The sequence below is a fragment of the Inquilinus ginsengisoli genome, assembly GCF_050434925.1.
In the GTDB taxonomy this organism is placed as follows: Bacteria; Pseudomonadota; Alphaproteobacteria; order DSM-16000; family Inquilinaceae; genus Inquilinus; species Inquilinus ginsengisoli_B.
In genome coordinates this window covers 3862105-3917593 of the sequence record NZ_JBNDJK010000001.1, presented here as the reverse complement: position 1 = coordinate 3917593, position 55489 = coordinate 3862105, and the positions used below count along the sequence as shown (strand labels likewise).

50 protein-coding genes, 2 tRNA genes and 2 pseudogenes (2 of these 54 running past the window's edge) are annotated in these 55489 nt (G+C 69.4%); 19 read left to right on the top strand and 35 right to left on the bottom strand.

Translation table 11 applies throughout. The annotated features are described in order from the left end of the window. The 4 genes from lptC to QFZ27_RS18580 form a co-directional block, all read right to left on the bottom strand. Window positions 1–313: the start of an LPS export ABC transporter periplasmic protein LptC gene (gene lptC / locus QFZ27_RS18595; protein WP_429227862.1), read on the bottom strand. The gene continues 386 nt to the left of window position 1, outside the view; the window shows 313 of its 699 coding nt (coding positions 1–313); it begins with the start codon at window positions 311–313; its stop codon lies beyond the left edge, outside the window. 5 nt (window positions 314–318) lie between these two features. After that, window positions 319–1278 (bottom strand): KpsF/GutQ family sugar-phosphate isomerase, encoded by a 960-nt coding sequence (locus QFZ27_RS18590; RefSeq protein ID WP_429227861.1) that lies wholly within the window; start codon window positions 1276–1278, stop codon window positions 319–321. 148 nt (window positions 1279–1426) lie between these two features. Further along, a complete protein-coding gene (locus QFZ27_RS18585) occupies window positions 1427–2041 on the bottom strand; it encodes a ribonuclease D (RefSeq protein WP_429227860.1) in 615 nt (204 codons plus the stop codon). Window positions 2042–2168: 127 nt separating this feature from the next. Then, a tRNA-Leu gene (locus QFZ27_RS18580) sits at window positions 2169–2255 on the bottom strand. Between the two features lie 198 nt (window positions 2256–2453). On the opposite strand from QFZ27_RS18580, the gene QFZ27_RS18575 reads away from it, so the two are divergent. Further along, window positions 2454–2753 carry a YggT family protein gene (locus QFZ27_RS18575; protein ID WP_429227859.1) on the top strand — a complete coding sequence of 100 codons (300 nt, stop codon included), beginning with the start codon at window positions 2454–2456 and terminating at the stop codon, window positions 2751–2753. Window positions 2754–2763: 10 nt separating this feature from the next. Beyond that, complete coding sequence (locus tag QFZ27_RS18570) at window positions 2764–3093, top strand: DUF167 domain-containing protein (protein ID WP_429227858.1); 330 nt, start codon at window positions 2764–2766, stop codon at window positions 3091–3093. 7 nt (window positions 3094–3100) lie between these two features. On the opposite strand, the gene QFZ27_RS18565 is transcribed toward QFZ27_RS18570, so the two are convergent. Next, entirely contained in the window at window positions 3101–3556 is a 456-nt protein-coding gene (locus tag QFZ27_RS18565; RefSeq protein ID WP_429227857.1) for a hypothetical protein, read from the bottom strand. Between the two features lie 271 nt (window positions 3557–3827). Here QFZ27_RS18565 and QFZ27_RS18560 point away from each other — a divergent pair, with 271 nt between their 5' ends. Further along, window positions 3828–4886: a sugar phosphate isomerase/epimerase family protein gene (locus tag QFZ27_RS18560; RefSeq protein ID WP_429227856.1), complete on the top strand. Its 1059-nt coding sequence runs from the start codon at window positions 3828–3830 to the stop codon at window positions 4884–4886. A 25-nt stretch (window positions 4887–4911) separates the two neighbouring features. Then, entirely contained in the window at window positions 4912–6096 is a 1185-nt protein-coding gene (locus QFZ27_RS18555; protein WP_429227855.1) for a Gfo/Idh/MocA family protein, read from the top strand. Window positions 6097–6623: 527 nt separating this feature from the next. On the opposite strand, the pseudogene QFZ27_RS18550 reads toward QFZ27_RS18555, so the two are convergent. Further along, window positions 6624–7445, bottom strand: a pseudogene (locus tag QFZ27_RS18550) (hypothetical protein); the annotation flags it as partial. Between the two features lie 233 nt (window positions 7446–7678). Further along, complete coding sequence (locus tag QFZ27_RS18545) at window positions 7679–9085, bottom strand: DUF7986 domain-containing protein (protein WP_429227854.1); 1407 nt, start codon at window positions 9083–9085, stop codon at window positions 7679–7681. 153 nt (window positions 9086–9238) lie between these two features. Here QFZ27_RS18545 and QFZ27_RS18540 point away from each other — a divergent pair, with 153 nt between their 5' ends. From QFZ27_RS18540 to QFZ27_RS18530, 3 genes are all read left to right on the top strand, one after another. Further along, entirely contained in the window at window positions 9239–10432 is a 1194-nt protein-coding gene (locus QFZ27_RS18540; RefSeq protein WP_429227853.1) for a phosphoglycerate kinase, read from the top strand. A gap of 124 nt (window positions 10433–10556) precedes the next feature. Then, a complete protein-coding gene (locus tag QFZ27_RS18535; protein WP_429227852.1) occupies window positions 10557–11264 on the top strand; it encodes a 2-phosphosulfolactate phosphatase in 708 nt (235 codons plus the stop codon). Window positions 11265–11574: 310 nt separating this feature from the next. Beyond that, window positions 11575–13242, top strand: coding sequence for a calcium-binding protein (locus QFZ27_RS18530; protein ID WP_429227851.1), 1668 nt, complete (start codon window positions 11575–11577; stop codon window positions 13240–13242). Window positions 13243–13912: 670 nt separating this feature from the next. Here the strand turns inward: QFZ27_RS18530 and QFZ27_RS18525 are convergent. The 3 genes from QFZ27_RS18525 to QFZ27_RS18515 form a co-directional block, all read right to left on the bottom strand. Beyond that, entirely contained in the window at window positions 13913–15904 is a 1992-nt protein-coding gene (locus QFZ27_RS18525; protein ID WP_429227850.1) for an alpha/beta hydrolase family protein, read from the bottom strand. A gap of 66 nt (window positions 15905–15970) precedes the next feature. Continuing rightward, window positions 15971–17128, bottom strand: coding sequence for a M14 family metallopeptidase (locus tag QFZ27_RS18520; RefSeq protein WP_429227849.1), 1158 nt, complete (start codon window positions 17126–17128; stop codon window positions 15971–15973). 51 nt (window positions 17129–17179) lie between these two features. Next, window positions 17180–18112 carry a cyclase family protein gene (locus QFZ27_RS18515; protein WP_429227848.1) on the bottom strand — a complete coding sequence of 311 codons (933 nt, stop codon included), beginning with the start codon at window positions 18110–18112 and terminating at the stop codon, window positions 17180–17182. A gap of 266 nt (window positions 18113–18378) precedes the next feature. On the opposite strand from QFZ27_RS18515, the gene rsgA reads away from it, so the two are divergent. Continuing rightward, window positions 18379–19449 (top strand): ribosome small subunit-dependent GTPase A, encoded by a 1071-nt coding sequence (rsgA, locus tag QFZ27_RS18510; protein ID WP_429227847.1) that lies wholly within the window; start codon window positions 18379–18381, stop codon window positions 19447–19449. Window positions 19450–19453: 4 nt separating this feature from the next. On the opposite strand, the gene QFZ27_RS18505 is transcribed toward rsgA, so the two are convergent. The 3 genes from QFZ27_RS18505 to QFZ27_RS18495 are packed head-to-tail and all read right to left on the bottom strand — an operon-like array spanning window position 19454 to window position 20980. Then, window positions 19454–19837, bottom strand: a complete 384-nt coding sequence (locus tag QFZ27_RS18505) for a VOC family protein (protein ID WP_429227846.1) — start codon at window positions 19835–19837, stop codon at window positions 19454–19456. A 42-nt stretch (window positions 19838–19879) separates the two neighbouring features. Beyond that, entirely contained in the window at window positions 19880–20236 is a 357-nt protein-coding gene (locus QFZ27_RS18500) for an Atu4866 domain-containing protein (RefSeq protein WP_429227845.1), read from the bottom strand. Between the two features lie 12 nt (window positions 20237–20248). Further along, window positions 20249–20980: an SDR family oxidoreductase gene (locus QFZ27_RS18495; RefSeq protein WP_429227844.1), complete on the bottom strand. Its 732-nt coding sequence runs from the start codon at window positions 20978–20980 to the stop codon at window positions 20249–20251. Window positions 20981–21091: 111 nt separating this feature from the next. On the opposite strand from QFZ27_RS18495, the gene QFZ27_RS18490 reads away from it, so the two are divergent. Further along, on the top strand, window positions 21092–21997 hold the full coding sequence (locus tag QFZ27_RS18490) for a LysR family transcriptional regulator (RefSeq protein WP_429227843.1): 906 nt from the start codon (window positions 21092–21094) through the stop codon (window positions 21995–21997). 32 nt (window positions 21998–22029) lie between these two features. On the opposite strand, the gene clpB is transcribed toward QFZ27_RS18490, so the two are convergent. Then, complete coding sequence (gene clpB / locus QFZ27_RS18485; RefSeq protein ID WP_429227842.1) at window positions 22030–24639, bottom strand: ATP-dependent chaperone ClpB; 2610 nt, start codon at window positions 24637–24639, stop codon at window positions 22030–22032. 268 nt (window positions 24640–24907) lie between these two features. On the opposite strand from clpB, the gene QFZ27_RS18480 reads away from it, so the two are divergent. Next, the gene (locus tag QFZ27_RS18480) at window positions 24908–25666 is read left to right on the top strand and encodes an MOSC domain-containing protein (RefSeq protein ID WP_429227841.1); all 759 of its coding nucleotides are present in this window, start codon (window positions 24908–24910) and stop codon (window positions 25664–25666) included. A 38-nt stretch (window positions 25667–25704) separates the two neighbouring features. On the opposite strand, the gene QFZ27_RS18475 is transcribed toward QFZ27_RS18480, so the two are convergent. Beyond that, window positions 25705–26724, bottom strand: a complete 1020-nt coding sequence (locus QFZ27_RS18475; RefSeq protein ID WP_429227840.1) for an aldo/keto reductase — start codon at window positions 26722–26724, stop codon at window positions 25705–25707. A 118-nt stretch (window positions 26725–26842) separates the two neighbouring features. Between QFZ27_RS18475 and QFZ27_RS18470 the strand changes: the two genes are divergently transcribed. Further along, entirely contained in the window at window positions 26843–27769 is a 927-nt protein-coding gene (locus QFZ27_RS18470; protein ID WP_429227839.1) for a LysR family transcriptional regulator, read from the top strand. Window positions 27770–27775: 6 nt separating this feature from the next. Here the strand turns inward: QFZ27_RS18470 and QFZ27_RS18465 are convergent, their stop codons facing one another. The 3 genes from QFZ27_RS18465 to QFZ27_RS18455 form a co-directional block, all read right to left on the bottom strand. Then, window positions 27776–28360, bottom strand: coding sequence for a nitroreductase family protein (locus tag QFZ27_RS18465; RefSeq protein WP_429227838.1), 585 nt, complete (start codon window positions 28358–28360; stop codon window positions 27776–27778). A 79-nt stretch (window positions 28361–28439) separates the two neighbouring features. Next, complete coding sequence (locus QFZ27_RS18460; protein ID WP_342236446.1) at window positions 28440–29108, bottom strand: glutathione S-transferase family protein; 669 nt, start codon at window positions 29106–29108, stop codon at window positions 28440–28442. Between the two features lie 134 nt (window positions 29109–29242). Next, on the bottom strand, window positions 29243–30094 hold the full coding sequence (locus QFZ27_RS18455; protein WP_429227837.1) for a LysR family transcriptional regulator: 852 nt from the start codon (window positions 30092–30094) through the stop codon (window positions 29243–29245). Window positions 30095–30211: 117 nt separating this feature from the next. On the opposite strand from QFZ27_RS18455, the gene QFZ27_RS18450 reads away from it, so the two are divergent. The 3 genes and pseudogenes from QFZ27_RS18450 to QFZ27_RS18440 all read left to right on the top strand — a co-directional run bounded on the left by QFZ27_RS18450 (window position 30212) and on the right by QFZ27_RS18440 (window position 32156). Next, complete coding sequence (locus QFZ27_RS18450) at window positions 30212–30592, top strand: tautomerase family protein (RefSeq protein WP_429227836.1); 381 nt, start codon at window positions 30212–30214, stop codon at window positions 30590–30592. A 66-nt stretch (window positions 30593–30658) separates the two neighbouring features. Further along, window positions 30659–31255: pseudogene (locus tag QFZ27_RS18445) on the top strand (FAD-binding oxidoreductase); the annotation flags it as partial. Window positions 31256–31586: 331 nt separating this feature from the next. Beyond that, window positions 31587–32156: a hypothetical protein gene (locus QFZ27_RS18440; RefSeq protein ID WP_429232543.1), complete on the top strand. Its 570-nt coding sequence runs from the start codon at window positions 31587–31589 to the stop codon at window positions 32154–32156. Window positions 32157–32306: 150 nt separating this feature from the next. On the opposite strand, the gene gltB is transcribed toward QFZ27_RS18440, so the two are convergent. Together gltB and QFZ27_RS18430 are read right to left on the bottom strand one after the other, a co-directional pair. Beyond that, window positions 32307–36872, bottom strand: a complete 4566-nt coding sequence (gene gltB / locus QFZ27_RS18435; protein ID WP_429227835.1) for a glutamate synthase large subunit — start codon at window positions 36870–36872, stop codon at window positions 32307–32309. A gap of 21 nt (window positions 36873–36893) precedes the next feature. Further along, window positions 36894–38342, bottom strand: coding sequence for an NAD(P)-dependent oxidoreductase (locus QFZ27_RS18430; RefSeq protein WP_429227834.1), 1449 nt, complete (start codon window positions 38340–38342; stop codon window positions 36894–36896). A gap of 674 nt (window positions 38343–39016) precedes the next feature. Between QFZ27_RS18430 and QFZ27_RS18425 the strand changes: the two genes are divergently transcribed. The 3 genes from QFZ27_RS18425 to QFZ27_RS18415 all read left to right on the top strand — a co-directional run bounded on the left by QFZ27_RS18425 (window position 39017) and on the right by QFZ27_RS18415 (window position 42036). Then, on the top strand, window positions 39017–39325 hold the full coding sequence (locus tag QFZ27_RS18425) for an antibiotic biosynthesis monooxygenase family protein (protein ID WP_429227833.1): 309 nt from the start codon (window positions 39017–39019) through the stop codon (window positions 39323–39325). A 91-nt stretch (window positions 39326–39416) separates the two neighbouring features. Beyond that, a complete protein-coding gene (locus QFZ27_RS18420; protein WP_429227832.1) occupies window positions 39417–40955 on the top strand; it encodes a glycosyltransferase family 39 protein in 1539 nt (512 codons plus the stop codon). 67 nt (window positions 40956–41022) lie between these two features. After that, window positions 41023–42036 (top strand): alpha/beta hydrolase, encoded by a 1014-nt coding sequence (locus tag QFZ27_RS18415; RefSeq protein WP_429227831.1) that lies wholly within the window; start codon window positions 41023–41025, stop codon window positions 42034–42036. Window positions 42037–42123: 87 nt separating this feature from the next. Here the strand turns inward: QFZ27_RS18415 and QFZ27_RS18410 are convergent, their stop codons facing one another. Continuing rightward, entirely contained in the window at window positions 42124–43086 is a 963-nt protein-coding gene (locus tag QFZ27_RS18410) for a complex I NDUFA9 subunit family protein (protein WP_429227830.1), read from the bottom strand. A 188-nt stretch (window positions 43087–43274) separates the two neighbouring features. On the opposite strand from QFZ27_RS18410, the gene QFZ27_RS18405 reads away from it, so the two are divergent. Next, window positions 43275–43350: transfer RNA gene (locus tag QFZ27_RS18405), tRNA-Ala, on the top strand. A gap of 262 nt (window positions 43351–43612) precedes the next feature. Here the strand turns inward: QFZ27_RS18405 and QFZ27_RS18400 are convergent. Beyond that, on the bottom strand, window positions 43613–44782 hold the full coding sequence (locus QFZ27_RS18400) for an ISAs1 family transposase (protein ID WP_429227829.1): 1170 nt from the start codon (window positions 44780–44782) through the stop codon (window positions 43613–43615). Window positions 44783–44908: 126 nt separating this feature from the next. Between QFZ27_RS18400 and QFZ27_RS18395 the strand changes: the two genes are divergently transcribed. After that, window positions 44909–45208 carry an addiction module antidote protein gene (locus tag QFZ27_RS18395; protein WP_429227828.1) on the top strand — a complete coding sequence of 100 codons (300 nt, stop codon included), beginning with the start codon at window positions 44909–44911 and terminating at the stop codon, window positions 45206–45208. Between the two features lie 51 nt (window positions 45209–45259). Here the strand turns inward: QFZ27_RS18395 and QFZ27_RS18390 are convergent, their stop codons facing one another. The 13 genes from QFZ27_RS18390 to ccmE form a co-directional block, all read right to left on the bottom strand. After that, entirely contained in the window at window positions 45260–45430 is a 171-nt protein-coding gene (locus QFZ27_RS18390) for a DUF1328 domain-containing protein (RefSeq protein ID WP_429232472.1), read from the bottom strand. Window positions 45431–45566: 136 nt separating this feature from the next. Next, on the bottom strand, window positions 45567–46001 hold the full coding sequence (locus QFZ27_RS18385) for a CBS domain-containing protein (RefSeq protein ID WP_429227827.1): 435 nt from the start codon (window positions 45999–46001) through the stop codon (window positions 45567–45569). A gap of 83 nt (window positions 46002–46084) precedes the next feature. Beyond that, window positions 46085–46561: a GNAT family N-acetyltransferase gene (locus tag QFZ27_RS18380; protein WP_429227826.1), complete on the bottom strand. Its 477-nt coding sequence runs from the start codon at window positions 46559–46561 to the stop codon at window positions 46085–46087. A gap of 40 nt (window positions 46562–46601) precedes the next feature. Beyond that, window positions 46602–47297 carry an ABC transporter permease gene (locus QFZ27_RS18375; RefSeq protein WP_429227825.1) on the bottom strand — a complete coding sequence of 232 codons (696 nt, stop codon included), beginning with the start codon at window positions 47295–47297 and terminating at the stop codon, window positions 46602–46604. A 2-nt stretch (window positions 47298–47299) separates the two neighbouring features. Then, the gene (locus QFZ27_RS18370) at window positions 47300–48037 is read right to left on the bottom strand and encodes an ABC transporter permease (protein ID WP_429227824.1); all 738 of its coding nucleotides are present in this window, start codon (window positions 48035–48037) and stop codon (window positions 47300–47302) included. A 56-nt stretch (window positions 48038–48093) separates the two neighbouring features. Beyond that, window positions 48094–48891, bottom strand: a complete 798-nt coding sequence (locus tag QFZ27_RS18365; RefSeq protein WP_429227823.1) for a transporter substrate-binding domain-containing protein — start codon at window positions 48889–48891, stop codon at window positions 48094–48096. Between the two features lie 93 nt (window positions 48892–48984). Beyond that, a complete protein-coding gene (locus QFZ27_RS18360) occupies window positions 48985–49773 on the bottom strand; it encodes a transporter substrate-binding domain-containing protein (protein WP_429227822.1) in 789 nt (262 codons plus the stop codon). 106 nt (window positions 49774–49879) lie between these two features. Beyond that, entirely contained in the window at window positions 49880–50617 is a 738-nt protein-coding gene (locus QFZ27_RS18355) for an ABC transporter ATP-binding protein (protein ID WP_429232471.1), read from the bottom strand. 214 nt (window positions 50618–50831) lie between these two features. After that, window positions 50832–52217, bottom strand: a complete 1386-nt coding sequence (gene ccmI, locus QFZ27_RS18350) for a c-type cytochrome biogenesis protein CcmI (protein WP_429227821.1) — start codon at window positions 52215–52217, stop codon at window positions 50832–50834. Beyond that, window positions 52214–52681 (bottom strand): cytochrome c-type biogenesis protein, encoded by a 468-nt coding sequence (locus QFZ27_RS18345; RefSeq protein WP_429227820.1) that lies wholly within the window; start codon window positions 52679–52681, stop codon window positions 52214–52216. Before QFZ27_RS18345 ends, ccmI begins: the two co-directional genes overlap by 4 nt. Next, window positions 52678–53214: a DsbE family thiol:disulfide interchange protein gene (locus QFZ27_RS18340; RefSeq protein ID WP_429227819.1), complete on the bottom strand. Its 537-nt coding sequence runs from the start codon at window positions 53212–53214 to the stop codon at window positions 52678–52680. The genes QFZ27_RS18345 and QFZ27_RS18340 overlap by 4 nt, the downstream gene beginning before the upstream one ends. Before the next feature lie 13 nt (window positions 53215–53227). Further along, entirely contained in the window at window positions 53228–55195 is a 1968-nt protein-coding gene (locus QFZ27_RS18335) for a heme lyase CcmF/NrfE family subunit (protein WP_429227818.1), read from the bottom strand. After that, a protein-coding gene (gene ccmE, locus QFZ27_RS18330; protein WP_429227817.1) for a cytochrome c maturation protein CcmE crosses the window boundary here: on the bottom strand, window positions 55192–55489 show its 3' portion. Its footprint extends 188 nt past the window's final position; 298 of the gene's 486 nt are visible here — the last part of the coding sequence; its start codon lies off the right edge, out of view; the stop codon is at window positions 55192–55194. The genes QFZ27_RS18335 and ccmE overlap by 4 nt, the downstream gene beginning before the upstream one ends.

The window sequence follows — 55489 nt, the reverse complement described above, 5'->3', positions numbered from 1 at the left end:
AGACGGTGTAGGGCCGCGCCGCCTCGTCGACGCCGCTGTAGCGCGGATTCTGGATCTCGCCCGCGACGGCCGCCGGGCGCTCGGCCGGGTTGGAGATGTCGACCTGGGCCGGGTGCAGTTCCGGCCATGCGACGACCAGGCCGACGATCACCAGCCCGGCGGCCGGCAGCGCGTATTTCAGCACCCCGACCATGCGGCTGTAGGTCCGGCTGAAGCTGCCGCCGCGGCCGGCTGCGGCCAGGCGCGCGCGCCGGCTCGAGGCACTCGCGCTGCGCTGCGCCCCGCCCGAGCCCGGCGTCCTCGGCGCGGCCACCGGGCTCAACTCAGCCCTGCCCGCAGGCAGTCATGCACCCTGAGGATGCCCACCGGCCGCTCCTCCGCCGTGACGAACAGGCTGGTCACCTTATAGCGATTCATCAGCCCCAACGCCTCCGCCGCCAGCGCAGTGGGGCGGATGGTACGCGGGCGGGGGGTCATCACCTGGCCGGCCGTCTGTCCGAGGAGGTCGGCGCTCATATGCCGGCGCAGGTCGCCGTCGGTGATGACGCCGACCAGCCGGTGCTCGACATCGACCACGCCGACGCAGCCGAAGCCGACCCGGCTCATCTCGATGATCGCCTCGTCCATCCGCGTCTGCGGGCCGACCAGCGGCAGCTCGGCCGCGGCGTGCATCAGGTCCTGCACCCGGATCAGCCTGGTGCCGAGCGAACCGCCGGGGTGGAACACCCGGAAATCGTCGGAGGAGAAGCCGCGGCGATGCATCAGCGCCACCGCCAGGGCGTCGCCCAAGGCCATCATCATGGTGGTCGAGGTGGTCGGCGCCAGGCCCGTCGGGCAGGCTTCCTCCGCCGGCGGCAGCAGCAGCACGGTGTCGCACTGGTCGGCCAGATTCGACGGCGAGCGGCTGGTCATGCCGATCAGCGGGATGGCGAAGCGGCGGCTATAGGCGATCACATCCGCCAGCTCGGCGGTGTTGCCGGAGTTGGACAGCGCCAGCACCACGTCCTGGCGGTGGATCATGCCGAGGTCGCCATGGCTGGCCTCGGCCGGATGGACGAACAGCGCGGCGGTGCCGGTCGAGGCCAGGGTCGCCGCGATCTTGCGCGCGACCAGGCCGCTCTTGCCGATGCCGCTGACCACGACCCGGCCTTCGGCCCCGACGATCGTATCGATGGCGCGATCGAAGCTGGCGTCGAGCGATTCGGCGAGGCGGTCGAGCGCGTCGCGCTCCACCAGCAACGCCTTGCGGCCGGCCTCGATCCCTGCGGTTGCCACCATGCCTTCTCCCAAATGGTCCACGCGGCGGCTGCTATAGCCGGTCCGAAGGGCGCGAACCATGATCGATACCGGATCGGCGGCCAGAGGCCCCTGCCCTGGCCGATCCGCGTACCGCCACAAGACGGCACGAATGTGACCCCATATCGGGCTAGTGGGCGAAGATATCCAGGTCCGCCCAGCCGCCGAGGTCGAGCGCGGCCCGCGCCGGCAAGAAGTCGTAGCAGGCCTGCGCCAGCGCCTCGCGCCCTTCGCGCCGCAACATCTCGTCCAGCTTCGCCCGCAACGCGTGCAGGTACAGCACGTCGCTGGCGGCGTAGCGCAGCTGCTCGGGCGTCAATTGGTCGCTGCCCCAGTCCGAGCTCTGCTGCTGCTTCGACAGCTCGACGCCGAGCAGGTCGCGGCACAGATCCTTCAGCCCGTGGCGGTCCGTGAAGGTGCGCACCAGTCGCGAGGCGATCTTGGTGCAATAGACCGGCGCGGTGACGACGCCGAGATAGGCCTGCAGCGCGGCGATGTCGAAGCGGGCGAAATGGAACAGCTTCAGCCGTGCCGGGTCGGTCAGCAGCGCCGACAGGTTGGGCGCGTCGTAGACGCCGCGGCGGAGTTGGACGAGATGGACGGTGCCGTCCCCGGCGCTGAGCTGGACCAGGCACAGCCGGTCGCGCACCGGGTTCAGGCCCATGGTCTCGGTGTCGATCGCGATCACGTCGCCGAGATCGAGGCCGTCGGGCAGATCCCCGTCATGCAGAATCGGTTCGGACACCGGTCGCCACCTTCCGTCGTCGGCCGCGGCCCTTTCCCGAAAGCTGAGCGTCGGCCCCAAAAGGAAAGACCCGCTTGGACAAGCGGGTCATTACCACTGCATCGCATCGTCGGGCCCATCGGAGAGATGGTGCCCAGGAGAAGACTCGAACTTCCACGACCTTTCGGCCACAGGTACCTGAAACCTGCGCGTCTACCAATTCCGCCACCTGGGCGATGCGGCGGGCCGTGATGTAGGATGCCGTCCCACTCCCTGTCAACAGAGGAATTCGCACATTGTGAAACTTTGACGATTTCCGCGGCCGGGCCGTCCGGCGGGCCGCGTCGCATCGCTTGTTCCCTTGCGGCCGCATCGGTACGGTACGGGCGGATTCGGCGACCGGGCCGGCACGGACCACCTCTGGAACAGGCGCATGATCGTCATCGAGCCAATCTTCCGTATCATCGACATCGCGCTGCAGATGTATGTCTACGTTGTGATCGCCGCCGCCATCCTGAGCTGGCTGGTGACCTTCAACGTCGTCAACACGCGCAACCAGGTGGTCTACCAGATCGGCAACGCCCTCTACCGGCTGACCGAGCCGGCGCTGCGGCCGATTCGGCGGATCCTGCCGAATCTCGGCGGCATCGACCTCTCGCCGGTGGTGCTGCTGCTGCTGATCTATTTCCTGCAGATGGTGCTGCGGAACATCTACATCGCCCTCGTGACCTGATCAGGCCTGCATGGCCGGCCCGCTCTTCGTCGCCGGGCCGCGCGGCATCCGCGTCACGATCCGGCTGACGCCGCGGGCGAGACGCAATGCGGTGACCGGCCGCGCCTCCGACGCCGGCGGCGCCCCGCTGCTCAAGGCCACGGTCACGGCGGTGCCGGAGCGTGGCGCCGCCAACGAGGCGCTGGTCGCGCTCCTGGCCAAGAGCTGGCGCCTGCCGAAATCGGCGCTGGCCATCATCGGCGGCGCCACCGACCGCACCAAGCTGATCGGGATCGACGGCGACGCCGCCCTCGCCGCCCGCCTCGAAGCCTGGGCCGAGGCGCTGGCGGCGAAGGACTGACGAACGGCTATCTCCGTGCGGTGGCCCGGCAGCGATGCACCGTGCCGTCGTCGAGGTTGCCGCGGTCGCCGACCCAGCGGACCGTGCAGTTCATCACATCCGGCGCCTCGACCAGCGGCGAGGAGAAGATGGTGATGCAGCTGTCGCCAACCTCGCTGCGGCTCAGCCGGCCGGTGCAGACCGTACCGTCCTCGAACCGCCAATTGCCCTCCCGCACCAGGATCGGTCGGCCGTTCCCGTCCAGGCCGCTCAGCGTGTATTTGCCGTTACGGCGGTATTCGAACAGGCGGTCCGGCCCGCCCATCACGCCTTCGACCAGGAACGGCCGGCCCAGCACGTAACGGTCGAACTCGCCCCGGGTCATGCGGACATATTGCGGGTTGGTGTCGAGCGCCCTGGGCGGCGTGCAGGCGGTGAGCCCGAGAACGATCGCCACACCGGCGATCAGCGCGATCAAACGCATCTTGGCCTCCATTCGAGTCCCGCCTCTCCGAGCGGTACGGCAATTATCTTACGCTACGCTCCGGTTGGGCAGCAATATTTCAATGAATAGCCCACCATTCATCGGACAATAGTTTGACAAGCCCGCCGCGGAACGGGACGATAGGTGGCAAAGACGCTCACTCTGTAATCGATTGCATTGCGCGTCGCCCGGACCGGGCGTTAGGCTCGCGCATCGAACAAATCATCGCCCAGGGAAGGGTGTCTGCTGAGCACCCATGGAGGAGGAAACCATGAAAGAGATCCAGGGACCGGCCATCTTCCTCGCCCAGTTCGCCGGCGACGCCCCGCCCTTCAACAGCCTCGACTCGATTGCCGGCTGGGCCGCCGGGCTCGGCTACAAGGGCGTGCAGATCCCGTCCTGGGATGCCCGGCTGTTCGACCTGAAGCGCGCGGCGGAGAGCCAGGATTACTGCGACGAGGTGCTGGGCACCTTGCAGAAGCACGGCCTGGCGCTGACCGAACTGTCGACCCATCTGCAGGGCCAGCTGGTCGCCGTGCACCCGGCCTATGACGAGGCCTTCGACGGCTTCGCGGCGCCGGGTGTGCGGGGCAACCCGAAGGCGCGGCAGGAATGGGCGGTGCAGCAGCTGCGCTATGCCGCCCAGGCGTCGCGGCGCCTCGGCATCAAGGCCCACGCCACCTTCTCCGGCGCGCTGGCCTGGCCCTATGTCTATCCCTGGCCGCAGCGGCCGGCCGGGCTGATCGAGACCGCCTTCGACGAGCTGGCGCGGCGCTGGACGCCGATCCTGAACGCCTTCGACGAGGCCGGAGTCGATCTCTGCTATGAGATCCATCCCGGCGAGGACCTGTTCGACGGCCACACCTTCGAGATGTTCCTCGATCGGGTCGGCAACCACCCGCGCTGCAACATCCTGTACGATCCGAGCCACTTCGTGCTGCAGCAGCTCGACTATCTCGGCTTCATCGACCGCTACCATGAGCGGATCCGCGCCTTCCACGTGAAGGACGCCGAGTTCAACCCGACCGCCAGCCAGGGCGTCTATTCCGGTTTCGCCTCCTGGGCCGACCGGGCCGGCCGCTTCCGCTCGCTCGGCGACGGCCATGTCGATTTCGGCGGCATCTTCTCGAAGCTGACGCAGTACGGCTTCGACGGCTGGGCGGTGCTGGAGTGGGAGTGCTGCATCAAGCATCCCGAGCAGGGCGCGGCCGAAGGCGCCCCCTTCATCGCCTCGCATCTGATCCGCATCACCGAGCGCGCCTTCGACGATTTCGCCTCCGGCGGCACCGACGAGGCGGCGAATCGCCGCCTGCTCGGCATCGACCGGTAAGCCGCCAGGAACAGGGAGGACAAGCATGGTTTCCGGAACCGCGGAACGGGCGCCCAGCCGGCGCCTGCGCCTGGGCATGATCGGCGGCGGCCGCGACGCCTTCATCGGCGCGGTGCACCGCCTGGCGGCGCGGATGGACGATCGCTGGGACTTCGTCGCCGGCGCGTTGTCGAGCGACCCGCAGAAGGCCCTGGCCTCGGCCGCCGACCTGCGGCTCGACCCCGCCCGCGCCTATCCCAGCTGGCAGGCGATGCTGGAGGGCGAACGCAAGCTGCGCGACGGCGGCGGCCCGGCAATCGACGCCGTCGCCATCGTCACCCCGAACCACGTCCATCACGGGCCGGCCAAGGCCTTCCTCGAGGCCGGCTTCCACGTCATCTGCGACAAGCCGATGACCACGACCGTGGCCGATGCCGAGGACCTCGTCGCGGCGGTGCAGCAGAGCGGCCAGGTCTTCGCCCTGACCCACAACTACACCGGCTATCCAATGATCCGGCAGGCCCGGGCGATGGTGGCCGAGGGCGCGCTCGGCAAGATCCGGCTGGTCGAGGCGGAATACGCCCAGGACTGGCTGGCGACCAAGGCCGAGGACACCGGCAGCAAGCAGGCCGAGTGGCGGGTCGACCCCGCCCGCAGCGGCCCGGCCGGCTGCGTCGGCGACATCGGCACCCACGCCTACAATCTGGCGAGCTTCGTCACCGGCGAGGCGGCCCAATCACTGGCCGCCGACCTGCAGAGCTTCGTCCCCGGCCGGCGGCTGGACGACAACGCCCATATCCTGCTGCGCTATGCCAGCGGCGCCCGCGGCATGATCTGGGCCAGCCAGGTGGCCAGCGGCAACGAGAACGGTCTTCGCCTGCGCATCTATGGCGAGAAGGCCGGGCTGGAATGGGCGCAGGAGAACCCGAACTACCTGACCTTCATGCCGCTGGGCGAGCCGCATCGCCGCCTGACCCGCGGCGGCCCCGGCAGCGGCCCGGCCGCGGCCCACGCCACCCGGGTGCCGCCGGGCCATCCCGAGGGCTATCTGGAGTGCTTCGCCCAGATCTACAGCGACGCGGCGGAGCAGATCCTGGCCCGGCTGGAAAAGCGCGACCCGCAGCTGGACAGCCTGCTGGTGCCGACCGTGGCCGACGGCCTGGCCGGCGTGCGCTTCATCGCCGCCTGCGTGGCCTCGTCCCAGAACGACGCGGCCTGGACGAAGATCTGACGGCTCATCCCCTCGCTCCCCGTCATTCTCGCGGAAGCGTTAGGGGATGTACATATCGCGGAGAGCCCAGCCAGCGGCCATGGTTTTGAGGATGTCGAGGCCGTGCTTGAAGGTGATGGGTCCGGGCGGTTTGGCGGTTTTGGTCCGAGAACCATCCCAGCCGCCGAGTCGGGCGATGACCCAAGCGGCCCATGGCAGGCTGCGGCTTCGATATGGGTTGGGCCGGGTCGGACTTGATCTTGCGTAGGATCGATTGACGGCTTCGAGAGTGTCGAGTTCGGCGGGTGAGAAGACGAGGGTGCTGTCCAAGCCGTCCTGACCGTCGCGGGCCCGGGTGAGTTGCAGGGTGACGAGGGCGGCCCGGGTAGCGACGGCGGCCAGCTTGAGGAGCCGGTCGGCGGTTTCGAGTTGGCTGTCCTCGAGGCGGAGGCCCTGCTGCTTGAGGATCCGGAAGAACTGCTCGATGGTCCAGCGGGCGCGGCACCAGTCAACGTCTGCCAGGCGGCATCGGGGGCGGCATGGCTGGTCAGCAGGCGCCAGAGCAGAGGCTCGGCGCCTGCTGGCGCCGCCGGCTCACTCACTTCGAGCAAGGTCAGGGTGATCTGCTTGGGAAGGGTGGAGGTGCCGGAGGCCTGCGGGCGGGGAATCGTGACCGTGCCGGCCCGGAGTTCGAGTTCGGCCACCCGGGCGGGCCGGTCGGATCGCTCGCGAATGGCGATGCTGCGCCGTCCCAGGACCGGCCAGGAGGCCGGGGCGGTATAGAGCGAGCCCCCGCCCGGCAGTTTGCGGTCATGGAAGATCCGGCCGAGCACATGGATGTTGGCTTCGGGGATCGACGCCCAGAGGGGGTAGAGGTCGGCTTCGCGATCGGCGATCATGGTCACGGTCGCGGCCGAAGACAGCACCGTCTTGGCCGCTTGCGCGGTCTCGACCCAATGCCGCGACTCCTTCTCCGCCAAGGGCCGGCGGGCATTGTTCTTCTTCGGAACCGACACACCCGGCTGTGGCGGCTCGCGGCTCCACAGGCTGCCGCCGACCAGGCCGAGACACGCGCCGGTCCCGGCATCGAGCGCGATCATCGGGTGCAGCAGCAGGCCCCGGCCCACTCCTTTGCCGATCGCGCCCAGTCCCCGATCGCGGCCTTTGCTGGTCCGGAAGTTCAGCGCGCTCGTGTCCTGGATCGCCAGGACATGCCGGCCCGCAACCGCCGCTGCCGTGCCCTCGCTCCAACCGGCAACAAGGCGCTCCACCGTTACCCTCGGATGACGCAACAGCCGGCCGAAGCGGATCTCGACTGTCTTGCTGCCCTGGGATAGGCGACGCAGGCAGCTCGTGCCCAACTGCACCATCCGGTCGAGGAGCAGCGCCCCCCTTTATCGAGGCGTCGACCCCCAAACCGGCCAAGAACCCGTTCCATTTCGCACTCCCGTCACCGAGCGTGCGACTATAGGAATCGAGCGCCACTCCAGGCACCAGCCCCGCCGTGCGCCTGAGTCAACGCGACGCACCACAAACTCTCCGGGCACTTATGTACATCCCCTAGCGCTTCCGCGGGGATGACAACTTTATTGTGGTGCCACGCTCACCGCCGCCGGTCGAGAACGTCGAGCTCGCTCCACATCCAGGTGAAGTCGTAGCTCGCCAACCTCTCGTCGGGGTTACCGCGGCTCTGGTTCTCGAGATATTTAAGCCAGTCGGCCAACTTCTCCTTGCCCTCTGCGGTCCGTGCCGCCGCGCGCGGAGCGACGCCGCCCAACATCTTGAGCGGGCGGTCGAGCGCCTCCCGATAATGCGCATCCAGTGTCTCGCGAAGGATTTCGGCCTCGTCCTCAGGCGACAGACCGCTCGGCGCGATCGGCCGGTCGGCCGCTTCCGCCATCGCCTGATCCGCCGTCTGGATTTCGGTGAGCGGCGGCCGGACCAGATCGCCGAGACCGGCCGTGAGCATGGCCGTCCCGCGCTCCATCCGCGGCGCGGAATTCGTCGTCAGCACGACCGCCTCGTCGACGATCTCGACACCCCCGAACACCTGTTCCCCGGTGTCGAGGGTGCTGAAGAACGTCTCCGCGGCCTGCTCGCCCGCCTCTTCCGCCGGCGGGGCGACCTCACCGGCCGGCGCCTCGCCGACCCAGTTCCAGAAGGTTTCGCTCGCCTCGACCAGCTCCGGAACCCGTCTCAACCGGTCCCGGATCGCCTCGGCATTCGTCCCGGCTGCCCATGGATAGTGCGTCTTGTGGAAGACGATCTCGTCCCCCTCGCGGTTGAGGAGTCTCGGCCGCTTCGGGTCATTCAGGCGCGACAAGGTCTGGTTGAGCCAGACGACGGTGAACAGCGACGCCGAATTCACCAGGACGACCAGCGCTGCCGCCTCCCGCTCGCCCTCATCGGACAGGGCTTCGCCCGCATTCGCCGCGATCTTCCGGATCTCGGTCCGCATCCGCTTCACCGTCTTCCCGAGGGCTTCCAAAAGCCGGCCGGCGGCCTCGGGCTGGAATACCAGGACGCCGCCACCGATCACGGTCTTCCCGCTGTGCTCGACCACCCGCGCCCCGAGCTTGTCCCAGGGCTTCAGCATGCGGCTCGCACTGCGCTCGCCGACGCGGATCGGCTCGCCGCTTCGGATCAGGTCGCGAACCAGAAAGGACTCACCGGGGACGATGTCACTGACCTCGTAGAGGCTCATCACGGAATTCCCGAGCGCCTCCATGTAGCGCTTCTTCGGCACCGCCTCTTTCCAACCCCGCCGCTTGAGGTAGTCGGCGACGATCGTCTGCCCGTCCGAAGCGCGTCGGCGGGTCAGGAAGTCCTCGAAGGTACATCCCCATACATTCATGTACTGGCGTTCGCCGAGGACGCCTGGAAGGTCGTCTGGGTCGAGATCGAACGGGTCGCAGCCCGCCCCGATGTGGTCCCAGAAGACGCCCTGCCACGTCTCCGCCCATTCGTCGCGCTGCGCCCATTTGATCAGGCCCGAAAGGTCGGTCGCCATGGGGAACTCCCTCATCAGCCGCTGAAGGCCCCGGTAGCATGCGAAGCCGTCGGCTTCCACCCCCGGATCTCGATCCACCGGCCCGGTTGCGTCGCGGCGGCGGCTGTGGTTCGGTGCCGGCGATCCTGATCACCAGACCAGAGAGCCGAGCCGATGAGCGCCTTCAAGACCCTCGACGACGTGGATGTGCGCGGCAAGACCGTGCTGGTGCGCGGCGACCTGAACGTGCCGGTCGAGGACGGCCATGTCAGCGACACCACCCGCCTGGACCGGCTGGCCCCGACCATCGACGAGATCGCCGACAAGGGTGGCCGGGTCGTGCTGCTGTCGCATTTCGGCCGGCCCAAGGGCGTGACTCCGGAATTCAGCCTGAAGACCATCGTGCTGCCGGCGCTGGAGGAGGTGCTGGAGCGCCCGGTCGCCTTCGCCGGGGACTGCGTCGGGCCCACCGCCGAGGCGGCGGTCAAGGCGCTGAAGGACGGCCAGATCCTGCTGCTGGAGAATGTCCGCTTCCATCCAGAGGAGGAGAAGAACGACCCGGCCTTCGCCAAGGCCCTGGCCGCGCTGGGCGACATCTACGTCAACGACGCCTTCTCCACCGCCCACCGCGCCCATGCCTCGACCGAGGGCATCGCCCACCACCTGCCCGCCTATGCCGGCCGGCTGATGCAGGCCGAGCTGGAGGCGCTGTCGGCCGCGCTGGAGGCACCGAAGCGGCCGGTGCTGGCGATCGTCGGCGGCGCCAAGATCTCGACCAAGCTGGACCTGCTGGGCAACCTCGTCGCCAGGGTCGACCGGCTGGTGCTGGGCGGCGGCATGGCCAACACCTTCCTGGCCGCCCAGGGCGTGGATGTCGGCAAGAGCCTGTGCGAGCACGACATGGCCGGTGCCGTGCACACCATCCTCGGCAAGGCCAAGGCGGCCGGCTGCGAGATCGTGCTGCCGGCCGACGGCGTCGTCGCCCGCGAATTCAAGGCCGACGCGCCGCATGAGGCCGTCGACAACTCGGCCATCCCGGCCGATGCCATGCTGCTGGATATCGGGCCGAAATCCGTGGCCAATCTGAAGGCAATGCTGGCCGAGACCAAGACCGTGGTCTGGAACGGCCCGCTCGGCGTCTTCGAGAAGCGCCCCTTCGATGCCGGCACCGTCGCCGTGGCCCGCGCCGCCGCGGACCTGACCCAGGCCGGCAAGCTGCTGACCGTGGCCGGCGGCGGCGACACCGTCGCCGCCCTGGCCCATGCCGGGGTCGAGGACCGCTTCTCCTACATCTCCACCGCCGGCGGCGCCTTCCTGGAGTGGCTCGAGGGCAAGGACCTGCCGGGCGTCGCCGCGCTGAAGCGCTGAGAACGCGGAAAGGCCCCTACCACTCCATTCTCCTTGCCGTCATTCCGGCGAAAGCGGGAAGCCTTCTCCATTGACGGCCAGATCCCCGCTTCCGCGGGGATGACGGAATGAAGGGAGAAAGGCCATGGCACAGGCCTTGTCCGAATGGGGCATGGCGGGCGTCGAGGCCCTGAGGGGTCGAGTCGTGGTGCTGGTCATCGTCGACGTGCTGTCGTTCTCGACCGCCGTCGACGTGGCGGTGTCGCGGGGCGCGGCGGTCCTCCCCCTTCCCCATGGCGACGACTCTGTCGCGCGGCTGGCGGCGGAGCGCGCCGGAGCAATGCTGGCGCGGCCGCGGCGGGCCGCAGGCGGCCAGTTCAGCCTGTCGCCGGCGAGCCTGTTGGAGATCCCGGCCGGGACCAGGCTGATGCTGCCTTCTCCCAACGGTTCGCGACTCTCGCTGGCCGGCGGCGGCACGCCGGTGCTGGCGGGCTGCCTGAGGAATGCCGCCGCCGTGGCCCGGGCGGCGCTCGGCCTCGCCCGGGGCGGCGCGGTCGGCGTCGTTCCCGCCGGCGAGCGCTGGCCGGATGGCGGCCTCCGTCCCGCGATCGAGGACCTGCTGGGCGCCGGCGCCGTCATCGATGCGCTGGCGCTGCCCTGCTCGTCCGAGGCCCAGGTGGCGCGGGACGCCTGGCGGTCTGCCGGCGCGGACCTGCCCCGCCTGATCCGGGCTTCGGTGTCCGGCCGCGAGTTGGTGGATGGCGGCTTCCCCCGCGATGTCGACCTCGCCCTGGAACGAGGCGTCAGCTCGTCCGCGCCACAGTTGATTGATGGCGCGTACCGGGCCGTCTGAATGTCGCTCTTGGGCAGAGAACCGGACCTTGGAGCGGCGGATGCTTCCGCACAGGACCGGCCTTGGCGGACGTGCGCTGGGCGATCTTGCCCAAATCTCCTTATTTCTGATGACCGCATAAAATTTCATGAAATTTGAAAATAAAAACCTTGCCAGTGCTCTAGAATTTGTTACTCAATCGCTTCGGTAGGCGATTCATCCTACTTATGATTACATTTTTGTTTACGCCTCGTTCCGGATGGCCGCTATGGCATGCCGCCCCGGAACGTTGGGAACGACAACCCAAACAAAATCCTGGAGAGACCCGACAATGGCGATTTTGAACGGCACGGAAGGTGCGGACGACTTCAGCGGTACCGCTGACGACGACGCCATCAACGGCCTGGGCGGCAACGACCGGCTGATCGGCATGCAAGGAAACGACGTCGTCAACGGCGATGCGGGCGATGACGAGCTGCACGGCAGCTGGGGCAACGACACGCTCAATGGTGGCGACGGCTTCGACATCATCGCCTATCTCAACTCGGATGTCGCGGTCACGATCAATCTCGGCACCGGCGGGGCCGCAGGGGGCTTTGCCGACGGGGACCAGTTTTCCGGCGTCGAGGGCGTCAGCGGCAGCCAGTTGAACGACGCATTGTGGGGCGATGCGGCTGCCAACACGCTCCTCGGCATCGAAGGCGATGACCGGCTCATCGGCATGGCGGGAGACGACGTCATTGATGGCGGCGCGGGCAATGACGAGCTGCACGGCAGCTGGGGCGCCGACACGCTCAATGGCGGCGACGGCATCGACCTGATTGCCTATCTCAACTCGGATGCCGGCGTCACGGTCAATCTCACCACCGGCGAGGCAGCCGGAGGCTTTGCCGCCGGGGACCAGTGGACCGGCATCGAAGGCGTCAGCGGCAGCCAGTTGAACGACCTTCTGATCGGCGATGCGCTTGCAAACACGCTCATCGGTCTTGAAGGCGGCGATACGATCAAGGGCGCCGCGGGCAATGACACGATCAGGGCAGACGCCGGCAATGACGCCATGAATGGTGGCGCGGGAGCCGATGCGATCGATGGCGGCACCGGCATCGACACGGCCGACTACAGCGGCAGCGGATCTGCGGTCACCGTCAACCTGGCGACCAACGCCAACACTGGCGGCTACGCCGAGGGCGACACCCTGAGCGCAGTCGAGAACCTGCAGGGCAGCGTCTTTGGTGACACCCTGACCGGCGACGGCGCGGCGAACATCCTGCGGGGCTTCAACGGCAACGACGTGCTCGACGGTGGCGCCGGTTGGGACACCCTCGAGGGCGGCAATGCCGACGACCAGCTGGCTGGCGGTGCCGGCGGCGACATCCTGCGCGGCGGCGCCGGTGCCGACCATCTGGCCGGCGGTGCCGACTACGACATTGCCAGCTACTGGGACAGCGCCGTCGGCGTGACGATCAACCTCCAGACCCAGGTCAACACCGGCGGCACGGCCGAGGGCGATACGATCGCCGATGACGTCGAGACGATCAACGGCAGCAATCACGACGACGTGATGACCGGCAACGCCCTGAGCAACGCGCTCATTGGGTTCGACGGTGACGACATCCTCAACGGCGGCGGCGGTGACGACATCCTGCGGGGAGGAACTGGCGCCGACACGCTGAACGGCGGCAGCGGCAGGGACTTCTTCAGCTACACAGCGGTTTCCGACAGCACCGTCTCGGCCGCCGACACGATCCAGGACTTCCAAACCTGGGACGTGATCTCGGTTCGGATGATCGATGCCGACGGCGATGCCGGGAACGGCGACACGGCCTTCAACTTCATCGGTGCCGCCGCCTACACTGGAGTCGCCGGCCAGTTGCGCTATGCGTTCACCAGCCCCGGCGTCACCACCATCGCCGGCGACGTCAACGGCGACGGCACCTCGGACTTCCACATCCGTCTCGACGGCGCAATCACGCTGCAGGCCTCGGACTTCATGCTGTAACCCGTACCGGCTCGGGCGTCCGCGCGCCCGAGCCGTTCTCCTCTTGGCGGACCAGTGTGAACGCAATGTTCATTGCGTTCATCCCCGGCTCTCCCGCTCGATGCGGCTGTCGATCGCCATGACCGAGCGGATCCGCGCCGACTACCTGAAGCGCAAGGCCGGGCGGAAGGAATCGGGCGAGCAGGAGCGGCGCCGCCGGCGGCGGGAGCAGGCCGCCGAGTCCGTCCGTCGCCGAGGCGGTGGCCCAGCCGAACGAGGCCGGGGACGTCGAACGCGTGCGGTCGATGGTGTGGGAGACGCTGGTCGAAGACAAGATCCTGGACGTGCAGTTGGACACGCTGTCGCTGCCGAAGCGGAGCCCGATGACGGCCTCGCCGATCGCGAGGCCGAGGCAGACCGGCCCCGCTCGCCGGATGAGTCCGCCGTCGGCCGGCCCCTCCCGAGCCGTCGAAACCGGACAGCAGCTGAGGGCCGGTGCGGCACGACCGCGTAGGTTGGATTCGCCTTCGAACCCAACATCTCGCCCCGCGCCATGACCTGTTCGGTTCGCGTTCTGCGAACCCCCGGTCTCGCTCGATCTCTCCTCCCCGGGCTTGACCCGGGGACCCGCGGGAGAGGCAACGCGAAGGCCGATCGACAGTTTCTCCCGGATGCTCTTGAACCCCGCCCCTCACTCCACCCGGCCGAATTGCCGACCGAGCCAGTCGAAGGCCTCCGACTGCTCCTCGGCCCGGAAGATATGGGCGTTCGGCCAGACCTTGGCGGCGAACCGGTCCGGCGCGCCGGCATCGGCCCAGACCCGCTCCATGCTGGCGAAGGCTTGACGCACCGAGGCCACCGGGAACAGCGGGTCGGTCTCGCCGGCATAGAACAGCATCGGCTTCGGCGCCGCGATCGCCGCCGCGTCGGGGTAGTCGAACCAGCGGAACATACCGGGATGCAACATGTTGAAGGCCGACTGGCCCTTGAGCTGGTTGTTGCCGGGCACCATCAGCCCGTCCAGCGTCGCCATCCAGTTGACCGCGACCCCGGCGGTGACCGCGTCGGTCAGCGCCGCCACCTGCCAGGCGCGGAAGGCGCCCATCGAGAAGCCGATCGCCGCGACCCGGCCCTTGTCGACCTCCGGCAGCGATGCCAGGTAGCGCGCCGCCCGCACATCCTCCACCGCGATAGTGCCGGCCAGCGAGGAGCCGAGATTGAACAGGTTGGAGGCCAGCGCCTGCTGCGACTCCGGGCCGTTGTTCTGCCGGTCGCCCCAGCCCAGCGCGTCGGTCGCCAGCACGACATAGCCGCGCCGGGCCAGATCGTCGCCGATGAAGTTGCCCGAATAGTATCTGTCGACCCAGGCCTGGGCCGAGGCCAGCCGCGCATCGTCGCCCCAGGGCCGGACCATCTTCTCCTTGCCGATATCGAACTTGCCGCCGTGGTCGTGCAGCACCAGCGCCGCCGGGAACGGCCCCCGCCCCTTCGGCACCAGCAGCAGCGCGGCGACGCGGCTGTTGCCGGTGATCGACAGCACGATCCTCCGCGCCACGTAATCGCCGCGGTCCTGCTCCTCGACCACCCTTGCGTCGAACGGCGTCGAATCGTCTGGCTGGATCAAGAGGTCCCACAGCTTCGCCCGGGCGGTCGCCCGCCACTGTGGGAAGTCGCCGCGGGCTGGGTCCCAGGCCAAGGCGAAATGCAGCTGATCCTTCAGCTTCTGGTAGAAGACCGGGAGGTTGTTCTCGGTCACCCCCTTCGTCTCATAATCCGCCGCGAGGACCGCAGGCGGCGTCGCCGCGGTGATGAAGCTGCCGGTCTTGGCGATCAGCTCGTCGACCATGTCGACGCCATCGAAGGCGTTGAAGACGTGGTCCATCGGCCGCACCCACAACTCCTCCGGCCCGTCATGGTTGTCGAGCAGCACCTGGCCCGCGATCGGCTGCGGGAAGACCACGTCGTCCTTGGTGCCGACCGCGACCAGCAGCGGCCCCTTGTAGCGGGCGATCTCCGCCACCGGGTCGGTCACATACAGGCTCCGGAAGAAGCCGCTCTTCAGCGAGACCTCGGCGCCCCAGGGCAGCTTCGCCGTGACCGGCTTGTCGCCGCTGGCCAGCCCCTGCTTGACGAGGTCCGCTCCGAACAGCAAGGCGATCGACGCCGGCATGTTGGTGCCCGGCGCCCACGCCGAGACCGAGGTCAGCTTCTGCTTCGTGCGGCCGGCAGTGATGGCGCCGACCGCACCGCCCATGCTCCAGCCGACCAGGGCGATGCGGTCCTTGTCGACCGCGCCCTCCGCGGCGAGGAAGTCCAGCGCGGCCAGCGCGTCCTTCACCTGCCCGTCCAGCGTCATGTCGGCAAAGGCGCCACCACTGTCGCCATTGCCGCGGAAGTCGATGCGCAGGCTGGCGATGCCCTGGGCCGCCCAGATCCGCGCGGCGCGGCGGAAGATGCCCTCCTTCACCGCCGGGATCTCCAGCTCGTCCCGGCTGCCGGTGAAGCCGTGCAGCAGCAGCACGGCCGGCGGCGAGGCGACGCCGGCCGGCAGCGCCAGGGTGCCGACGACGGTCTGGCCGTCGACCGTGAACTCGACCGTCTTCTCGGCCGCCATCGCCGCGCCGCCTGCGATCAGGAGCGAAGCGGCCAGTGCCGCCCGTGCCAGCATCCGGAACCCAATCACGCGCCCTCCCCAGGATCGTTATCCTGCCCGTTCCGGCAAGCTCTATCACATTCCCACGGATGGGTCCTACCGCAGCCCGGGCAGCGCCGCGGCGATCGGCTCCAGCATCGCCCGGCCCAGTCGGGCGCTGCGCTGCGGCGACCAGCCGGTGCGGGCGTCCGGCGCATCGACCTGGTCCTTGAACGGCATCTCCAGCAGCACGGTCAGGCAGCCGAAGCGTTCGGCGATCCAGTTCCAGGCCATGCGCAGATCGGCCTCGACCGGCGGCCCGCCCGGATAGGGGTGGCGGCGGCTGTAGTCCGGGCTCGCCACCTCCAGCCCGCGCATGAAATCGACGAAGCGCCGGCGCAGCACCGGGCTGCGCGACGGGATCTCCAGCGGCCCGCCGAGGAAGTTGTAGGGCAGTTCCTCGTCGCCGTGGATGTCGAGGCAGAAATCGACGCCCTCGACCTCCATCGCGCCGCGGATCGCCGCCACCTCCGGCGCATCGGTGGCCGCCGGATCGTTCCAGGCGCGGTTCAGGTTCATGCCCAACGCGTTGGTGCGGGTGTGGCCGCGGGCGCAGCCGTCGGGGTTGGCGGTCGGCACGATGTGGATCACCGCCGCCTCGCGCAACCCGGCAGCGAGCGGATCGGCGGGGTCGAGCAGCCGGCCCACCAGCCCCTCCAGGAACCAGCCGCCCATGGTCTCGGACGGGTGCTGCCGCGCCATGATCCACAGCCGCTTCTTGCCCGGTCCGGGATGGCCGATCGTCAGCCGGTCGATCGGATGCCCGTCCGGCGTCCGGCCCAGCACGTCATGCGCCACCTGCGGCGCCTGCCGGGCGCGGTCGACCAGCGCCCGGTGCCGAGCCAGCGGATAGGGCGCGAAATAGGCGTAGTCGACTGCGTCGTGCCGCGGCCGGTCGACGATCGAGAAGACACCGTCTCGAACCTCCGCTCCAACCCGCAGCCACTCCGTGCCGTCATGCGAGGCGACGGCGCGGTAGCCGGTCCAGCAATCGGGGATCTCGTCCCGCCCGGCCAGCCGTGCCAGCCGGTCCGAGTTCTCGAAGGTCATGCGGCAGTCACGGCCGCGGGCACCGTGCAACCGGAAGTGGAACCATTGCATGTCCGGCGCCCGGCCGTCGGGCCGGAGCGCCAGCCGGATCGCGCCGGGGTCGTCGCAGGCGAGCACCGCGACGCTGCCGCCCTCGAAATCGGTGGTGATCCGCAGCTCCGGCATCCGGCCCCGCTCCTCCTGCGAAGGGGAGGGCTCCTGCCCTCCCCTGCCCGGTCATTGCGGCGTCGGCCGCATCACCCCGTCGGGGCCGCGGCGCAGCGGCGCGGTCTGCTTCGGCAGCGGCGCGCCCGGCGCCTCGGCGATGGTCACGCCATGCGGCCAGTCGGCCGGGGCGATGGCGACGTAGCGGGCATAGCCGCCGGTGCCGCCCAGCGGCTTGGCGAAGCCGATGGTGATCAGCGCCCCGGCCTCCGGCACCTGGTCGAGATTGGCCACGCCTTCGGCCTGGGTGAAGTGGTTGTGCATCAGCCAGGCCTCGCCCTCCAGCGTCGGCGTGGCGTCGGTGTCCAGCGGCTCATGGCCGTGGAACAGGATGCGGCGCTCCAGATGCAGGAACTTCAGCGCGTCCAGCGACACGCCGGGGAACGGCTTGTCGTTAAAATGCTCGACATCGCTCCACTTCTTCGACCAGTCGGTGCGGACCATGACCACGCTGCCCTCGGGCACGGTGCCGTGCTTGGCCTCCCAGGCGGTGACGTCGTCCACAGTCATGGCGTAGCTCGGGTCCTTCGCCACCTTCTCGTGGATATCGATCAGCACCAGCGGCCGCACCGCGAAGGTCGGCGGCAGGTCGCTGATCGTGGCGCCGAACTCGTCCCAATGCGCCGGCGGGTCCAGCTGGGTGCCGTACTGGTCGGTCGGCAGGGCATAGGCGCTGGCGACGAAGCCGTGCTTGGCATAGGTGAATTCGTCGCCCTTCTTGGCGTAGTCCGGCAGCTCGTTGCCCGCGATCGCCGGCTTGAACTCGGCATTGCCGAAGCCCGGCCAAACCGGCTGGGTCGGCGCGAAAGCATGGGTCAGGTCGATGTACTTCGCGCTCTTCAGCGCCGAATCATAGACGCTCCACAGCCCTTCCGCCGCCTGCGCCGCCGGCGCGGCGGCCAGCGCGAGGGACAGGACGGCCGTCGCGGCCGGAATGCGCAGCATGGAAGCCCCCTTCGATGGTTTGCACCGGCGAGCATCGCCCGACCCCGGGCCCGCCTCCAAGCGGTAAGATCATGCGCTGGCTTGACGCCTGGCCCCGGCCAGCTTATCCCTGGGCTGCCCCTGACGGCTCGGAAAGGAGGGTATGACGATGGCTGCCATTGTCCGCGCGTTTCGCGCCACCCTTTGCTGTGCCGCCGTTCGGACCTCCTGACATCAGGATTCCATCGGCCGGCGCCTGACAGGCTTTCCGACCGAGGATTTCCGAATTGATCGAACGCTATGGCTGGAGCCAGGGGCTCCAGGATGATTTCAGCCCTCATGCAGCCCAAGGCCTGAGCCCGGCGCGCGTCACCGTGCAGCGGCGCGGCGCCTACACCCTCATCACGCCGCAGGGCGAGATGACCAGCCACCTGTCCGGGCGCTTCGCCCATGAGGCACAGGAGGGCGAGTATCCGGTGACCGGCGACTGGGTCGCTGTGTCCGTGCCCCCGGACAAAGCCAGCGCCACCATCCATGCCGTGCTGCCGCGGCGCAACGCCTTCACCCGCAAGGCGGCCGGCCCCGGCCGGCCGGTTGCCCAGGTGGTGGCCGCCAATATCGAGGTCGCCTTCCTCGTCACCTCGCTGAACGCCGAGCGCAACGCCCGGCGGATCGAGCGCTACCTCGCCACGGCATTGGAGAGCGGGGCCGCGCCGGTGGTGGTGCTGACCAAGGCCGATCTGTGCGACGACCGCGCCCCAGCGCTTGCCGAAATCGAACCGCTGACCCGGGGCGTGCCGGTCCATGTCGTTTCCGCCGTCAGCGGCGAGGGCATCGAGGGCTTGCGCGACTGCTTCGCCCCCGGCCAGACGGCGGTGCTGCTGGGCAGTTCCGGCGTCGGCAAATCCAGCTTGGTCAACGCCCTGGCCGGGATGGAGAGGATGGCGACCGGCGGAATCCGCGAGGACGACGCCCGCGGCCGCCACACCACCACCCATCGCGAGCTGGTGCTGCTGCCGGATGGGCGTCTGGTGCTGGACACGCCGGGCATGCGCGAGCTGGGGCTGTGGGATGCCGAGGCCGGTGTCGCCACGGCCTTCGACGACATCGAGGCGCTGGCGGCGACATGCCGCTTCGGCGACTGCCGGCATGAGGCGGAACCCGGCTGCGCCGTGCGCGCGGCGCTGGAGGATGGCCGCCTGGATGGGGACCGCTGGCGCAACTGGGGCAAGCTGCAGCGCGAGCTGGCGCATCTCGGCCGCCGGGAAGACCCGGTTGCCCGGGCCGCGGCGCGCAAGGTCTGGATCCAGCGGCAGAAGCAGGGCCGCGCCGCCAAGAAGCGGGGCGACTTGGAGTGAAGCCTCAGGCCGGGTTCGAGATCTCGATCAGGTTGGCGTCGGGATCGCGGAGATAGACCGAGCGGATCGGCCCGGTGGCCCCGGTGCGGGGCACCGGGCCCTCCTCGATCGCGATGCCGAGGCTGTCGAGATGGGCCACCACCTCCTCCAGCGGCGTCGCGGCGATGAAGCAGAGATCGGCCGAGCCGGGCGTCGGCCGCAGCGCCTTCGGCTCGAACTCCCGCCCGGCCTGGTGCAGGTTGATCTTCTGGTCGCCGAAGCGCAGCGCGGTGCGGCCCTGGCCGAAAACCTCGACCGTCATGCCGAGTGCCCGGGCGTAGAAGTCGCGGGTCGCCTCGATGCTGGCCACGGTCAGCACCAGATGGTCGAGATGGTCGATGCGGATCATGCCGTCCTCCTCGGTTCCCGGGATGATAGGACGGCATGCCGGTCAGTCCCAACGCCCGTCCCGGCGGAAGCGGTCGCCACCCACCTCCAGGGTTCCGTCGGCGACGGTGCCCATGGCGGTGAAGCCGGAATCGTCGGCGAAGAAGAGCTGGCCCGGGCCGCGGATCTCCCAGCGGCCGGTATAGGCGCTGCGCCGGGCGCCGCGCGCCTCGTCGTAGCGGCCGCCGGCCAGTAGCTCGAGCCGGATGTGGCCGTTCTCGGTCACCCACATGCCGGCGAGATCGGCTGCGGAGAGGTCGGTGCGTGTCATGTCGATAGCCTGTGTCAGGGTCGTCTGGGCGTCGGCGGCCGAGGCGGCGAGAACCGCCCAGGCCGCCAGGACGATGCGGGAGGGCGCCATCACGGCCTCCGCTCAATAGGCCTGGGCGGTCGGGCGCACGACCAGCTCGTTGACGTCGACCTCCGGCGGCTGGGCGACCGCGTAGGCGATCGCACGGGCGATGGCCTCGGCCGGGAGCAGGTCGCGGCGGTAATCCTCGATCGCGGCCCGCCGCAGCTCCGGGTCGGAGATGCCGTTGGCCAGCTCCGATTCCGTCGCGCCCGGCGCCACCACCGTGACCCGGATGCCGCCGCCGATCTCCTGCCGCAGCCCCTCGGAGAAGGCGCGCACGGCGTACTTCGTCGCCGAATAGACCGCAGCGGTCGGCACGATGCGCCGGTCTGCCACCGAGGTGACGTTGACGATGTGGCCGGAGCCCTGGGCGCGGAACACCGGCAGCGCCGCGGCGACGCCGTACAGCACGCCCTTGAGGTTGACGTCGACCATCCGGTCCCATTCCTCGACCTTGAGGTCGGTGACCGGGGACAGCGGCATCACCCCGGCATTGTTGACGATCACGTCCAGCCGGCCGAACTGCGCCACCGCGGCCTGGACGAAGGCGTCCACATCCTCGCGGCGGGTGACGTCCAGGCGCTGCAGCGCCACCCGGCCGCCGTCGCGGCGGATCTCGTCGGCCACGACTTCCAGCCGGTGCAGGCGGCGGGCGCCCAGCATTACCGCGGCGCCGGCCTTGGCGAAATGGCGCGCCGCGGCCTCGCCGATGCCGCTCGACGCGCCGGTGATCGCGATGATTTTGCCTTCCATGGGGATCTCCATCGGTTGCGGCACCGATCGCCGCTGACGGAACCCTATGACTTGACCCATCACGACACGAGCGCATAGTCGACATCATTTCAATGACTGCAAGTCGTGCTCATGGTCTTCGATGGCCGCCTGCTGAGCGGCATCAGCGCCTTGGCCGCGGTGGTCGAGGCCGGCAGCTTCGTGCGGGCGGCGGACAGCCTGGGCCTGACTCAGTCCGGTGTCAGCCGCGCCATCGCCCGGCTGGAGGCGCGGCTGGGCGTGCGCCTGTTCGACCGCACGCCGCGGGCGATCACGCTGACCGAGGAAGGCCGCCGCTTCTACGACGGGGTGATGCCGCATCTGACCGGGATCGAGGAGCGGGCGGCCGAGGCGTCGGGCGGCGCCACCGCGGTGCGCGGCCGGCTGCGGGTCAATGCCGATGCCGCCTTCGGCCACTCCGTCCTGGCCCCGCGCCTGTCCGGCTTCATGGCGCGGCATCCGGAGATCGAGCTGGAGCTGGTGGTGCGCGACCGCATCGGCGACCTGGTGGCCGAGGGCTTCGACATCGCGCTGCGCTTCGGCGAGCCGGAGCCGTCAGGCCTGAACAGCAAGCTGCTGCTGGAGACCCGGGTGCTGACCTGCGCCGCCCCCGACTACGTGGCCCGGCGCGGCCGCCCGCAGCATCCGGAGGATCTGGTGCGGGACTGCCATGAATGCGTGCTGGTCAAGGAGGCCGCCACCGGCCGGCCCTATGAATGGGAGTTCCGGCGCAAGACCGAGCTGCTGTCAGTGCCGGTCAAGGGCCGGCTGACGGTGAACGATTCCGGCAGCCTGATCGGCGCCCTGCTGGGCGGCCAGGGCATCGGCCAGCCGCTGGAGTTCAGCGTGCGCGACCTGCTGGCATCGGGCCGGCTGGTCCGGCTGCTGCCTGACTGGTCGGACGAGGGCTTCCCGGTCTACGCCTATCACCGCTCGCGCGGCCTGCCCCCAGCCCGGGTGCGCGCTTTCCTCGACTTTGTCTTCGAGATCACGGTGTAGGGGCGCCGAAGCGCCCCTTCCCGTCCGGTCGATCAGGCCGCCGCGGCGAGCGGCTGGGGCTCGAGCACCAGCCCATCCTCGCCGGCGGTGACCTTGACCGCACTGTCGTCGGCCACCCGGCCCTCGAGGATCGCCGTTGCCAGCGGGTTCTGCAGCTCGCGCTGGATCACCCGCTTCAGCGGCCGCGCCCCATAGATCGGGTCATAGCCCTGGTCGGCCAGCCAGCCCTTGGCCTTGTCGTCCAGCTCCAGCGTCACCTTGCGGTCGGCCAGCAGGTGGCGCAGGCGACCCAGCTGGATCTCGACGATGCCGGTCATGTTCGCCCGGGTCAGGCGGCGGAACACGATCATCTCGTCGAGCCGGTTCAGGAACTCCGGCCGGAAGTGCTGGCGCACCGCCATCAGCACCTTCTCGCGGCTGACGAAATCGATCTCGCCCTCGCGGTCGCCCTGTTCGATCGAGGCGACGGCGAGATGCTCCGAGCCCAGATTCGAGGTCATGACGATCAGCGTGTTGCGGAAATCGACCGTCCTCCCCTGCCCGTCGGTCAGGCGGCCGTCGTCCAGCACCTGCAGCAGCACGTTGAAGACGTCCGGATGGGCCTTCTCGACCTCGTCGAACAGGATCACCTGGTAGGGCCGGCGCCGCACCGCCTCGGTCAGCGCCCCGCCCTCGTCATAGCCGACATAGCCCGGCGGGGCGCCGATCAGCCGGCTGACCGAGTGCTTCTCCATGTATTCCGACATGTCGAGGCGGACCATCGCCGTGTCGTCGTCGAACAGGTACTCGGCCAGCGCCTTGGTCAGCTCGGTCTTGCCGACGCCGGTCGGGCCCAGGAACAGGAAGCTGCCGATCGGCCGGTTCGGGTCCTGCAGCCCGGCGCGGGCGCGCCGCACCGCACTGGCCACCGCCGTCAGCGCCTCGTCCTGGCCGACCACGCGGGTCTTCAGCTTCTCCTCCATATGGAGCAGCTTCTCGCGCTCGCCCTCCAGCATCCGGTCGACCGGAACGCCGGTCCAGCGGCTGACCACCGCGGCGATGTCGTCGGCCTGCACCTCCTCGCGCACCATGTGCGAGGCCTGGGCCGCCTCGGCCTCCTTGAGCTTCTTCTCGAGATCCGGGATCACGCCGTAGGTCAGCTCGCCGGCACGGGCCCAATTGCCGCCGCGCTGCGCCTGCTCCAGCTCGCCCCGGGCCTGGTCCAGCTGCTCCTTGACCTTGGTCGCCGCGGACAGCTTCTCCTTCTCCGCGGTCCAGGCCGCGGTCAGGGTCGAGGACTGCTCCTCCAGCTCGGCCAGCTCCTGCTCCAGCTTGGCGAGACGGTCCTTCGAGGCCGCGTCGGTCTCCTTCTTCAGGGCCTCGCGCTCGATCTTCAGCTGCATGGTGCGCCGGTCCAGCGCCTCGATCTCCTCGGGCTTGCTGTCGACCTGCATGCGCAACCGGGCCCCGGCTTCGTCCACGAGGTCGATGGCCTTGTCCGGCAGGAACCGGTCGGTGATGTAGCGGTTCGACAGGGTCGCGGCAGCCACGATCGCGCCGTCGGTGATGCGCACGCCGTGGTGCAGCTCGTACTTCTCCTTCAGCCCGCGCAGGATCGAGATGGTGTCCTCGACCGTAGGCTCGGAGACGAAGACCGGCTGGAAGCGCCGGGCCAGCGCCGCGTCCTTCTCGACGTGCTTGCGGTACTCGTCGAGCGTGGTGGCGCCGACGCAGTGCAACTCGCCCCGCGCCAGGGCCGGCTTCAGCATGTTCGAGGCGTCCATGGCGCCGTCCGCCTTGCCGGCGCCGACCAGTTGGTGCATCTCGTCGATGAACAGCACGATCTCGCCGGCGGCGGAGGTCACCTCCTGCAGCACGGCCTTCAGCCGCTCCTCGAACTCGCCGCGGAACTTGGCACCGGCAACCAGCGCGCCGAGGTCGAGCGCCAGAAGGCGCTTGTTCTTCAGGCTCTCCGGCACGTCACCATTGACGATGCGCAGCGCCAGGCCCTCGACAATCGCGGTCTTGCCGACGCCGGGCTCGCCGATCAGCACCGGATTGTTCTTGGTGCGACGCGACAGCACCTGGATGGTGCGGCGGATCTCCTCGTCGCGGCCGATCACCGGGTCGAGCTTGCCCGACCGCGCGGCCTCGGTCAGGTCGCGCGCGTATTTCTTCAGGGCATCGTACTGGCCCTCTGCGCCGGGGCTGTCGGCGGTTCGGCCCTTGCGCATGGCATCGACCGCGTGGTTCAGCGTCTGCGGCGTGATCCCGGCCTGGACCAGGGCCCGGCCGGCCTCGGTCTCCTTGGCGATGGCCAGCGCCAGCAGCAGCCGCTCGGCCGCGACATACTGGTCGCCGGCCTTCTTCGCCTGCTCCTGCGCCTGGTCCAGCGCGCGCGCCAGCTCGCGGCTCATATAGACCTGGCCGCCGCCGCCCTCGACCTTGGGCTGCTTGGCCAGCGCCTGCTCCACCGCCTGGGCCGCGGCCTCGGGCCGCCCGCCGGCGCTGCGGATCAGGTTGGCCGCGAGCCCTTCCTCGTCGTCGAGCAGCACCTTCAGCAGGTGCTCGGGCAAAAGCTGCTGGTGGCCGCGGGTCAAGGCCGCGGTCTGAGCGGCCTGGAGGAATCCCTGGCTGCGCTCGGTGAACTTCTGAAGATCCATACGTCTAGTCTCCGCTATCCGGCGCGGTCGTCTTGCTCGAAGCCCGACCCCGCCTTGATCCACATTCGTGCGATCCGGGAGGATGCAGGACTGATGTAGGGGTGTGGCCCTGCAGCAACAAGGGCTGTCGGGACCATCTCTGAAGACCCGCCACAGGCCGGCCGATGCCGGGCCGGTCCCAATCGCGCATAGCGGCGATCCTCGGCGCGCTGATTGTTTCCACCAGCCAGAACGCGCTAGGGTTTTTGCCCGGAACCCGAGACCCGCCATGACTGCCGTCCGCATCGCCGAACTGTACCGCTACCCCGTCAAGGGTATGACCGGGCAGAAACTCGCCGCCACCGATCTCGCCGCCGGCGAGACGCTGCCGCATGACCGGCGCTTCGCCATCGTGCACGGCGCCAGCCAATGCGACCCCACGGCGCCGAGCTGGCAGCCGAAGCGGCAGTTCCTGCAGCGGATGACCGACGAGCGGCTGGCCCTGCTGGGCATCGATTACGACGACGTGACCGAGGCGCTGACGCTGAAGCGCGACGGCAAGCAGGTGGCGCGCGGCCTGCTGTCCCTGCCGATCGGGCAGGAGCTGATCAACCAGTTCCTGAACGCCTTCATGAAGGACGCGCGCGGCGCGGTGAAGATCGTCTCCGCCCCCGGCCTCGCCTTCACCGACAAGCCGGAGAAGCTGGTCTCGCTGATCAACCTGGCCTCTGTGAAGGACATCGAGCGGGTGACGCGCGCCCCGGTCGACCCGCGGCGCTTCCGCGGCAACCTGATCCTCGAGGGCCTGCCGGCCTGGGCGGAGTTCGACTGGATCGGCCGCGAGCTTGCGATCGGGCCGGTGCGGCTCAAGGTCGTCTCACGGATCACCCGCTGCGCCGCCACCAACGTCAACCCGGCGACCGGCGAGCGCGACCTGAACATCCCGAAGGCGTTGATCACCGGCTTCGGCCATGCCGATTGCGGCATCTATGCCGAGGTGCTGGCCGGCGGCCGGATCGCTGAAGGGGACACCCTGACGGTCGTGTGACCGGGCCGGCCCGGAGGCGAACCCGGTCCACGTTGTCGTTACGGCCGCACCGGCCCGGTGCCCGCGCCGGTGCTCTCGATCGCGGCGGCGATCTCGCCGACATCCTCCGCCGTCAGCTCCAGCGTCGCGGCGTCGAGCCAGCCGTCGACCTGCTCGGGGCTGCGGGCGCCGACGATCGCGGCGGTGACCGCCGGCCAGGCCAGCGTCCAGGCCACCGCCACGGCGGCGACCGAGGTGCCGTGGCGCGCCGCCACCGGCTTCAACGCCTCGGCCAGCGCCAGGTTGCGGGCCAGCCCTTCGCCGGTGAAATGCGGCGAGCGCGAGCGCCAGTCGTCCTTCGGCAGCGCCGCCGCCCGTTCCGCCGTGAAGGCGCCGGTCAGGAGGCCGGACTGCATCGGGCTGTAGACGATGACGCCGGTCTGGTGCGCGGCGCACCACGGCAGCTCCGACGCCCCGATGTCGCGGCGAATCGCCGAGAATGGCGGCTGCAGCGTGTCGACATGGCCGACCGCTTCGGCCCGCGCCAGCAGCTCGACATTGTGGTTGGACAGGCCGACGGCCCGCACCTTCCCTTCCGCCTTCAGGTCGAGGAAGGTCTGCCACAGGGTCTCGATCGAGGTGCCGTCCTCGGCCGGCCAGTGCAGCTGGTACAGGTCGATCCGCTCGACGCCGAGCCGCTTCAGCGAGGCTTCGACCTCACGCCGCAGGCTGTCTGGCGCGCCGACCCGCTTCGGCACCGCGGTGCGGTTGGCCTCGTCCCAGATCAGCCCGCCCTTGGTGAAGACATAGGGCCGCTTGTCGGCCGGGATCTCGCGCAGGGCGCGGCCGACGATCTCCTCGGAATGGCCGAGGCCGTAGACCGCGGCGGTGTCGATCCAGTTGATGCCGACCTCGGCGGCGTGGCGGATCGCCGCCACCGAGGCGTCGTCGTCCTGCTCGCCCCAGGCCGCGGCCCAGCCGGCGCCGCCGATCGCCCAGGCGCCGAAGCCGACCCGGGTGATCGCCATGTCGGTGGTGCCGAAGCGCCGTGTCGGCAGATGCGTGTGGCCTTCGCTCATGGTCTTCTCCCGGTCATGTCCGGCCTGGAGAATGACGGCATCGCATTCATCGTTCCAATTGAATGTTCAGATCGCATTCAGCATGATCGCAGCACAATCGGCGAAATCGGGCGGGACCATGGATCTGAGGCAGCTGGAGCATTTCCTGGCGGTGGCGGAGGAGCAGCACTTCACCCGCGCCGCCCGGCGGGTGAACATCGTCCAGTCCGGCCTGTCGGCTTCGATCCGGGCGCTGGAGGAGGAGCTGGGCGCGCCGCTGTTCATCCGCAGCACCCGGCGGGTCGACCTGACTGCCGCCGGCCGGGTGCTGGCCGAGGAGGCGCGGCGGGTGCTGGCGGCGGCGCAGGGTGCCCGCGACGCCGTCGCCGCGGTCCAGGGCCTGGCCCGCGGCCGGCTGGCGATCGGCACCACCCACAGCCTGGCGCCCTTCGTTGAACTGCCGGGGCTGCTGGCCCGGTTCCACGCCGCCCATCCCGGGGTCGAGATTCGGCTGTGCCAGGGCGGATCGGACCGGCTGTTCGAGAAGCTGCGCGACAGCCGGGTGGACCTGGCCTTCGTGCCGATGCAGCCCGCGCCGCCGCCGGATGTCCGGGCCACCATGCTGGCCTGCGAGGAGCTGGTGGCCGCCTGCCGCCACGACCATCCGCTGGCGGGCCGGAAGAACGTGGCCCTGAGCCGGCTGGGCCGCGAGACCTTCGTCGATTTCCAGACCGACTGGGGCACCCGGCAGATGGTCGACCAGGCCTTCGCCCGGGTGCGGGTGGAGCGCCGCACCGGCTTCGAGGTCAACGACCTGCCGACCGCGCTCGACCTGGTCGCCCTCGGCCTCGGCATCGCTTTGGTACCGGAGGCGCTGATCGCCGCCCATCCAGCCGACCCGCACCGCCCGCCGCCGGCGGTGGCGACACTGGCCCCGCCGGAGATCTGCTGGGAGCTGGGCGTCGCCCATGCCGAGCGCGGCGCCAGAGACGGCCCGGTCAATCCCGCGGCGCGGGCGTTCCTGGCGCTGCTGATGGAGTCGCGCCGCGTCGCCGCGGCGGCGTAGGCGTCGTCAGGCCACCTGCACCGGCGCGCCGGACCATTCGGTGACGACGTCGGACAGCGCCGGGCGCGGCCGGTCCTCCGTCGGCTCGGTCGGGGTGCCGAGATAGATGAAGCCGATGATCTTGTCGGTCGCCGGGTTGTGGCCCAGCAGCTCGACGATCTGCGGGTGGTAGGCCGGCCAGCCGGTGATCCAGCTTGCGCAGTAGCCCTGGCCGTGCGCCGCCATCAGGATGTTCTGGCACAGCGCGCCGCCGGACAGGATCTGCTCCAGCTCCGGGATCTTGCCGGGCTGGGGCTTGTGGGTGATCACCAGCAGCAGCGGCGCCAGGGCCGGCTTCTGCCGCATCGCCTCGACCAGCGCCTCGGTCGCGTCCGGGGTCTCGCGGGCGAAGATCCCGGCCATCGCCTCGCCCAGCCGGCGCTGCCCGTCCTTGCGCAGCACCTGGATGCGCCAGGGCGCCAGCTTGCCGTGGTCCGGCACCCGCGTGCCGGCCCGCAGGATCCGCTCCAGCGCCGCGGCATCCGGGCCCGGCTCGACCATGTTGCGGGCGGGCACCGAGCGCCGCTTCAGCAGAAGATCCAAGGCATCCATGCTTCGTCTCCGATGATCCGCCACGCAGGACGGCGCTATCTAAGAATCGCTCTCAACAACACAGATAGGACGGACCGGGTCAGAAATCCAGGTCGCGGTAATGCGCCGGCGCCGGAATGCCGGGAACGTGGTCCTCCAGCAGCGGCCGGAAGCTGGGGCGGGACTTTATGCGCGAATACCATTGCCGCGCCTCGGGATGGGCATCCCACGGCACGTCGCCAAGATAGTCGACCACCGAGAGATGGGCGGCAGCGGCGATGTCGGCCAGGCTGAACTCGTCGCCGGCCAGCCAGCGCCGGGTCTCGGCGAGGTAGGAGATGTAGTCGAGATGGTAGTGCACATTCTGCCGGCCGGCGCGGATCGCGTCGGAGCTGGGCTGGCCGCTGCGCGTCACCCGCTTCATGAACTTCTCGCCCACCAGGTTCTCGGTCACCTCGCGGCCGAACTTCTGGTCGAACCAGACCAGCAGGCGCCGGGTCTCGGCCCGCGCCAAGGTGGTGTCGCCCAGCAGCGGCACCTCGGGATGCATCTCCTCCATGTATTCGACGATGACCCAGACATCGGTCAGCGTCGTGCCGTCCGGCTCGATCAGCAGCGGCACCTCGCCCGTCGGGTTGAGGGCGAGGAACTCCTCGCGGCGCTCCCAGACCCGCTCGACCTTGGTGTCGCAATGCAGGTCCTTCTCGGCCAGCAGCAGCCGGACGATGCGGGATTGGGCGGAGAGCCAGATGTGATAGAGGGTTCGCATGGCGCGCGAACTCTAGCCGATGCCGCCGTGCTTCGGTAAGGGTCGCGTTGCGCTGCGCCGGCACATGCCACCCCCGCGCCGCGGCCGGGAACCAACCGGCAGGCCTGCGCCTTTGGTCTGGCTGCGACGCCAGGTCACGCCGCGACCGGCATGCGGAAGGCGGCGGCGAGGCCGCGCAGGGCCCCGGCGAGCCGGGGGTCGGTCAGGCGCGAATGCAGCATCACCTCGATCGGGGCCAGGGCCGGCAGGCCGAGCCGCGGCCCGACATCGACGGTCGAGGGCGGCGCCGTCCGTCGGGCCAGGGGCGACACGCCGAGTCCCGCCATGGTCGCCGCCGCCACAGCGGCGCTGCCGCCGCCGACGAAGACCTCGGCCCAGGCGATACCGGCGGCGTCGAGCGCGCGCAGCGCCACCGTCCGCACGCCGCAGCGCGCCGACCGGGTGACCAGTGGGAGTGGGTCGCCCGGACGGGGGTGCCAGCCCGTGGCGGCGAACCAGCCGAACTCGTCGCGGAACAGCGCTTCGCCGTCGCGGCGGCCGGCGTCGCGACGGACGATCACGGCATCGAGGAGTCCGGCGTCATACTCGGCAAGCAGGTCCTGCGACAGGTCGAGCCGGACCTCCAGCGCCAGGCCGGGTCCCTGCCCCGCCACCCGGGCCAGCAGCCCCGGCAGCTCCGGCCCCGCGACATGGTCGCTGATGCCGAGCACCAGCCGCTGCGGCCGGGCCGAGACCGCGGCGACCGCATCGTCCTGCGCCTCCAGGAGCCGCCGCGCCCGCGGCAGGAAAGCCTCGCCCTGCGGCGTCAGCCGCACCAGCCGCGGCGTGCGCTCGAACAGCCGGGCGCAGAGCCGATCCTCCAGCCGCTTCAGCCGCAGGCTGACGCCGGACTGGGTGGCGCCGAGGGCGTCGGCGGCCCGGGTGAAGCTGCCGTGATCGGCCACCAGGACGAACGCCTGGACGGCGTCGAGGTCTAGGGAACGCATGGTATCATCATTTCAGATCATCATCATTGATAGCAGAATTGAGCTCATTCCGAAATGATCAAAGGGAAGTTATATCTGAGACACCGCGGCGTCCGCCGCCCGACCTTGGAGAGTCCCATGCCCCTCGTCCGGATCTCGCTGCGCAAGGGCAGGCCGGCCGGCCACATCCAGGCCATTCGCGACGCCGTCTATTTGTCCCTGCGCGAGACTTTCAACGTGCCGGAGAACGACCGCTTCCTGCTGGTGCACGAGCATGACGACACCGGCTTCGACTACGACCCGACCTATCCCGGCATCGCCCGCACCGGCGACGTGGTGTTCATCCAGGCCACGGTCAGCAACACCCGCACCGTCGAGCAGAAGCAGGCCCTGTACCGCCGCCTCGCCGACCGGCTGGCCGAGAACCCTGGGCTGCGCCGCGAGGATGTGTTCATCAACCTGATCGAGGTGGCGAAGGAGAACTGGTCCTTCGGCAACGGCATCGCGCAATACGTCTGAGCCTTGCCATAATCCCACTCCCCTCCCGGTCATATTATCGCCGGCAGGGGATGATGCGGGGGGATCATGGCGAGGAGGGGATCGACGCGCCGGCGCGTGCTGGCAACCGGTGCCGTGGCGCTGGGCGCGGCGACGCTGGGGGGCGTGGGCGGGGCTTGGCTACAGCGCCTGTCCGACGCGGCCAAGCTGCCGCCCCCGGCCCCGCCCCGGACCCTGCTGGACGATGCCAGCGGGCTGAACCCGACGCCGGTGCGCGGGGTGACGTTCGCCGAAGCAACACCGGACAAGGCGGCCAAGCAGTTGGCACCGCTGCTGCAGCGGATCGCGGCCGGCGAGGAACCCAGCCTGGCCGTGTCCGGCGCGCGCCACTCGATGGGCGGGCAGAGCCTGCTGCGCGACGGCTGGGTGCTGGACGCCCTGCCGCTGAACGGGCTGGCGATCGACGCAGAGGCCCGCACAATGCGGGTGGGCGGCGGGGCGCTGTGGCGCGACATCGTGCCGGCGCTGAACGCCGCCGGCTTCTCCCCAGCCGTGATGCAGTCGAACAACGACTTCAGCATCGGCGGTACGCTGAGCGTCAACGCCCATGGCTGGCACGCCAACAGCCCGCCGGCGGCAAGCACGGTGCGGCGGCTGCGGCTGCTGACCGCCGACGGCGCGGTGGTGGACTGCGGCCCCGACGACGAGGTGTTCGGCCTGGCGCTCGGCGGCTACGGCCTGTTCGGAGTGATCCTGGAGGCCGAGATCGCCATCCTGCCCAACGCGATGTATGTGCCGGACTTCGCCGCCATGCCGACCAAGGACTATGCCGCCGCCTTCGCCGAGCGGGTGGCGGCGGCGGGGTCGCCGGTCGAGATGGCCTATGGCCGGCTGTCGGTCGATCCGGGCAGCCTGTTCGAGGAGGCGATGCTGGGCTGGTACGTGCCGGTGCCGGAGACCCGCGGCGCCGTGCTGCCCCTGCCCCCCCCTGGACCATGGCGGGCTGCAGCGGCTGGTGTTCCGCAATGCCGCCGGCAGCGACACCGGCAAGGCGCTGCGCTGGTGGCTGGAGCGCGAGGCAGGGCCGTGGCTGGCGGAGCGGGCCAGCCGCAACAGCCTGCTGAACGAGCCGGCTTCGGTCTTCGCCAACCGCGAGGCCGGTTCCACCGACATCCTGCACGAGTACTTCGTGCCGCGGGCTCGGCTGTGGGACTTCGCCCAGGCGGCCCGCGCGGTGATCCGGCGCGACGAGGGCAACCTGCTGAACGTCACGGTGCGCGACGTCCGCCGCGACGACCGCAGCGCCCTGGCCTATGCCCGCGAGGACGTGTTCGGCCTGGTCATGCTGTTCGTCCAGGAGAGATCCGTGGCCGGCGAGGAGCGGATGCAGCGCATGACCCGCGGCCTGATCGACGCCGCGATCGACGTGGGCGGGACCTACTACCTGCCCTACCGGCTGCATGCGACCGCGGAGCAGCTGCGCCGCGCCTACCCCGCCTGGGACGAGGTGGTCGCGGCGCAGCGCCGGCACGACCCGCACGGCGTGTTCCGCAACGGGCTGTATCAGCGCTACGCCGCGGCCTGACCGCTTAGAGACCGTTTGTAAACGCTACTGGCGCGGCCGGCTGACGGCGGTTTCTGCGCTTCCGGTGCTCACGGACTTGAACGTCCGCTGCGCGCCGGGTCTCGAAACCACCGCCAGCCGACTCACGCCAGCGCATTTCCAAACGGTCTCTTACTCCGCCGGGATCCGCAGCGCCTCGTCCTCGCCGTGGATCGGGTGCTGCAGCCGCGACACCATCTCCTTGGGCACCACCTGCCAGAACTTCGACCGCTCGATCGGCCAGTCGTGCAGGATCGAGGCGGCCCAGGCGCTCTGGGTCTCGCGCACATGCTCGGCGATCAGGCCGCGCAGCTGGTCGTCATAGTGCCGGGTCTCGACCCGCTGCCACAGCACGCTCTCGGGATTGGCCCGGCGGGCGAAGCTGCCGTCGGCGTCGTAGACGAAGGCCATGCCCCCGGTCATGCCGGCGGCGAAGTTGTCGCCGACCGGGCCCAGGATCACGGCGGTGCCGCCGGTCATGTACTCGCAGCCGTTGGAGCCGCAGCCCTCGACCACCACCGTGGCGCCGGAGTTGCGCACCGCGAAGCGCTCGCCCGCCTGGCCGGCGGCGAACAGCCGGCCCGCGGTGGCGCCGTACAGCACCGTGTTGCCGATGATGGTGTTCTCGTTGGTCTTCAGCACCGAGGCCGCGAAGGGCCGGACCACGATGGTGCCGCCGGACAGGCCCTTGCCGACATAGTCATTGGCGTCGCCGAACACCTCGAGCTTCAGCCCCTGCACCGCCCAGGCGCCGAGCGACTGGCCGGCATTGCCGCGCAGCCGCACCGTCACATGGCCCGGCTGCAGCCCGGTCATGCCGAACTTGCGGGTGATCATCGACGACATCCGCGTGCCCACCGCGCGGTGGGTGTTGCGGATCGAGTAGGTCAGCTGGGTCTTCTCGCCGAGCTCGAACAGCGGCCGGGCGTCGGCGATCATCTGCGCGTCCAGCGTGTCCGGCACCGGGTTGCGGCCCTCGAGCGTGCAGTACATCGCATGCTCGCCCGGGTCGGCCTTGGCCAGCAGCGGGTTGAGGTCGAGGTCGTCGAGATGGGCGGCGCCGCGGCTGACCTGGCGCAGCAGCTCCGTCCGGCCGACGATCTCGTTGATCGAGCGGTAGCCGAGCTGGGCCAGGATCTCGCGCACCTCCTCGGCGATGAAGCTGAACAGGTTCACCACCTTCTCCGGCGTGCCGGAGAACTTGGCCCTGAGCTCCGGGTCCTGGGTGCAGACGCCGACCGGGCAGGTGTTGGAGTGGCACTGCCGCACCATGATGCAGCCCATGGCGATCAGGCTGGCGGTGCCGATGCCGAACTCCTCGGCGCCGAGGATGGCGGCAATCACCACGTCGCGACCGGTCTTGATGCCGCCATCGGTGCGCAGCCGGATGCGGTGGCGCAGCCGGTTCAGGGTCAGCACCTGGTGCACCTCGGACAGGCCCATCTCCCACGGCACGCCCGCGAACTTCAGCGAGGTCTGCGGCGAGGCGCCGGTGCCGCCGACATGGCCCGAGATCAGGATGATGTCGGCATTGGCCTTGGCCACGCCGGCGGCGATGGTGCCGATGCCGGTGCGGCTGACCAGCTTGACCGTGACCTTGGCGTCCGGGTTGATCTGCTTCAGGTCGTAGATCAGCTGGGCCAGATCCTCGATCGAGTAGATGTCGTGGTGCGGCGGCGGGCTGATCAGCATCACGCCCGGCGTGGCGTGGCGCAGCTTGGCGATCTCCACGGTCACCTTGAAGCCGGGCAGCTGGCCGCCCTCGCCGGGCTTGGCGCCCTGGGCGACCTTGATCTCCAGCTCACGCGCCTGGTTCAGGTATTCCGCGGTGACGCCGAAGCGGCCCGAGGCGACCTGCTTGATCGCGGAGTTCCAGTTGTCGCCGTTCTTGTCCGGCCGGAATCGGGCCGGGTCCTCGCCGCCCTCACCGCTGTCGGACCGGGCGCCGATCCGGTTCATGGCGACGTTCAGCGTGCCATGTGCCTCCGGACCCAGTGCGCCGAGCGACATGCCGGGGGTGATGAAGCGCTTGCGGATCTCGGTGATGCTCTCGACCTCGTCGATCGAGACCGACTCGCGCACCGGCACGAAGTCCAGCAGGTCGCGCAGCGCCACCGGCGCCTGGTGCCGGATCATGTCGGAGTATTTGCGGTACAGCGAGTAGCTGTCGGTCGCCACCGCCTGCTGCAGCATGTGGATCATCCGCCCTTCCCAGGCGTGACGCTCCTGCCCCTGGCGATAGCGGTAGAAGCCGCCGATCGGCAGGGTGACGACGTTGCTGTTCCACGCCGCCTCGTGCATCTCGATCGCCTTCATCTGAAGGCCGGCCATGCCGAGGCCGGAGATGCGGCTGGGCATGCCCGGGAAGTATTCGGCGACCAGCGAGCGCGACAGGCCGACCGCCTCGAAGTTGCAGCCGCCGCGATAGGACGAGATCACCGAGATGCCCATCTTGGACATGATCTTCAGCAGCCCGTCGTCGACCGCCTGGCGGTAGCGCTTCATGCAGGCGTCCAGCGACAGGTCGCCGAACAGGCCGCGGCGCTGCCGGTCGGCGATCGCCTCCTGCGCCAGATAGGCGTTCACCGTGGTGGCGCCGACGCCGATCAGCACCGCGAAATGGTGCACGTCGACGCATTCCATCGACCGCACGTTCAGCGAGGTGAAGGTGCGCAGCGACTGGCGGATCAGGTGGGTGTGGACCGCGCCGGTGGCCAGGATCATCTGGATCGCCACCCGGTCCGGCCCGACATGCTGGTCGGTCAGGACGATGTGGGTGGCGCCGCCGCGCACCGCATCCTCGGCCTCGCGGCAGACCCGGCGCAGCGCGTCGCGCAGCCCCTGCTCGCCGCCCTGGCGGTCGAAGGTGCAGTCGATCTCCGCCGCCGTCGCGCCCATATAGGCGCGCATCGCCTCATATTCGGCGTTGGTCAGCACCGGGCTGTCCAGCTGCAGCAGGTCGCATTGGCTGGCATCCTCGTCGAGGATGTTGCCCAGATTGCCCAGCCGGGTGCGCAGGCTCATCACCCGCCGCTCGCGCAGGCTGTCGATCGGCGGGTTAGTGACCTGGCTGAAATTCTGCCGGAAGAAATGGTGCAGCGGCCGGTTCAGGTCGGACAGGATGGCGATCGGCGTGTCGTCGCCCATCGACCCGACCGCCTCCTTCGCCTCCTCCACCATCGGGTGCAGGATCAGCTCCAGGTCTTCCATGGTGATGTTCATGGCGACCTGGCGGCGGCGCAGCTCCTCGCGCGGCAGCGCCGAGCCGGTGTCCTCGCCGCCGGCACGGATCAGCCCGTCGATCACCTTGATCCGCTTGGTCCAGTCCTGATACGGCTGCTTCGAGGCCAGGACCTGCTTGATCTCGCGATCGTGGTACAGGCGCCCTTCAGCCAAGTCGACCGCAAGCATCTGGCCGGGGCCGAGCCGACCCCGCTCGATGATGCGGCTGTCCTCGAGCCGGACCATGCCGGCCTCCGACCCCGCGATCAGCAGCCCGTCATTGGTGATGGTGTAGCGCATCGGCCGCAGGCCGTTGCGGTCCATGCCGCCCATCACCCAGCGGCCGTCATACATGGCCAGCGCGGCCGGGCCGTCCCAGGCCTCCATCACCGCGTTGCAGTAGCTGACGAAGGCGCGGTGAACGGGCGTGATGTCGGCGTCGGCCGGCGTCGCCTCCGGCACCAGCATGGCCTTGACCATCGGCGCGTCGCGGCCGGCGCGGACCATCACCTCGAACACCGCGTCGAGCGCGGCCGAATCCGAGCTGCCGCCCTGGATCACCGGCTTGATGTCCTCGATCGCGTCGCCGAACACCGGGCTGGCCATGCGCGTCTCATGCGCGCGCATCCAGTTGCTGTTGCCCTTCAGCGTGTTGATCTCGCCATTGTGCGCCAGCATGCGGAAGGGCTGGGCCAGGCGCCAGGTCGGGAAGGTGTTGGTCGAATAGCGCTGGTGGTAGATCGCGAAGTTGGAGACGAAGCGCTCGTCCAGCAGGTCCGGGTAGAAGGCGGTCAGCTGCGCCGCCAGGAACATGCCCTTGTAGATGATCGACCGGCAGGACAGCGAGCACAGGTAGAAATCGGCGATCCCCGCCGCCTGCGCCGCCTTCTCGATCCGCCGCCGGATGACGTAGAGGTCGCGCTCGAACTGCTCCTCCGGCACCCCCTTGGGGTTGGCGATCATGATCTGCTCGATCTCGGGCCGGGCGGCGTTCGCCTTCTCGCCGATGATCGCCACGTCGATCGGCACCTGGCGCCAGCCGTAGATGTAATAGCCGAAGCTGAGGATCTCGCCCTCGACCAGGCAGCGGCACTTCTCCTGCGCCTCCAGGTCGGTGCGCGGCAGGAAGGCCTGGCCGACCGCGATCAGGCCGGGCTGCGGCCGGTGGCCGACGCGCTCGACATGCTCGTGGAAGAACTGCTGCGGGATCTGGACATGGATGCCGGCACCGTCGCCGGTCTTGCCGTCGGCGTCGACCGCGCCGCGGTGCCACACCGCCTTCAGCGCGTCGATGCCGGCCTGCACCACCTCGCGCCGCGGCTTGCCGTCGAGCGTGGCGATGAAGCCGACGCCGCAGGCGTCGTGCTCCTCCGCCGGGTCATAGGCATGGGCCTCGATCAGCCGGGCGACATTGGCGTCGTATTCCTGGACAAAGCGCTCACCGGCGGACATCGGGCTCTTCTCGGACTGGCTCATGGCTGGCTCCCTCCGGCGCGCTTATTCCGCCGCGACCGCCGGAACGGCGGCGATCTTGGCGGCGAGATGGCTGTGGATCGCGGCGGCGGCGTCGCGGCCGTCGCGGATGGCCCAGACGACGAGGCTGGCGCCGCGGACGATGTCGCCGGCGGCGAAGATGCCGTCGACCGCGGTCATCATGGTCTTGTGGTCGACCCGGACGGTGCCCCACTTCGTCACCGGCAGGCCCGGCGCGTCGAACAGGGTCGGCAGATCCTCGGGGTCGAAGCCCAGCGCCTTGACCACCAGGTCGGCCTCGATGGTGTGGGCCGACCCCTCGATCACCACCGGGCTCTGGCGGCCGGTGGCGTCAGCGACGCCGAGATGGATCGAATGGGCGCGCACGCCGGTGACAATGCCGTCACCCAGGAAGGCCTCCGGCGCCGCCTGCCAGACGAACTCGACGCCCTCCTCCTCGGCGTTGTGCACCTCGCGCTGGCTGCCCGGCATGTTGGCGCGGTTGCGGCGGTACAGGCACTTCACCGAGACGGCGCCCTGGCGCACCGCGGTGCGGACGCAATCCATCGCCGTGTCGCCGCCGCCGATCACCACCACCCGCTTGCCGGCAGCGTTCAGCGTGCCGTCGGCGAATTCGCGCACGTCGTCGCCAAGGCCGGTGCGGTTGGAAGCGGTGAGGTAGTCGAGCGCGGCGACGATGCCCTTGAGGCCGGAGCCCGGGGCCTGGAAGTCGCGCGCCTTGTAGACGCCGGTGGCGATCAGCACCGCGTCGTGGCGCGACCGCAGCTCCTGCAGCGTGGCGTCGCGGCCGACCTCGAAGTTCAGGTGCAGGGTGATGCCGGCATCGGCCAGCCACTGCGCCCGGCGGGCGACGACCTCCTTCTCCAGCTTGAAGCTGGGGATGCCGTAGATCAGCAGCCCGCCGACCCGGTCGTAGCGGTCGTAGAGATGGACCTGGTAGCCGAGGCGGCGCAGCTGTTCGGCCGCGGCGATGCCGGCCGGGCCGGCGCCGACGATGCCGACGGATTGGCTGAGCTCGCGCAGCGGCGTGGGCGGCTTCACCCAGCCCTCGGCCCAGGCGGTGTCGGTGATGTACTTCTCGATCGAGCCGATGGTGACGGCGCCGTGGCCCGACTGCTCGATCACGCAGTTGCCCTCGCACAGCCGGTCCTGCGGGCAGATGCGGCCGCAGATCTCGGGCATCGAATTGGTGGACGAGGCGATCTCGTACGCCTCCTCCAGCCGGCCCTCGGCAGTCAGCTTCAGCCAGTCCGGGATGTTGTTGTGCAGCGGGCAATGCACCTGGCAGAAGGGCACGCCGCATTGCGAGCAGCGCGACGACTGCTCCTCGGCCTTCTGCCGGACATAGGGGCCGTAGACCTCGAGCCAGTCGTGGCGGCGAGTCTCGGCAGTGCGCTTCGACGGCATCTCGCCGGCGGTCTTCACGAACTGCAGCATCTTCGTCGTCGCCATGGGCGGCCCCTCGTCACGCGGAGTCGAACAGCCCCGCAGCGGCGAGGCCACGCGACATTTACGGATTTCAGCGACCCATGGCGAGCAGTTTTTCGCGATTAGGTCACATTGGTTGACTAATTTCTCGTTATTAAGAGCGGTTCGCAGATGGAGAGGCGTTTCGGCATGATTATTTCAAGGAAATTAGGACCGTTCCGGGATTATTGGAGAATCATGTTGCTAAATTGCCTTCTCAAAGGTCGCTTGTTCTGAAGGAATGGAAGAAGAGGTGCCCCCTCTGTGTTGCCTTCCCGCCTGGGGGAGAGGTCGGACGTCCACAGGACGGCCGGGTGAGGGTTTGGTCCCGCCCTCGACAAAATCCCCTCACCCGGAGGCGCAAGCGCCTCCGACCTCTTCCGTAAACGGGAGAGGCAAAAACAATCGGTTCTTCCCATTGCTTCCTCCCAACCCACACCGTCATGGCGAGGAGCGAAGCGACGTGGCCATCCAGAGGGCGGTGCCGCTGGGATGGCCACGTCGGTCGGCCGGATCTCGTCGGAGTCGGATTGCGCCATGTCCATGGAACACAGCATGAACAGAAGCGCCCGGTAATACTACTTCAATTGAATTTTCCAGCCTTGACCTCAAGCTGGCTTGAAGCTTTAGCAGGATGGCTCCTTCATCCGGAGCCGACCATGACCAAGCCCTATGTCTCGATCAGCGTGATCACGCCGAAGCCCGGCCGGTTCGAGGAGTTCATGGAGTTGCAGCTGGCCCAGCACCATCGGGTGCGCGGCCAGGTCCAGGGACTGCGCGGCGGCCGGCTGTTCCGGTCGCTCGACGGCCGCAGCGTGGTGCTGGTGACCGCCTTCGAGACCATCGAGGATGCCCAGCGCTTCCGCCAGGACCCGCGCCTCACCGAGCATGTCGCGCGGGTGCAGCCGCTGCTCGAAAGCGCCGCGCCTGGCGGCTATGAAACGGCCTATGAGGTGGGCACGGTCTGACCCTGCCGGCCGGGGCTTACGAAGAGGTCATTGGACACCGGCCCGACCCGGGCCTAACGGCACGGGCCGGTTCCATTGCCCGCCGCCCTCGATGTCGATCGCGATCAGAGTTCCACTCCGCCGTTCCGACGGCGAAATCCGCGACATCCTGCTGCTGCTCGCCGCGCATGTCGTGCTGTGGACTGCCTTCTGCCTGCTCTATCTGGCGCCGTCGGACCTGCAGAACGACATGACGGAGGCGTTCTCCTGGGCGCAGGAGATGCCGCTCGGCACCTACAAGCACCCGCCCTTCTACGCCTGGGTGGTGCATGGCTGGTTCAGCCTGTTCCCGACCGTCGACTGGGCCTTCTACCTGCTGTCCACGGTCAATGCCGCGATCGGCCTGGCCGCGGTCTGGGCCATTGCCGGCCGGTACCTGTCCGGCCCGGCGCGGCTGGCGGCGGTGCTGCTGCTGGAGGCCCTGCCCTTCGTCACGGTCCAGTCGCTGAACTTCAACGCCAATTCGGTGCTGCTGTCGCTGTGGCCGCTGGTGATGCTGCTGTTCCTGCGCGTCTTCGACCGGCGCGACCTGGTCAGCGCCCTCCTGCTGGGCTTGGCGGCGGCCGCGGCGATGCTGTCGAAATACTACAGCGGCATCATCCTGGCCTGCTGCCTGGCCGCGGCGCTGGCCCATCCCGACCGCCGCCGCTTCTTCGCCAGCCCTGCCCCGTATGCTGCCATTGTCGTCTTCCTCGCGGCGATGGCGCCGCATGTGCTGTGGCACCTGCACGCCGCCATCGGACCGCTGCAATACATGGCCAGCAAGAGCCATCCCGACCCGCTCCGGATCCTCGGCAAGGCCGGGATCTTCGTCGCCGGCTGCGTCGCCCTGCATGCGCTGCTCGGCGCCGCCGTGGCCTGGCTGTGGCGCCACGGCCGGACGATGCCGCCGGAGGACCGGCCTGCCGTTCCATCGACGGGCGACCGCCGGACGCTGGCGACCTTCGCCGTCGGCCCCTTCCTGCTCACGGTCACGATCGCCCTGGCCTTCAAGGTGAAGATCGTCACCCAGTTCGCCATCCCGATCTTCAGCCTGTCGCCGCTGGCCGCGATCGTCTGGCTGCAGCTGGCGGTCGACCGGGCGGCGCTGCGCCGGCTGGCGCTGGTGGCCGCCATCGGCGGGCTGCTGATGCTGTCGGCGGCGCCGTTCGCCGGCGCCTGGACCCTGCGGCACGACATCGAGCACGCGGCCGAGCCGCGGCGGCTGGTGGCCCAACGGGTGACGGCGCTGTGGCACCAGCAGGTCGGCACGCCGCTCACCATCGTCGCCGGCAGCGAGAGCTATGCCCTGGGCGCGACCTTCTACAGCCCGGACCACCCGACCGACTTCACCGCCTTCGCCCCGGCCTATGCCCCCTGGATCGACGCCGACCGGCTGCGCCGCGGCGGCCTGGCCGTGATCTGCCTGAAGGACGACGACTGGTGTCTGGGCGAGGCGGCGAAGTACCAGGGGCTCGACACCTGGCGCACCGAGGTCAGCGTCGCCAAGCGGCTGCGCGGCGTGACCGGGCGAGCCTTCGATTTCGTCGTGGTCTTCGTGAAGCCGGGCCAGACGCTGCCGACAGAGCCGATCCGGCTGCGTCCGTTCTGATCGCCCCCGGGGTGCGCCCCACCGAGACTCGGTCTAGGGTGGCGGCACAATCCAAGGGAGCGAACGCATGCGCAAGAACCAGGCCGCCCCGCGCGGGCGGGTCGACAGCTTCACCATCGACAGCCGGGTGCTGCGGGGCAACCTGCTGGGCGATCCGCATGAGCGCCGGGTCGACCTCTACATCCCGCACGGGCATGACGGGCGCGGCCTGCCGCTGCTGGTCGACCTGGTCGGCTTCACCGCCGGCGGGCCGGCCCACACCAACTGGAAGAACTCCGGCGAGAACGTGCCGGAGCGGGCCGACCGGCTGATCGCCGAGGGCAAGCTGCCGCCGGTGGTGATCGCCTTCCCGGACTGCTTCACCCGGCTCGGCGGCAACCAGTACATCAACTCCGCCGCCATGGGCCGGTGGGAGGATTTCCTGATCGACGAGATGCTGCCGGCGGTGGAGGCGCGGCTCGGCTGCGGCGGACCCGGCCGGCGCGGCGTGTTCGGCAAGAGCTCCGGCGGCTACGGCTCGATCATCCACGCCATGCGCCGCGCCGACACCTGGAGCGCGGCCGCGTGCCATTCCGGCGACATGGCGTTCGAGCTGGCCTATCTGCTGGAGATGCCGAACGTGCTGCGGGCGCTGGCCAGGCACGAGGGCTCGATCGAGCGCTTCATCACCTCGCTGGAGGAGGCGAAGAAGATCCCGGACGCCGACCTGCACATCCTGATGTGGCTGGCGATGGCCGCGACCTACGACCCGGACCCGTCGCAGTTCCTCGGCATCCGGCTGCCGGTCAACCCCGACACCTGCGAGCTGATCGAGGAGCGCTGGGCCAACTGGCTGGAATGGGACCCGGCGCTGCTCGCCGACCGGCACGCCGATGCGCTGAAGTCGTTGAAGGCGCTATACATCGATTGCGGCGACATCGACCAGTTCAACCTGGTCTACGGCGCCCGCCGGCTGCACCGGTCTCTCGAGCGGCTGGGCGTGCCGCATCGCTACGAGGAGTTCCCGGACAACCACTCCTCGGTCGACTACCGGATGGACGAGAGCCTGCCCTTCCTGGCCCGGGCGCTGACGGAAGGATAGCGGCGTAGGCTGGGTTCGCGCCGCGAACCCAGCAGATCGGGCGGTGATGCTGGGTTCGCCGTGGGCGAACCCAGCCCACGGGGCGGCTCAGGCGGCTTGGCTGTTGCCGAAGCGGCCGCCGGGGCGGTAGCGGTCGAGATAGCTCGGCAGGATCAGCTCGGCCGGAGTCGGCTGGATGCCGAGATCGGCCAGCGTTTTCGCGCCCGGGGCGACGACGTTGTCGATCTTCAGCTGCAGCACCTGGTCCGGGGTCAGCGGCGGCTTCGGCAGCAGGCTGAACAGCTTCGCCTCGAATGCCGCCATGCCCCAGGACAGCGAGACCAGGCGCTTCTTGCGGCCGGTCTGCTTCAGGGTCAGCTCCATCAGCTCGCGGAAGCTGTAGACCCGCGGGCCGCCGAGCTCATAGGTCTGGCCGGCGGCGCCGTCCTGCTCCAGGCAGGCGACCACGGCGGCGGCGACGTCCTGGACATAGACCGGCTGGAACTTCGTGGTGCCGCCGCCGAACAGCGGCAGGAACGGCGCCGTGCGGGCCAGGTTCGCGAACAGGTTGAAGAAGCCGTCCTCCGGCCCGAACACCACGCTCGGCCGCAGGATCGACGCGCCCGGGAAGGCCGCGCGCACCGCCGCCTCGCCCGCCGCCTTGGTGCGGGCGTAGGAGGACGGGCTGTCGGCCGAGGCGCCGATCGCCGAGATCTGCACGAAGCGGCTGGCACCGGCGGCCGCCGCGGCGCGGGCAACACGGCCGGCGGCCTCGCCATGAATGGAATCGAAGCGCTGCTTGCCGCGTTCGAAAAGGATGCCGACCAGGTTGACCACGGCGTCGGCCCCGGCCACCGCGGCCGCCACCGAGCCGTCGTCGCGGATGTCGGCGAAGACCGGCACGACCTGGCCGACCGCCCCCGCCGTCTTCAGCGGCAGGGCACGGTCGGGGTGGCGCGAGGCGACGATGATGCGCCAGCCGCGCTGGGCCAGCATCTGCGCCACGTAGCGGCCGACGAATCCGGTGCCGCCGAAAAGGGTGACCGTCTTTTGGCCGATGAAGTCCGTCATGGTCCCGCCTGCAAGCCCGGCCGCCACGGCTGCGGCCCGGCCCCCTTATATCCGAGCCGCCAACGGTTTCAAACGACCGGTGCGGAAAAACGCCTGATGGCCGGATCAGGCGCTTGACAAGCCATGAGCCGGGCACGATATTCCGCGCCGTTCGCCGGGATGCCCAACCGCCCGGGACCGAACTCAGTGGGGCTGTAGCTCAGTTGGGAGAGCGTCTCGTTCGCAATGAGAAGGTCAGCGGTTCGATTCCGCTCAGCTCCACCATCTCTCTCCCCTGCCGGCTTGTCTTGAGAGGCCGATCCGATAACGGATCGTCATTGAAGCGCTCCGTCTGATACGGCCCTCGGACAAAGAACAATCCCTCTTTCATTGTCATGCCCGGGCTTGACCCGGGCATCCAGGGAATGTCGATGCCGCTCTGAGTGACCCCTGGATTGCCGGGTCAAGCCCGGCAATGACAGACGTGGGATAGCCCTGCCCCCTGGCCCGGGGCGCCTTGCCCTCAGCCCAGGGCTACGAATCCAAGTTACCGGTCTGGCATGGAGAGTAGCGAGCTGAGGTATTTTGGGGACCAGGCGGCGATTTTGCGGCGGAGTTTGAGAGATTTTTTATCGTGGGCGTTGCGTAGGAGGTTGAGAGCGAAGTGTCGGACGACGGCCATGTTCTGGGCACCGTGTCCCTTGCGGAGCCTGGACTGGTCTTCGCGGAAGGTGACGTCGAGGACCCAGTGCAGGCGGTTCTCGATGGCCCAGTGTCCGCGCACGGCCTCGGCGGCCTGGGTGGCGGAGAGGCTGGCGGAGGAGATGAAGTATCGGGTGTCCTGGCGGCAGCGGTCGGCCAGTTCGACCTTGGCGTGGACGCGGAGGATGCAGGCGACGCCGGGCAGGCGGAGCTCGCCGGGGAAGCGGCGTTCGCCGGAGAGCCAGTCGACCTCGCGGAGCACATCGACGCGGCGGTGCTCGATGCGGCCATGGGCTTTGTCGAGATCGATGTCGGTATCGAGGCTGTGAGGTTCGGCAGCGGCGAAGCCGGCTTCGATCTCGGCCCTGAGGGTCGGCTGGTTGGCTTTGACCGCCAGCAGATAGTCGGCGCCGACCTTTCGGATGGCCGTGGCGATGTCGGCATTGGTGGCGATGGCGTCGATCGAGACCAGGGCGCCTTTCAGCCCGTCCTCGGCGCCGAGCCGTTCGAGCAGGACGGGGATCGCGGCCAGCTCATTGGCCTTGTCGGGCACGGCCTCCTGGCCGAGCACCAGCCGGCGGGTGGTGGCGAAGGCCGAGACCAGATGCAGCGGCCCGGCGCCCGCCGCCCGGTCATGGCTGCGGCGCGAGGTCTTGCCGTCGATGGCGACCAACTCCGGCCGTTCCGGCCAGGTCTCGCGCACCCAGTCGCTGAAAGCGGCCGAGAACAGCGCCGGGTTGATCCGGTTCATCAGGATCGTCAGCCAGCGCTCGCCCGGCACCCCGTGCTCATACGGCAGATAGCGCCGCAGAAACGGCAGATGAGCCTCGCCCCACGACGCGATCCCCTCATAGTCGTCGCAGTCCGCCAGCGTCCCGCACACCACCAGCAGCAGGATCTCCGGCAACGGATGCAGAATCCGACGCACGTCCCGCGGATCCTCGATCGTCGAAAAATGCTCCAACAACGCCCGCAGCCGCGACTTCGGCCACGCACTCCCCTGCTCTTCGCTCATCTCGGCGGCTCCGAATCATCCGCCTCCAGCGATTCACCCTTTCTCCCCCCTGTCACCTGTAACTTGAGTTCGCTGCCCTGGCCCTCAGCCTTGTCGAATTGTAGCTCACAGGCTACAAATTCCGGAATGACCGCGACCTGCCCCTATGATTCTGCCCGCTATCCCGACACCCCGGATGCCCAGGCGGAATATCTGACGGCCGCCTTCGAGACCGGGGATCCGGGCTTCATCGCCGAGGCGATCGGGACTGTCGCCCGGGCTCGGGGCATGACCCAGATCGCCAAGGATGCCGGCCTCTCTCGCGAAAGCCTCTATCGCGCGCTCAGCAGCGGCGGAAATCCCGAGCTCGGCACCGTCATGCGGGTGCTGCAGGCGATGGGCTTGCGCTTGTCGGCAACACCGGCGGACAAGACCGAGGCTGCCTGATCGTCACGACAACGGCCGGACACCCGTCAGGGCGCCCGGCCGTCGACGCGTCTAGGGTCGGCCGCGCCTGACCAGACCGGCGACGAGCATGACCACGAAGATCACGATCGCGACCCAGAACAGGAGCTTGGCGCCGGCCATCGCCGTGCCGGCGACGCCGCCGAAGCCGAACAGGGCCGCGACCAGCGCGACGACCAGGAAGACCACGGCCCAGTGGAGCAGACTGCCGAACATGTCGGGCACCTCGTTCTTGTGAGCCGACCGGCCGGCGGCGCCGGCGCGGACGTTCACTCGGAGAACAGGACTTGTCGGCCGACAGTTCCCGCTTCGCTGCGCCGCCCCTCGCTGTGGGGCGGCGTCAGCTGGTGGTGATGTATTCGCGCAGGCTCTCGGCTTCGCTCTCGATCTCGTCGAGCCGCGCCTTCACCACGTCGCCGATGCTGATCATGCCGCAGATCAGCCCCTGGCCGTCCACCACAGGCAGGTGGCGGAAGCGGCGCTGGGTCATCATCCCCATCAGCTCGGCCACCGTGTCGTCAAGGCCGCAGGTGATGACCGTGCGCACCATGATGGCGGAGACCGGTTCGTCCAGCAGGGCCGGCCCCTTGTCGGCCAGACGGTGGACGACGTCGCGCTCGGACAGGATGCCGTCGATGTGGCGGCCATCGCCGCTGACCAGGACGGCGCCGATGCGCTTGTCGCGCAGCAGCGCCACCACCTCGGCCAGCCGGAGATCCGGCGCGACATGGATGACGGTGTTCCCCTTCACATTCAGAATACGGGCAACGTTCATGGCGATTCCCCGATTGTTCTGGTTTTGGGGAGAAGCATAACACGCCTGCGCCGGACCGCGACTCGGCAGTTTTCCGGCTTGTCCTAAAGTCCCGGCCGGTCCTTCGCCATCGCCAGCAGCGGGCCGCCGTCATCGACCAGCGGATGGAACCCCGCCCCTGTCAGGCAGCGGACGGCGCGGTGGTTCGAGCGGGCCGGCCGGGCCAGGATGCGCGAGGCCCGCCCACCCTTCAGCAGCCGGTCGGTATAGGCACCGAGGAAGGCGGTGCCGAGCCCCTTGCCGACATAGCTCGGCTCGCCGATGAACAGGTCGATGCCGAAGCTGCCGGGCTCGGCATCGCCGCCGGGCGCCGCCGAGGCAGCGTCATAGGCCTGGAGATAGCCGATCTGCCGGCCCTGCCAGGCGACCAGCATCGGCTCGGCCCAGTCCGACGCCATCAGCCGGCGGATCTCGCGGATCCCGGCATCCGGATCGCCCCACCAGGCGCGGACATGCGGCGCGGCGAGCCACAGGCGCAGGCGCGGCAGGTCGGCGGGGCGGAGCGGCGTGAAGGTGAACATCCGCTGCAGCTTAGCAGAGCCGAGGAGCGTGTTTAGCTGTTCAACTGCGCCGGCGCAGATGCGGGGTCAGCTTCCACTCAACCGCCCGGATGCCCTGCGCCACCACGAAGTTCATGGCCAGGTAGAGGATGCCGGCGGCGGTGAAGACCTCGAACGGCGCGAAGGTGCGCGAGTTGATCTGCTTGGCGATGCCGGTGATCTCCATGATGGTGATGATCGAGGCCAGCGAGCTGGCCTTCACCATCAGGATGATCTCGTTGCCATAGGCCGGCAGCGCCTGGCGGATGGCGATCGGCACGGTGATCCGCCGGAACACCAGCGACCGCGACATGCCGCAGGCGCGCGCCGCCTCGATCTGGCCGAAGGGCACTGCCTGCAGGCCGCCGCGGATGATCTCGCTGGTGTAGGCCGCGGTGTTCATGGCGAAGGCGATGACAGCGCAGGGGAAGGCCTCGCGCAGCGGCCAGTTCCAGACGCCCAGCGCCTCCCACAGCGGGCGGAACTGGCCGAGGCCGAAATAGATCAGGAAGATCTGCACCAGCAGCGGCGTGCCGCGGAACACGAAGACATAGCCGCGGGAGATACGCGACACGACACCGTTGCCGGACGCCCGCATCACCGCCAGCACCATCGCCATGACGACGCCGAGGGCGAGCGCCGGCACGATCAGCTGGATGGTCACCAGGGCGCCGCCGAGCAGCTTGCCGAAAGTGTCGAGGATCAGGTCGAGATCCATGGTCAGCCCGCCCGCCGCACGCCGCGGTCGTAATGCGCCTCGGCCCTGCGGAACATTTTGGTCGAGAAGGTGGTGATGACCAGGAACAGCACCGCCGCGGTGATGAAGAACGGAAACGGCTCGCGCGTCGACCGCGCCGCCACCTGGCTGATGCGCATCAGCTCGGTGACCCCGACGACGGAGACCAGCGCCGTGTCCTTCAGGATCAGCTGCCAGATGTTGCCGAGGCCCGGCAGCGCCAGGCGGATGGTCTGCGGCAGGATGATGCGGCGGAACACCATGAAGCCGTGCATGCCGAAGGCGCGCCCGGCCTCGATCTGGCCGTGCGGGATGACCTGGATGGCGCCGCGCAGCACCTCGGTCGAATAGGAGCCGGAAATCAGCCCGACGGCGAGCACGCCGATCACGAACTCGTTCAGCCGGAACGGCTCGGTGATGCCTATCAGGCCGAGGATGGCGTTGATCGCCGCCTCGTTGCCGAAGAACAGGAGATAGATGATCAGGAGCTCCGGCACGCCGCGGATGACGGTGGTGTAGACCTCCATCAGCCAGCGCAGCGGGAACCAGCCCCAGACCTTGAGGCAGGCGGCGATCAGCCCGATGACGATGCCGAAGATGTAGCTGGCGGTGGAGAGCAGCACGGTCATCACCGCGGCCTGGACGAACTCGTCGCCCCAGCCCTGGTCGCCCCAGGAGAAGAGCTGCGCCCAGTGGAGCAGCGAATCGGTCAGTCCTTGCATGCTTGCCGCGCTGCTTGAATCGGGAGGGGCGGCCGGTCAGGCCGCCCGCTTCCTTCCTAGTTGCTGGGAGCCAGCGGATCGTAGCCGAACCATTGCACCGACAGCTTGCCCAGCGAGCCGTCGGCCTTCATGGAGTCGATCGCCTTGTCGAGCTTGGCCTTGAGCTCCTTGTCCTCCTGCCGCAGCCCGATGCCGACGCCCTGGCCGAACAGCGGGTTGTCCTTGCCGGTCAGGCCCGGCCCGAAATGGGCGAAGCCCTTGCCGGCGTCGCTCTTCAGGAAGGAATCCCAGGAGATGCTGTCGCCCAGCCCGCCGTCGATGCGGCCGTTGACCAGGTCGAAATTGAGCTCGTCGACCGTGTCGTAGAGCTTGATCTCGGACTCCTTGAACTCGGCCTCGAGGAAGTTCTGATGGGTGGTCGAGCGCTGCACGCCGATGGTCTTGCCCTTCAGGGCCGCCTTCACGTCGGCCAGGGATTTGGCATCTTTCAGCAGCCCGTCCTTGGCGCCGACGAACCAGGCCGGCGTGTCGGTGTAGGGCACCGAGAAGGCGATCTGCTTCAGCCGCTCCTCGGTGATCGACATGCCGTCCATGAGGGCGCCACAGCGCTTGTTCAGCAGCGCCGGAATGAACCCGTCCCAATCCTGCTGCACGACCTCGCAGGTCAGGCCGGCCTGCTTGCACAGATCATCGGCGACATCGACCTCGAAGCCGACGATCTTGCCGGTGGAATCGGTGTTGTTGAAGGGCGGGTAGGCGCCTTCCATGCAGATGCGCACGGTGTCGGCAGCTGCCGTGCCGGCGGCCAACGACAGCGCCGCCGCCCCGACCAGGGACACCCAGATCTTGGTCATGATCTTTTCCGTTCTGGGACCCGAGGGTCCCGGTTGGGGCCGGGCGCCGGCACCGCATCGGCCGGCGCCCGTACTCCGCTGACTCGACCCCGGCTACTTGACCGAGGTGTCGAAGCCGAACCACTGCACCGACAGCTTGGTCATCGTGCCGTCGGCATTCACCTCGTCCAGCGCCTTGTCGAGCTTCGCCTTCAGCGCCGTGTCCTCCTTGCGCAGGCCGATGCCGACGCCAAGGCCGAAGATCGGGTCGTCCTTGCCGGTCAGGCCCGGGCCGAAATGGTCGTAGCCCTTGCCCGCGTCGCTGGCCAGGAAGTCCTTCCAGCCGAGGCTGTCGGCCAGGCCGGCGTCGATGCGGCCGTTCTGCATGTCGAGGTTGAGATCGTCCTGGGTATCGTAGAGCTTCACTTCGGCGCCCGGCACCTTGGCCTCGAGGAAGTTCTGGTGGATGGTCGAGCGCTGCACGCCGACCGACTTGCCCTTGAGCGCCGCCTGGATGTCGGCCAGGGTCTTGGCGTCCTTCAGCACGCCGTCCTTGGCCGAGACGAACCAGGCCGGGGTGGTGCTGTAGGGCTTGGAGAAGGCGATCTGCTTCATCCGCTCTTCGGTGACCGACATGCCGGCCATGATCGCGTCGTAGCGCTTGTTCATGAGCGCCGGGATCATGCCGTCCCAGTCCTGCTGGATGATCTCGCAGGTCATCTGGGTGCGCTTGCACAGCTCGTTGGCGAGGTCGATCTCGAAGCCGACCAGCTTGCCCGAGGCATCGGTGGCGTTGTACGGTGGATAGGCGCCTTCGGTGCCGACGCGCAGCGTCTCCGCCGAGGCGGTGCCGGCGGCCAGCACGAGGGCCGCGGTGGCGGCCAGCGATAACCAGCTCTTCATCATGAAGTCTCCCGTTCAGAACTGGGACCTTGCGGTCCCGGGTTGGATGGGCCGATTTCCGCGAAATCGCCGCGCGCGGTCAAGCATCGCGGCGAAGCGGCGCCCATCAATGTTGCGCCTTGAGGAACTGGCGGATCCGCTCCGAGCGCGGATTGTCGAACACCTCGGCCGGCGTCCCCTCCTCCTCGGTCCGCCCCTGGTGCAGGAAGATCACCTTGCTCGACACTTCGCGGGCGAAGCGCATCTCATGAGTGACGAGCAGCATGGTGTTGCCCTCCTCCGCCAACTGGCGGATCACCCGCAGCACCTCGCCGACCAGCTCGGGGTCGAGGGCCGAGGTCGGCTCGTCGAACAGCATCACCTTGGGCTGCATCGCCAGCGCCCGCGCGATCGCGGCACGCTGCTGCTGGCCGCCCGACAGGTGGCTCGGATAATGGTCACGCTTGTCGGCGATGCCGACCTTGGCCAGCAGCGCCTCGGCGCGCTCCACCGCTTCCTTGCGCGGCACCTTCAGCACATGCACCGGCGCCTCGATCACGTTCTCGAGCACGGTCATGTGCGACCACAGGTTGAAGCTCTGGAACACCATGCCGAGCGAGGCGCGGATACGGTCGACCTGCTTGCTGTCCTCAGGTTCGGCCTCGCCGGAGCGCAGCTTCCGCATCCGGATGAGCTCGCCATTGACCCAGACGCGGCCGTCATTGGGGATCTCGAGTAGGTTGATGCAGCGGAGCAGCGTGCTCTTGCCCGAGCCGGAGGAGCCGATGATCGAGATGACGTCGCCCTGCCGGGCCTTCAGCGACACACCCTTGAGCACTTCGAGCTTGCCGAACCGCTTGTGCATGTCCTCGACGACGATCGCCCCGTCCGAGGGCGCCGCAGCGGCAGCAACAGAGACCACGATGTATGAGCCTCACCCGAGTTCTTGTTGCAGTCGAAACAAGCATTGTTTCCCGGTACCGGTCAACCGCGGCCCGACGCCGCGTCGCTGCAGCCGCGAAGACGAAGGTCCCGGGCCGGCTTTCATCGCACAAGTTGCGGCGATCCGGCCGTTCCGGTCATCCGGCACCGGGGGCCGGCAGCTGGGACATGCGGCCCTCGATCGCCCGGCGCTCCTGGCTGCCCTCCTGGAACTGGTCGCGCATCCGGCCCCACAGCCGCCGCGCCTCCTCCGGCTGCCCCGCCTTCTGCGCGGCGACGCCGAGGAACCACAGCGCCTGGAGGTCGTTCGGATCGGAGGCCAGGATGCGCCGCAGCCCGGTCTCCAGCAGCGGCGGCACGTCCTCGCCGCGGCCGGCGGTCAGGAGGGCGTCGGCATAGGCGCGCAGCAGGTCGGCATTGTCCGGCGCCAGCGCCGCGGCCCGGGCGTAGGCGTCGGCGGCGGCGCCGGCGTCGCCCAGCACGCCGCGGGCGCGGGCCAGGCGGACCCAGCCTTCGAGATCGTCCGGCGACTGCTCCAGCCGCGCCGCCAGGCCGTCGACCATGCCGCGGATCGCCTTGGCCTGCTCGTCCGGCGGCAGGGAGGCGATGGCGCCGGCCGCGCCGGTGGCCGGAGGAGCGGCCCGCGCGGCGGGCGGTTGCGGCTCCGGCGTCGCCGTCTTCGGGTCGAGGCCCAGGCGTTGCGCCGCCTCAGCGAGATGCTGGCGCACCGAAGGCAGCCAGGGCGCGTCGGTCGGAGACTCCCGCACCAGCGCCTGCCACAGATCGAGCGCGGCGCGGTCGTCGCCGGCCTGGGCATTGCCCAGCGCCAGGAAGTAGCGGGCGCGGACATCGCCGGGCCGCAGCGTCAGGGCCTGCTCGAAGGCGGCGCGCGCGGTCTCGGTAACGGCGCCGCCATTGGCGCCGACCAGGGCCTCGCCGTAGCGGCCGGTCAGCTCGGCGTCGGCATTGCCGAGGCCGATGGCACGGCCATAAGCGTCGGCCGCCTTGGCGCTTTCGCCCAGCTGGCCCCAACGCTGGCCGAGCTCGATCCAGCCGGCGCGGTCCTGCGGGCTGGTGGCCAAGCGCTGCTCCAGGGCCTGCGCCTCGGCCATCGCGGACTGGACCGCCGCGCGCTCGCCCGGGTCGCGGTTGGCGAAGGGCTGTGAGGGCAGGCCGGGCGTGCCTTCGACCAAGTAGACCGCCAGCGCCGCCACCGGCAGCAGCACGGCGAGACCCAACGCGACGCGGCGCGGCGGCACGGCAGGAGCCGTGACCTCCGGCTTCATCTCGCCCGCGGCGGCCAGCAGGCGGCGGGCGATCTCGGCCTTCGCCGCCTCGGCCTCGGCGGCGCCGATCTCACCGGCGGCGAGCTCGCGCTCCAGCTCCTTCAGCTGGTCGCGGTAGATCGCGGCATCGGCGCCGGAGGGGAGGGAAGCGTCGGCGGCGAACAGGCGGCGCAACAGCAGCGCCACGGCACCACCGGTCATCACTGCGGCGACGATCCAGAACAACCAACCGGTCACGGCGCCGATTCCTCGTCCATCAGCCGGGCCAGGCGGCGGTTTTCCTCCGGCGACAGCGGCGGCGCCTCGGCCGGGCGCCGGCGGCGGCGCAGGATCAGCAGGGCGATGGCGGCGAACAGCAGCACCACCGGGCCGAACCACAGCGCCAGCGTGCCGGCGCGCAGCGGCGGCCGCAGCAGCACGTAGTCGCCGTAGCGGGCGGTGACGAAGTCCAGCACCTGGGCGTTGCTATCGCCGGCGGTCAGCCGCTCGCGCACGATGCGACGCAGGTCGCGGGCCAGGTCGGCGTTGGAATCGTCGATCGACTGGTTCTGGCAGACCAGGCAGCGCAGCTCCTGCCCCAGCTCCCGCGCCCGTGCCTCCAGCGCCGGATCGGCCAGTTGCTCCTGCGGCTCGACCGCGAAGGCGGGGGCGGCAAGGGTCAGAGCCAGCAGCAGCGCCGCAAGGATGGCACGTCCCCTCACTTCGCCAGCTCCGCCAGCAGCGGCCGGATCTCGCGGTCGACGATGTCGGGGGTCAGCGGACCCGGGTGCCGGTAGCGGATGCGGCCGGCCTTGTCGATCACGAAGGTCTCCGGCACGCCGTAGACGCCGAGGTCGATCGCGGTGCGGCCCTCAGCATCGGCGCCGATCCGGCGGTACGGGTCGCCGTTGCGCTTCAGCCAGGCCAGGGCGTCCTCCGGCTTGTCCTTGTAGTTGATGGCCAGGACCGGAATGCCGTCCTCGCGGCCGAGCTTGGTGATCACCGGATGCTCGGCCAGGCAGGGCACGCACCAGCTGGCGAAGACGTTCAGCAGCATCGGCTGATTGCCGAAATCGGCGGTGGCCAAGCCATCCGACCGGCCCGGCAGCGCCGCCAGGTCGAAGGCCGGCAGCGGCTTGTCGATCAGAGCCGAGGGCAGGGATTGCGGGTCGCTGCCGGACAGGAGCCTGGTACCGACCCCGACGGCCAGGGCGGCGAGCAGCAGCAACGGCAGCAGGAACAGCAGTCGGCGCATGGTTTCGCGATCCTCAGGCCGGCGATCCGACGGCCGGCGCCGCCGCCCGCCGCGGCGCGCCGACGCGCAACCGGCGATCGCTGAGCGACAGGGCGCCGCCGAAAGCCATGACCAGGGCGCCGCCCCAGATCCACGGCACCAGCGGATGGTGGTACAGCCGCAGGCTCCAGCGTCCGTCCGCCTGCTCCTCGCCCAGTGCGACATAGACGTCGCCAGTGAGTGTCGTGTGGATCGCCACCTCGCTGGTCGGCATCCGGGCCACCGGGTAGAAGCGCTTCTCGGGTGCGAGGTCGGTGACCAGGGCGCCGTCGTGCAGCAGTTGCAGGTCGCCCAGGCGGGTCTCGTAATTCGGCCCCTGCCGCGCCTGCACGCCGTCGAACACGACCTCGTATCCACCGGCGAGGTCGAGGCGGTCGCCGGGCTTTGCCAGCACCAGCTTCTCGGTCGACCAGTAGCTGGTGGCGATCATGCCGAGCAGCGCGATGCCGAGCCCGCCATGGGCGAAGGCGGTGCCCCACGCGCTGCGCGGCAATCCCGCGGCGCGGGACAGGCTGTCACGCAGCGGGATCCGGAACAGCCGCACCCGCTCCGCGATCTCGGTGACGGCGCCGAGCACGACCCAGGCGCCGAAGGCGATGCCGAGCAGCGCCAGCACCGGCCCGCCGCCCTGCAGCCAGAGCGCGGCGAGGACCACGATCACGGTGCCGGCGGCGGCGAATTTCAGCCGGCCGAGCACGCCCGGCAGGTCGCCGCGCTTCCAGGCCATCAGCGGCGCAATCACCATCACCACGACCACCGGCGTCATCAGCGGCACGAAAGTGAGCTGGTAGAACGGCTTGCCGACCGAGACCGCCTTGTCGAGCAGCGGGTACAGCGTGCCGATGAACACCGTTACCGTGGCGGTGCAGATCAGCAGGTTGTTCAGCACCAGCGCCCCTTCCCGGCTGATCGGGGCGAAGACGCCGCCCAGCTTCAGCCGCGGCGCACGGATGGCGTAGAGGGTGAAGGCGCCGCCGATGGTGAGCGCCAGCAGCAGCAGGATGAAGACGCCGCGCTCCGGATCGACCGCGAAGGCGTGCACCGAGGTGATGATGCCGGAGCGCACCAGGAAGGTGCCGACCAGGCTGAGGCCGAAGGCGAGGATGGCCAGCAGGATGGTCCAGCTCTTCAGCGCGTCGCGCTTCTCGACCACGAGGGCCGAGTGCAAGAGCGCGGTGCCGGCCATCCAGGGCATCAGCGAGGCGTTCTCGACCGGGTCCCAGAACCACCAGCCGCCCCAGCCGAGCTCGTAATAGGCCCAGTAGGAGCCGAGCGCGATGCCGACGGTCAGGAACGACCAGGCGGCCAGGGTCCAGGGCCGCACCCAGCGTGCCCAGGCGGGGTCGACCCGGCCCTCCAGCAGCGCCGCGACGGCGAAGGAGAAGGCCATCGAGAAGCCGACATAGCCGAGATAGAGGAAGGGCGGATGGAAGGCCAGGCCGGGGTCCTGCAGCAGCGGGTTCATGTCCTGGCCGTCGAGCGGCGCCGGGTCGAGCCGCAGGAAGGGGTTCGAGGTCAGGATGATGAAGGCCAGGAAGCCGACCCCGATCATGCCCTGCACCGCCAGCACCCGGGCCTTCAGCGTCGGCGGCAGGTTGCCGCCGAACAGCGCCACCGCGGCGCCGAACAGGGCCAGGATGAGGACCCAGAGCAGCATCGAGCCCTCATGGTTCCCCCAGACGCCGGTGACCTTGTAGAGCATGGGCTTGGTGGAAAGGCTGTTGTTCGCGACCAGCGCCACCGAGAAGTCGGAGACGACATAGGCCCAGGTCAGCGCCGCGAAGGCGATGCCGATGGCCGCGAGCTGCAGCGTCGCCGCCGGCTCGGCAATCGCCATCAGCCCGGGATGGCGCCGGGCGGCGCCCCACAGCGGCAAGGTCGACTGCACCAAAGCGAGGATCAGCGCCAGGACCAGGGCGTAGTGGCCGAGCTCGGGGATCATTGCGACGCCACCGTGCCGGTGGGAAGGGCGGGCTTGCCGGAGCCGCCGGGCGCGCCGGGATGGCCGGCGTCCCTCAGGGCCTTGGCGACTTCGGGCGGCATGTATTTCTCGTCGTGCTTGGCCAGCAGCTCATCGGCGACGAAGGTGCCGTCGGCCCCGACCCGGCCATGCGCCACCACGCCCTGGCCCTCGCGGAACAGGTCGGGGACGATGCCGCCGTAGCGCACCGGCACGTCGAAGGCGGTGTCGGTGACGGTGAAGGTGATGGTCTGCCCGTCGGGCAGGCGCCGCAGC

Excerpts from the sequence above, each read along its gene's own strand:
- QFZ27_RS18530 (WP_429227851.1), top strand. The coding sequence starts at position 11,575 with ATGGCGATTTTGAACGGCACGGAAGGTGCGGACGACTTCAGCGGTACC.
- QFZ27_RS18460 (WP_342236446.1), bottom strand. The coding sequence starts at position 29,108 with ATGCGAACCCTCTATCACATCTGGCTCTCCGCCCAATCCCGCATCGTC.
- QFZ27_RS18575 (WP_429227859.1), top strand. The coding sequence starts at position 2,454 with ATGATCGTCATCGAGCCAATCTTCCGTATCATCGACATCGCGCTGCAG.
- QFZ27_RS18370 (WP_429227824.1), bottom strand. The coding sequence starts at position 48,037 with ATGCAAGGACTGACCGATTCGCTGCTCCACTGGGCGCAGCTCTTCTCC.
- QFZ27_RS18425 (WP_429227833.1), top strand. The coding sequence starts at position 39,017 with ATGACCAAGCCCTATGTCTCGATCAGCGTGATCACGCCGAAGCCCGGC.
- QFZ27_RS18590 (WP_429227861.1), bottom strand. The coding sequence starts at position 1,278 with ATGGTGGCAACCGCAGGGATCGAGGCCGGCCGCAAGGCGTTGCTGGTG.
- QFZ27_RS18335 (WP_429227818.1), bottom strand. The coding sequence starts at position 55,195 with ATGATCCCCGAGCTCGGCCACTACGCCCTGGTCCTGGCGCTGATCCTC.
- QFZ27_RS18490 (WP_429227843.1), top strand. The coding sequence starts at position 21,092 with ATGGTCTTCGATGGCCGCCTGCTGAGCGGCATCAGCGCCTTGGCCGCG.
- QFZ27_RS18465 (WP_429227838.1), bottom strand. The coding sequence starts at position 28,360 with ATGGATGCCTTGGATCTTCTGCTGAAGCGGCGCTCGGTGCCCGCCCGC.
- QFZ27_RS18360 (WP_429227822.1), bottom strand. The coding sequence starts at position 49,773 with ATGAAGAGCTGGTTATCGCTGGCCGCCACCGCGGCCCTCGTGCTGGCC.
- QFZ27_RS18475 (WP_429227840.1), bottom strand. The coding sequence starts at position 26,724 with ATGAGCGAAGGCCACACGCATCTGCCGACACGGCGCTTCGGCACCACC.
- QFZ27_RS18535 (WP_429227852.1), top strand. The coding sequence starts at position 10,557 with ATGGCACAGGCCTTGTCCGAATGGGGCATGGCGGGCGTCGAGGCCCTG.
- QFZ27_RS18555 (WP_429227855.1), top strand. The coding sequence starts at position 4,912 with ATGGTTTCCGGAACCGCGGAACGGGCGCCCAGCCGGCGCCTGCGCCTG.
- gltB (WP_429227835.1), bottom strand. The coding sequence starts at position 36,872 with ATGAGCCAGTCCGAGAAGAGCCCGATGTCCGCCGGTGAGCGCTTTGTC.
- QFZ27_RS18495 (WP_429227844.1), bottom strand. The coding sequence starts at position 20,980 with ATGGAAGGCAAAATCATCGCGATCACCGGCGCGTCGAGCGGCATCGGC.
- QFZ27_RS18415 (WP_429227831.1), top strand. The coding sequence starts at position 41,023 with ATGCGCAAGAACCAGGCCGCCCCGCGCGGGCGGGTCGACAGCTTCACC.
- QFZ27_RS18400 (WP_429227829.1), bottom strand. The coding sequence starts at position 44,782 with ATGAGCGAAGAGCAGGGGAGTGCGTGGCCGAAGTCGCGGCTGCGGGCG.
- QFZ27_RS18450 (WP_429227836.1), top strand. The coding sequence starts at position 30,212 with ATGCCCCTCGTCCGGATCTCGCTGCGCAAGGGCAGGCCGGCCGGCCAC.
- QFZ27_RS18565 (WP_429227857.1), bottom strand. The coding sequence starts at position 3,556 with ATGCGTTTGATCGCGCTGATCGCCGGTGTGGCGATCGTTCTCGGGCTC.
- clpB (WP_429227842.1), bottom strand. The coding sequence starts at position 24,639 with ATGGATCTTCAGAAGTTCACCGAGCGCAGCCAGGGATTCCTCCAGGCC.
- QFZ27_RS18515 (WP_429227848.1), bottom strand. The coding sequence starts at position 18,112 with ATGCTGCGCATTCCGGCCGCGACGGCCGTCCTGTCCCTCGCGCTGGCC.
- QFZ27_RS18570 (WP_429227858.1), top strand. The coding sequence starts at position 2,764 with ATGGCCGGCCCGCTCTTCGTCGCCGGGCCGCGCGGCATCCGCGTCACG.
- QFZ27_RS18355 (WP_429232471.1), bottom strand. The coding sequence starts at position 50,617 with ATGCACAAGCGGTTCGGCAAGCTCGAAGTGCTCAAGGGTGTGTCGCTG.
- QFZ27_RS18455 (WP_429227837.1), bottom strand. The coding sequence starts at position 30,094 with ATGCGTTCCCTAGACCTCGACGCCGTCCAGGCGTTCGTCCTGGTGGCC.
- QFZ27_RS18480 (WP_429227841.1), top strand. The coding sequence starts at position 24,908 with ATGACTGCCGTCCGCATCGCCGAACTGTACCGCTACCCCGTCAAGGGT.
- QFZ27_RS18430 (WP_429227834.1), bottom strand. The coding sequence starts at position 38,342 with ATGGCGACGACGAAGATGCTGCAGTTCGTGAAGACCGCCGGCGAGATG.
- QFZ27_RS18560 (WP_429227856.1), top strand. The coding sequence starts at position 3,828 with ATGAAAGAGATCCAGGGACCGGCCATCTTCCTCGCCCAGTTCGCCGGC.
- QFZ27_RS18545 (WP_429227854.1), bottom strand. The coding sequence starts at position 9,085 with ATGGCGACCGACCTTTCGGGCCTGATCAAATGGGCGCAGCGCGACGAA.
- QFZ27_RS18340 (WP_429227819.1), bottom strand. The coding sequence starts at position 53,214 with ATGCGCCGACTGCTGTTCCTGCTGCCGTTGCTGCTGCTCGCCGCCCTG.
- QFZ27_RS18420 (WP_429227832.1), top strand. The coding sequence starts at position 39,417 with ATGTCGATCGCGATCAGAGTTCCACTCCGCCGTTCCGACGGCGAAATC.
- QFZ27_RS18505 (WP_429227846.1), bottom strand. The coding sequence starts at position 19,837 with ATGATCCGCATCGACCATCTCGACCATCTGGTGCTGACCGTGGCCAGC.
- QFZ27_RS18520 (WP_429227849.1), bottom strand. The coding sequence starts at position 17,128 with ATGCCGGAGCTGCGGATCACCACCGATTTCGAGGGCGGCAGCGTCGCG.
- QFZ27_RS18395 (WP_429227828.1), top strand. The coding sequence starts at position 44,909 with ATGACCGCGACCTGCCCCTATGATTCTGCCCGCTATCCCGACACCCCG.
- QFZ27_RS18375 (WP_429227825.1), bottom strand. The coding sequence starts at position 47,297 with ATGGATCTCGACCTGATCCTCGACACTTTCGGCAAGCTGCTCGGCGGC.
- QFZ27_RS18500 (WP_429227845.1), bottom strand. The coding sequence starts at position 20,236 with ATGGCGCCCTCCCGCATCGTCCTGGCGGCCTGGGCGGTTCTCGCCGCC.
- QFZ27_RS18385 (WP_429227827.1), bottom strand. The coding sequence starts at position 46,001 with ATGAACGTTGCCCGTATTCTGAATGTGAAGGGGAACACCGTCATCCAT.
- QFZ27_RS18365 (WP_429227823.1), bottom strand. The coding sequence starts at position 48,891 with ATGACCAAGATCTGGGTGTCCCTGGTCGGGGCGGCGGCGCTGTCGTTG.
- QFZ27_RS18380 (WP_429227826.1), bottom strand. The coding sequence starts at position 46,561 with ATGTTCACCTTCACGCCGCTCCGCCCCGCCGACCTGCCGCGCCTGCGC.
- QFZ27_RS18410 (WP_429227830.1), bottom strand. The coding sequence starts at position 43,086 with ATGACGGACTTCATCGGCCAAAAGACGGTCACCCTTTTCGGCGGCACC.
- QFZ27_RS18470 (WP_429227839.1), top strand. The coding sequence starts at position 26,843 with ATGGATCTGAGGCAGCTGGAGCATTTCCTGGCGGTGGCGGAGGAGCAG.
- QFZ27_RS18540 (WP_429227853.1), top strand. The coding sequence starts at position 9,239 with ATGAGCGCCTTCAAGACCCTCGACGACGTGGATGTGCGCGGCAAGACC.